The 56,750-nt window shown below is 69.6% G+C and carries 59 protein-coding genes and 2 pseudogenes (2 of these 61 running past the window's edge); 38 read left to right on the top strand and 23 right to left on the bottom strand.

Features of this window, described 5'->3' with window-relative positions; all coding sequences use genetic code 11:
• From mshB to QE397_RS12380, 3 genes are all read left to right on the top strand, one after another.
• Nucleotides 1-43, top strand: the final stretch of a protein-coding gene (mshB, locus tag QE397_RS12390; RefSeq protein ID WP_285188415.1) for an N-acetyl-1-D-myo-inositol-2-amino-2-deoxy-alpha-D-glucopyranoside deacetylase. Its footprint begins 839 nt before the window's first position; only the last 43 of its 882 coding nucleotides appear in the window; the start codon falls outside the window, past its left edge; the stop codon is at nt 41-43.
• 129 nt (nt 44-172) lie between these two features.
• Nucleotides 173-325 carry a glycoside hydrolase family 6 protein gene (locus QE397_RS12385; RefSeq protein WP_162246780.1) on the top strand — a complete coding sequence of 51 codons (153 nt, stop codon included), beginning with the start codon at nt 173-175 and terminating at the stop codon, nt 323-325.
• Between the two features lie 28 nt (nt 326-353).
• Complete coding sequence (locus QE397_RS12380) at nt 354-755, top strand: hypothetical protein (RefSeq protein WP_027503883.1); 402 nt, start codon at nt 354-356, stop codon at nt 753-755.
• Here the strand turns inward: QE397_RS12380 and QE397_RS12375 are convergent.
• From QE397_RS12375 to QE397_RS12365, 3 genes are read right to left on the bottom strand one after another with little or no spacing between them, the layout of a single operon-like run.
• Nucleotides 728-1,486, bottom strand: coding sequence for a uracil-DNA glycosylase (locus QE397_RS12375; protein WP_222646058.1), 759 nt, complete (start codon nt 1,484-1,486; stop codon nt 728-730). The genes QE397_RS12380 and QE397_RS12375 overlap by 28 nt on opposite strands.
• Entirely contained in the window at nt 1,483-2,997 is a 1,515-nt protein-coding gene (locus QE397_RS12370; protein ID WP_307095039.1) for a PH domain-containing protein, read from the bottom strand. Before QE397_RS12370 ends, QE397_RS12375 begins: the two co-directional genes overlap by 4 nt.
• Complete coding sequence (locus tag QE397_RS12365; protein ID WP_307095038.1) at nt 2,994-3,512, bottom strand: PH domain-containing protein; 519 nt, start codon at nt 3,510-3,512, stop codon at nt 2,994-2,996. Before QE397_RS12365 ends, QE397_RS12370 begins: the two co-directional genes overlap by 4 nt.
• A gap of 60 nt (nt 3,513-3,572) precedes the next feature.
• Here QE397_RS12365 and QE397_RS12360 point away from each other — a divergent pair, with 60 nt between their 5' ends.
• From QE397_RS12360 to QE397_RS12320, 9 genes are read left to right on the top strand one after another with little or no spacing between them, the layout of a single operon-like run.
• Nucleotides 3,573-6,140 carry a bifunctional FO biosynthesis protein CofGH gene (locus tag QE397_RS12360; protein WP_222638331.1) on the top strand — a complete coding sequence of 856 codons (2,568 nt, stop codon included), beginning with the start codon at nt 3,573-3,575 and terminating at the stop codon, nt 6,138-6,140.
• On the top strand, nt 6,137-6,964 hold the full coding sequence (locus QE397_RS12355; RefSeq protein ID WP_307095036.1) for a hypothetical protein: 828 nt from the start codon (nt 6,137-6,139) through the stop codon (nt 6,962-6,964). Before QE397_RS12360 ends, QE397_RS12355 begins: the two co-directional genes overlap by 4 nt.
• Before the next feature lie 11 nt (nt 6,965-6,975).
• Nucleotides 6,976-7,299: a ferredoxin gene (gene fdxA / locus QE397_RS12350; protein ID WP_027503879.1), complete on the top strand. Its 324-nt coding sequence runs from the start codon at nt 6,976-6,978 to the stop codon at nt 7,297-7,299.
• A 53-nt stretch (nt 7,300-7,352) separates the two neighbouring features.
• Entirely contained in the window at nt 7,353-8,441 is a 1,089-nt protein-coding gene (dapC, locus tag QE397_RS12345; RefSeq protein WP_307097534.1) for a succinyldiaminopimelate transaminase, read from the top strand.
• 9 nt (nt 8,442-8,450) lie between these two features.
• Nucleotides 8,451-8,990 carry a DUF6584 family protein gene (locus tag QE397_RS12340; protein WP_027503877.1) on the top strand — a complete coding sequence of 180 codons (540 nt, stop codon included), beginning with the start codon at nt 8,451-8,453 and terminating at the stop codon, nt 8,988-8,990.
• A 56-nt stretch (nt 8,991-9,046) separates the two neighbouring features.
• Entirely contained in the window at nt 9,047-9,259 is a 213-nt protein-coding gene (locus QE397_RS12335; RefSeq protein ID WP_307095034.1) for a hypothetical protein, read from the top strand.
• A gap of 13 nt (nt 9,260-9,272) precedes the next feature.
• Entirely contained in the window at nt 9,273-10,670 is a 1,398-nt protein-coding gene (locus QE397_RS12330; RefSeq protein WP_307095032.1) for an acyl-CoA synthetase, read from the top strand.
• 11 nt (nt 10,671-10,681) lie between these two features.
• Entirely contained in the window at nt 10,682-11,698 is a 1,017-nt protein-coding gene (locus QE397_RS12325) for an NADP-dependent oxidoreductase (RefSeq protein ID WP_307095030.1), read from the top strand.
• Between the two features lie 16 nt (nt 11,699-11,714).
• The gene (locus QE397_RS12320; RefSeq protein ID WP_307095029.1) at nt 11,715-12,899 is read left to right on the top strand and encodes an alpha/beta fold hydrolase; all 1,185 of its coding nucleotides are present in this window, start codon (nt 11,715-11,717) and stop codon (nt 12,897-12,899) included.
• A 15-nt stretch (nt 12,900-12,914) separates the two neighbouring features.
• Here the strand turns inward: QE397_RS12320 and QE397_RS12315 are convergent, their stop codons facing one another.
• From QE397_RS12315 to dapD, 7 genes are all read right to left on the bottom strand, one after another.
• The gene (locus tag QE397_RS12315) at nt 12,915-14,726 is read right to left on the bottom strand and encodes an ABC transporter ATP-binding protein (RefSeq protein WP_307095027.1); all 1,812 of its coding nucleotides are present in this window, start codon (nt 14,724-14,726) and stop codon (nt 12,915-12,917) included.
• Nucleotides 14,719-16,524, bottom strand: a complete 1,806-nt coding sequence (locus QE397_RS12310) for an ABC transporter ATP-binding protein (RefSeq protein ID WP_307095025.1) — start codon at nt 16,522-16,524, stop codon at nt 14,719-14,721. The genes QE397_RS12315 and QE397_RS12310 overlap by 8 nt, the downstream gene beginning before the upstream one ends.
• Before the next feature lie 91 nt (nt 16,525-16,615).
• Nucleotides 16,616-17,602 carry a crotonase/enoyl-CoA hydratase family protein gene (locus QE397_RS12305; RefSeq protein WP_307095024.1) on the bottom strand — a complete coding sequence of 329 codons (987 nt, stop codon included), beginning with the start codon at nt 17,600-17,602 and terminating at the stop codon, nt 16,616-16,618.
• A complete protein-coding gene (locus QE397_RS12300) occupies nt 17,599-19,236 on the bottom strand; it encodes an acyl-CoA dehydrogenase family protein (protein ID WP_222650273.1) in 1,638 nt (545 codons plus the stop codon). The genes QE397_RS12305 and QE397_RS12300 overlap by 4 nt, the downstream gene beginning before the upstream one ends.
• Nucleotides 19,233-19,856, bottom strand: coding sequence for a TetR/AcrR family transcriptional regulator (locus tag QE397_RS12295; protein WP_307095020.1), 624 nt, complete (start codon nt 19,854-19,856; stop codon nt 19,233-19,235). Before QE397_RS12295 ends, QE397_RS12300 begins: the two co-directional genes overlap by 4 nt.
• A 73-nt stretch (nt 19,857-19,929) precedes the next feature.
• The gene (locus QE397_RS12290) at nt 19,930-20,487 is read right to left on the bottom strand and encodes a GNAT family N-acetyltransferase (protein ID WP_222627395.1); all 558 of its coding nucleotides are present in this window, start codon (nt 20,485-20,487) and stop codon (nt 19,930-19,932) included.
• A 33-nt stretch (nt 20,488-20,520) separates the two neighbouring features.
• The gene (gene dapD / locus QE397_RS12285) at nt 20,521-21,471 is read right to left on the bottom strand and encodes a 2,3,4,5-tetrahydropyridine-2,6-dicarboxylate N-succinyltransferase (RefSeq protein WP_222638162.1); all 951 of its coding nucleotides are present in this window, start codon (nt 21,469-21,471) and stop codon (nt 20,521-20,523) included.
• A gap of 54 nt (nt 21,472-21,525) precedes the next feature.
• Between dapD and dapE the strand changes: the two genes are divergently transcribed.
• The 10 genes from dapE to QE397_RS12235 all read left to right on the top strand — a co-directional run bounded on the left by dapE (nt 21,526) and on the right by QE397_RS12235 (nt 29,981).
• Nucleotides 21,526-22,638 (top strand): succinyl-diaminopimelate desuccinylase, encoded by a 1,113-nt coding sequence (gene dapE, locus QE397_RS12280; RefSeq protein WP_307095016.1) that lies wholly within the window; start codon nt 21,526-21,528, stop codon nt 22,636-22,638.
• A gap of 10 nt (nt 22,639-22,648) precedes the next feature.
• Nucleotides 22,649-23,446 (top strand): TIGR00730 family Rossman fold protein, encoded by a 798-nt coding sequence (locus QE397_RS12275; protein WP_027503866.1) that lies wholly within the window; start codon nt 22,649-22,651, stop codon nt 23,444-23,446.
• On the top strand, nt 23,443-24,021 hold the full coding sequence (locus tag QE397_RS12270) for a TIGR00730 family Rossman fold protein (RefSeq protein WP_056447448.1): 579 nt from the start codon (nt 23,443-23,445) through the stop codon (nt 24,019-24,021). Before QE397_RS12275 ends, QE397_RS12270 begins: the two co-directional genes overlap by 4 nt.
• A 57-nt stretch (nt 24,022-24,078) precedes the next feature.
• The gene (locus QE397_RS12265; protein WP_027503865.1) at nt 24,079-25,851 is read left to right on the top strand and encodes a long-chain-acyl-CoA synthetase; all 1,773 of its coding nucleotides are present in this window, start codon (nt 24,079-24,081) and stop codon (nt 25,849-25,851) included.
• A 106-nt stretch (nt 25,852-25,957) separates the two neighbouring features.
• Nucleotides 25,958-26,770, top strand: coding sequence for a dihydropteroate synthase (gene folP / locus QE397_RS12260; RefSeq protein WP_081821090.1), 813 nt, complete (start codon nt 25,958-25,960; stop codon nt 26,768-26,770).
• Nucleotides 26,771-26,781: 11 nt separating this feature from the next.
• The gene (locus QE397_RS12255) at nt 26,782-27,729 is read left to right on the top strand and encodes a glucosyl-3-phosphoglycerate synthase (protein ID WP_051613039.1); all 948 of its coding nucleotides are present in this window, start codon (nt 26,782-26,784) and stop codon (nt 27,727-27,729) included.
• Nucleotides 27,730-27,798: 69 nt separating this feature from the next.
• Nucleotides 27,799-28,122 carry a DivIVA domain-containing protein gene (locus QE397_RS12250; protein WP_222638160.1) on the top strand — a complete coding sequence of 108 codons (324 nt, stop codon included), beginning with the start codon at nt 27,799-27,801 and terminating at the stop codon, nt 28,120-28,122.
• A gap of 13 nt (nt 28,123-28,135) precedes the next feature.
• Nucleotides 28,136-28,699, top strand: coding sequence for a DNA-3-methyladenine glycosylase I (locus tag QE397_RS12245; protein ID WP_027503863.1), 564 nt, complete (start codon nt 28,136-28,138; stop codon nt 28,697-28,699).
• 157 nt (nt 28,700-28,856) lie between these two features.
• Complete coding sequence (locus QE397_RS12240) at nt 28,857-29,024, top strand: DUF3117 domain-containing protein (protein ID WP_003406247.1); 168 nt, start codon at nt 28,857-28,859, stop codon at nt 29,022-29,024.
• A 108-nt stretch (nt 29,025-29,132) separates the two neighbouring features.
• Nucleotides 29,133-29,981: a methyltransferase domain-containing protein gene (locus tag QE397_RS12235; RefSeq protein ID WP_027503862.1), complete on the top strand. Its 849-nt coding sequence runs from the start codon at nt 29,133-29,135 to the stop codon at nt 29,979-29,981.
• Here QE397_RS12235 and glgA read toward each other — a convergent pair.
• Nucleotides 29,960-31,126: a glycogen synthase gene (gene glgA, locus QE397_RS12230; RefSeq protein WP_307093496.1), complete on the bottom strand. Its 1,167-nt coding sequence runs from the start codon at nt 31,124-31,126 to the stop codon at nt 29,960-29,962. The genes QE397_RS12235 and glgA overlap by 22 nt on opposite strands.
• Nucleotides 31,127-31,203: 77 nt before the next feature.
• Here glgA and glgC point away from each other — a divergent pair, with 77 nt between their 5' ends.
• Nucleotides 31,204-32,418, top strand: coding sequence for a glucose-1-phosphate adenylyltransferase (gene glgC, locus QE397_RS12225; RefSeq protein WP_027503860.1), 1,215 nt, complete (start codon nt 31,204-31,206; stop codon nt 32,416-32,418).
• A 1-nt stretch (nt 32,419) separates the two neighbouring features.
• On the opposite strand, the gene QE397_RS12220 is transcribed toward glgC, so the two are convergent.
• Nucleotides 32,420-33,037: an O-methyltransferase gene (locus tag QE397_RS12220; RefSeq protein WP_027503859.1), complete on the bottom strand. Its 618-nt coding sequence runs from the start codon at nt 33,035-33,037 to the stop codon at nt 32,420-32,422.
• Between the two features lie 239 nt (nt 33,038-33,276).
• Here QE397_RS12220 and sigE point away from each other — a divergent pair, with 239 nt between their 5' ends.
• The 4 genes from sigE (at nt 33,277) to tatB (ending at nt 36,335) form a co-directional block, all read left to right on the top strand.
• The gene (gene sigE, locus QE397_RS12215) at nt 33,277-33,939 is read left to right on the top strand and encodes an RNA polymerase sigma factor SigE (RefSeq protein WP_204866810.1); all 663 of its coding nucleotides are present in this window, start codon (nt 33,277-33,279) and stop codon (nt 33,937-33,939) included.
• A gap of 116 nt (nt 33,940-34,055) precedes the next feature.
• A complete protein-coding gene (locus tag QE397_RS12210) occupies nt 34,056-34,400 on the top strand; it encodes a hypothetical protein (protein WP_056442598.1) in 345 nt (114 codons plus the stop codon).
• A 9-nt stretch (nt 34,401-34,409) separates the two neighbouring features.
• On the top strand, nt 34,410-35,906 hold the full coding sequence (locus QE397_RS12205; protein ID WP_373425231.1) for a trypsin-like peptidase domain-containing protein: 1,497 nt from the start codon (nt 34,410-34,412) through the stop codon (nt 35,904-35,906).
• Between the two features lie 9 nt (nt 35,907-35,915).
• Nucleotides 35,916-36,335 carry a Sec-independent protein translocase protein TatB gene (gene tatB / locus QE397_RS12200; RefSeq protein ID WP_222627983.1) on the top strand — a complete coding sequence of 140 codons (420 nt, stop codon included), beginning with the start codon at nt 35,916-35,918 and terminating at the stop codon, nt 36,333-36,335.
• A gap of 13 nt (nt 36,336-36,348) precedes the next feature.
• On the opposite strand, the gene QE397_RS12195 is transcribed toward tatB, so the two are convergent.
• From QE397_RS12195 to QE397_RS12175, 5 genes are all read right to left on the bottom strand, one after another.
• A complete protein-coding gene (locus QE397_RS12195; protein WP_027503855.1) occupies nt 36,349-37,485 on the bottom strand; it encodes an Mrp/NBP35 family ATP-binding protein in 1,137 nt (378 codons plus the stop codon).
• Between the two features lie 24 nt (nt 37,486-37,509).
• Entirely contained in the window at nt 37,510-38,358 is an 849-nt protein-coding gene (locus QE397_RS12190; protein ID WP_222650282.1) for a lytic murein transglycosylase, read from the bottom strand.
• A 150-nt stretch (nt 38,359-38,508) separates the two neighbouring features.
• Nucleotides 38,509-39,630 (bottom strand): lytic transglycosylase domain-containing protein, encoded by a 1,122-nt coding sequence (locus QE397_RS12185; RefSeq protein ID WP_307093495.1) that lies wholly within the window; start codon nt 39,628-39,630, stop codon nt 38,509-38,511.
• 65 nt (nt 39,631-39,695) lie between these two features.
• Nucleotides 39,696-40,313, bottom strand: a complete 618-nt coding sequence (locus tag QE397_RS12180) for a DUF1003 domain-containing protein (RefSeq protein ID WP_081821023.1) — start codon at nt 40,311-40,313, stop codon at nt 39,696-39,698.
• The gene (locus tag QE397_RS12175; RefSeq protein ID WP_027503853.1) at nt 40,306-41,583 is read right to left on the bottom strand and encodes a magnesium transporter MgtE N-terminal domain-containing protein; all 1,278 of its coding nucleotides are present in this window, start codon (nt 41,581-41,583) and stop codon (nt 40,306-40,308) included. The genes QE397_RS12180 and QE397_RS12175 overlap by 8 nt, the downstream gene beginning before the upstream one ends.
• 55 nt (nt 41,584-41,638) lie before the next feature.
• On the opposite strand from QE397_RS12175, the gene QE397_RS12170 reads away from it, so the two are divergent.
• The 6 genes from QE397_RS12170 (at nt 41,639) to QE397_RS12145 (ending at nt 47,608) form a co-directional block, all read left to right on the top strand.
• The gene (locus QE397_RS12170) at nt 41,639-42,640 is read left to right on the top strand and encodes a CoA ester lyase (RefSeq protein WP_268788555.1); all 1,002 of its coding nucleotides are present in this window, start codon (nt 41,639-41,641) and stop codon (nt 42,638-42,640) included.
• Nucleotides 42,637-43,128, top strand: a complete 492-nt coding sequence (locus QE397_RS12165; RefSeq protein WP_027503852.1) for a general stress protein — start codon at nt 42,637-42,639, stop codon at nt 43,126-43,128. The genes QE397_RS12170 and QE397_RS12165 overlap by 4 nt, the downstream gene beginning before the upstream one ends.
• A gap of 172 nt (nt 43,129-43,300) precedes the next feature.
• A complete protein-coding gene (locus QE397_RS12160; protein ID WP_231476097.1) occupies nt 43,301-44,674 on the top strand; it encodes an extracellular solute-binding protein in 1,374 nt (457 codons plus the stop codon).
• Nucleotides 44,671-45,609 (top strand): carbohydrate ABC transporter permease, encoded by a 939-nt coding sequence (locus QE397_RS12155; protein WP_027503850.1) that lies wholly within the window; start codon nt 44,671-44,673, stop codon nt 45,607-45,609. The genes QE397_RS12160 and QE397_RS12155 overlap by 4 nt, the downstream gene beginning before the upstream one ends.
• Before the next feature lie 3 nt (nt 45,610-45,612).
• Nucleotides 45,613-46,443, top strand: a complete 831-nt coding sequence (locus QE397_RS12150) for a carbohydrate ABC transporter permease (protein WP_027503849.1) — start codon at nt 45,613-45,615, stop codon at nt 46,441-46,443.
• Nucleotides 46,444-46,447: 4 nt separating this feature from the next.
• On the top strand, nt 46,448-47,608 hold the full coding sequence (locus QE397_RS12145) for an ABC transporter ATP-binding protein (protein ID WP_056442586.1): 1,161 nt from the start codon (nt 46,448-46,450) through the stop codon (nt 47,606-47,608).
• 67 nt (nt 47,609-47,675) lie between these two features.
• Here the strand turns inward: QE397_RS12145 and QE397_RS12140 are convergent, their stop codons facing one another.
• Together QE397_RS12140 and QE397_RS12135 are read right to left on the bottom strand one after the other, a co-directional pair.
• Nucleotides 47,676-48,524, bottom strand: coding sequence for a hypothetical protein (locus QE397_RS12140; RefSeq protein ID WP_027503847.1), 849 nt, complete (start codon nt 48,522-48,524; stop codon nt 47,676-47,678).
• Nucleotides 48,514-49,224, bottom strand: a complete 711-nt coding sequence (locus tag QE397_RS12135) for a metallophosphoesterase (RefSeq protein ID WP_027503846.1) — start codon at nt 49,222-49,224, stop codon at nt 48,514-48,516. Before QE397_RS12135 ends, QE397_RS12140 begins: the two co-directional genes overlap by 11 nt.
• Nucleotides 49,225-49,284: 60 nt before the next feature.
• On the opposite strand from QE397_RS12135, the gene QE397_RS12130 reads away from it, so the two are divergent.
• The 4 genes from QE397_RS12130 (at nt 49,285) to QE397_RS12115 (ending at nt 52,556) form a co-directional block, all read left to right on the top strand.
• Nucleotides 49,285-49,899 (top strand): suppressor of fused domain protein, encoded by a 615-nt coding sequence (locus QE397_RS12130; protein WP_222627377.1) that lies wholly within the window; start codon nt 49,285-49,287, stop codon nt 49,897-49,899.
• A 28-nt stretch (nt 49,900-49,927) separates the two neighbouring features.
• The gene (locus QE397_RS12125; RefSeq protein ID WP_222646045.1) at nt 49,928-50,806 is read left to right on the top strand and encodes a PHP domain-containing protein; all 879 of its coding nucleotides are present in this window, start codon (nt 49,928-49,930) and stop codon (nt 50,804-50,806) included.
• Nucleotides 50,803-51,060 (top strand): hypothetical protein, encoded by a 258-nt coding sequence (locus tag QE397_RS12120; protein WP_027503843.1) that lies wholly within the window; start codon nt 50,803-50,805, stop codon nt 51,058-51,060. Before QE397_RS12125 ends, QE397_RS12120 begins: the two co-directional genes overlap by 4 nt.
• Nucleotides 51,061-51,323: 263 nt before the next feature.
• Complete coding sequence (locus QE397_RS12115) at nt 51,324-52,556, top strand: NADP-dependent malic enzyme (RefSeq protein WP_081821089.1); 1,233 nt, start codon at nt 51,324-51,326, stop codon at nt 52,554-52,556.
• A gap of 6 nt (nt 52,557-52,562) precedes the next feature.
• Here the strand turns inward: QE397_RS12115 and QE397_RS12110 are convergent.
• The 4 genes and pseudogenes from QE397_RS12110 to QE397_RS12095 form a co-directional block, all read right to left on the bottom strand.
• Nucleotides 52,563-53,244, bottom strand: a pseudogene (locus tag QE397_RS12110) (ABC transporter permease).
• Nucleotides 53,241-53,918 (bottom strand): ABC transporter permease, encoded by a 678-nt coding sequence (locus tag QE397_RS12105; RefSeq protein WP_056442575.1) that lies wholly within the window; start codon nt 53,916-53,918, stop codon nt 53,241-53,243. The pseudogene QE397_RS12110 and the gene QE397_RS12105 overlap by 4 nt, the downstream one beginning before the upstream one ends.
• Nucleotides 53,918-55,055: pseudogene (locus QE397_RS12100) on the bottom strand (ABC transporter ATP-binding protein). Before QE397_RS12100 ends, QE397_RS12105 begins: the two are co-directional and overlap by 1 nt.
• Nucleotides 55,052-56,023, bottom strand: coding sequence for an ABC transporter substrate-binding protein (locus tag QE397_RS12095; protein WP_027503838.1), 972 nt, complete (start codon nt 56,021-56,023; stop codon nt 55,052-55,054). The pseudogene QE397_RS12100 and the gene QE397_RS12095 overlap by 4 nt, the downstream one beginning before the upstream one ends.
• 80 nt (nt 56,024-56,103) lie before the next feature.
• On the opposite strand from QE397_RS12095, the gene QE397_RS12090 reads away from it, so the two are divergent.
• Nucleotides 56,104-56,750 carry the 5' portion of a glycine betaine ABC transporter substrate-binding protein gene (locus QE397_RS12090; RefSeq protein WP_056442569.1) on the top strand. Its footprint extends 193 nt past the window's final position, so only the first 647 of its 840 coding nucleotides appear in the window; it begins with the start codon at nt 56,104-56,106; the stop codon falls past the right edge of the window.

Below are 56,750 nucleotides of genomic sequence, written 5' to 3'. Positions count from 1 at the left end.
CTCGTCCGGGCGCGAGACCGACCTGTTCGCGGGGATCGTGTGACGGCCCCCAGTGTCTGCCCGGGGACGGTGTGCGGGTCCGAACCGGGCTCGGTGCCGGGTTATGCTGTGAGCGGCATCACCGGACGGGGTCGGACGTACCCGGTGAGTTCGACTCGAAGGAGCTCTTCCCATGAATTTCGATCTTCAGTACGCCATCGTGGCGTTCGTGGATTCCCTGCGACCCACAGCCGATCTGCAGCGCGAGATCTACCTGAACTCCGTGGGCGGCTTCGCGACGTTCGTGAGCAACTACCTCACGTCGATCGGGTTCCCTCCTCGCTGACGTTCACGGCGCCGACAGGATCGGCGCGATGACGGGCCACGCCGGGGAGGGCGTGGTGTCCGGCATCAAGGCGTCGATCGTCGGCGCACTGGTGCTCGACGGGTTCCTGTGCGCCGTGACCGCAGTGCTGTTCCTCCCGCTGTATCTGGGAAGCACTCCGTTCCCCGTCAGTGGTGTCCTCGCCGGCATCGTCAACGTGATCCTCGTGCGGGTCGCGTTCTCGGTGACGCACAACGTCTCCCGCGCCGCTCTCCCGGTCGCGGGATTCTTCGTGGGTCTCGTGCTGGCCATGCTGGGGGGACCGGGTGGAGACGTGCTCGTCGTGGCCGACTGGCGCACCCTGGTCCTCGTGGCAGGCGGGTTGCTTCCCGCTGTGGTGCAACTGTTCGCGTTGCGCATGGGTCAGTTCGCCGAACTCGGACGCGGCTGACTCCTGTCGATTCCGGCGGCATCGGCCGCCGCGGCGAGCACCTGCTCCACCATGGCCGGCGTGAGCCGTCCGGTGAAGGTGTTCTGCTGGCTGACATGGAAGCACCCGAACAGATGCAGGTCCGACAACTCCTTCTCGGGTGACGTCAGCACGACGTGCGCACCGTGGCCGAACTTCGGGCGCGGTCGGGGGATCGTCCACCCCGCGCCGTCGAGGACCGGAAGCAGTGCCTGCCAGCCGAATCCGCCCAGGACCATCACGGCCCGAACGGTCGGCGCCAGGATGTGCAGTTCCGTCTCCAACCAGTGACGGCACCGGTCGCGCTCCTCCGGTGTCGGCTTGTTGGCCGGGGGAGCGCAGTGCACCGGCGACGTGATGCGCGTGCCGATCAACTCGAGGCCGTCGGCGATGTGGGTCGCCGTGGGCTGCGTGGCGAGGCCGACGGCGTGCATGGCCGCGTAGAGAACGTCGCCGCTGCGGTCGCCCGTGAACATCCGCCCGGTGCGATTCGCGCCGTGCGCCGCCGGCGCCAGGCCGACGATCAGCAGCCGAGCGTCCACGGGGCCGAAACCCGGAACCGGTCGGCCCCAGTAGGTCTCGTCACGGAACGCGGCACGCTTCTCGCGCGCCACCAGCTCACGCCACTCCACCAGGCGCGGACACGCGCGGCACTCCGACACCGCCACATCGAGTTCGGGGATGCTCCGGGGTGTACCGGAGGCGGGTGTCACGGGCGCTCGACCCACACGTCGCCGGCACCGGGCTGAGCGCTCTCGACGATCGACCACGCGTGGTCGGCGGGTACGTCGAGGACCGTGTAGCGGCCCGTGCCGGCCGCGGTGGCGGCGACGATGGTCGCGACACCGGCCCGTCGCTGGAAGAAGGTCTGCCGGACACCCCAGGCGACCACGCCGTCGGTGTCGAGGACGACGCGTCGCCGGTCGAGGCTGCCGTGCTCGGTGATCAGAACTCCAGGGTGGGCACGGTGGCCCAGGGCGGCGTACCGATCGAGCGCCAGGGCGACGGCGGCCACCACGAGGAGCGCGACGCCGATCCACGCGGCGATCGGGACGTCCCGGCCGGTCGACCGGACCACGAGGAGTGCGACAGCGACCAGCAGGACCGGCCCGACGGCGCGGGTGAGCCTGCGCCGCAAAGCCGCCGGTCCGTGCTTCTGCAGTGTCACCGTGGCCGGCGCGCTCTCCGGCAGACCCGCCAGCACGTCGTCCATCGTGTGGCGGGCGGCCGGCAGGGGAGCGGGCGGCAGGAGCAGCGACGACTCCTTCTCCGAAGCGGACACCCCGGTCATGACGGCATCCAGGCGTGCTCCGCGCGCCCACCGCAGGACCAGCGGTCGACGCAGTGTCGCGCCGCGGAGGCGGTCGCGGTCCAGCGTCGTGTGCCGCGTCGACAGCAGTCCGTGGCCGACGCGGAGCCTGGTGCCGTCGTCGGTCACGGAGAGGTTGCCGTAGACGACCAGGTAGCGCACCACGGAGACGATGCTCGACACGACGAGCAGCAGGGCCGCGGCGACGACCACCGCGACCACGATGCCGAGGCGCAGAACGGCCTGATAGGTGTCGTCGAGGGCCGGCGAAGAGGCGATGTCACCGGCGAACCCGGACTGGAACACGAGCCCGAATCCGGCACCGACGACGACGATGCCCGTGGCCGTGAAGGGGGCGAATCGAACCCAGCCGGTGCGAAAGTGGGCGATCTCACGTTCGGGCGTCACGGCGGGTTCGGTCACTGCGACCGGATCCACTCCCACCGTCCGGCCGGTGCCCGCCAGCAACTCCTCACGCAGGGCGGGGACCAGGTTCGAGGCGAGGGCGTTCAGCTCGAACGAGTCGGCCTTGTCCGACTTCTGCTGACCGGTGCCCACGGTGAGGATCGACAGTCCCAGCAGTCGGTGCAGCGGCCCGGCTCGCACGTCCACACTGCGGATTCGACCACGCGGAATGGAGAGCACCTTCTTCTGGAAGAGCCCGCGGCGCAGCTGGACGTCGTCCGAGCCGATGCGGTACCCGGTGGTGAACCAGCGCAGGATCGCCGCGCCCACGAGGAGGACCACGACGATCAGGCCCCAGACGTGCGTGCCGCTCTGCGATCCGAGGACGAGGGACACCAGGAGCACCGGCAGCAGGCGGACCAGCTCGGTGACCGGGTGGATCAGGAGCATGCGCTTGTCGAGTCGCAGCCACGGCAACTCGTCGACGCGCAGGCCGACGTCCTGCGTCACGTGGCGTCGCCTCGTGAGCGTGCGGCCGCCGCGGTGATGGCGGCGACGGTGCGATCGGCGGTCGCGAGGTCGAGCCCCGCGATCTCCAGAGCTCCCGCGGAGGACGCGGTCGTCACCGTCACGGTGGCCAGTCCGAGTGCCCGGTCGAGCGGCCCGCGCGCGGTGTCGACGGTCTGCACTCGGGACAGGGGAGCGATGCGCCGTTCCTGAGTCACCCAGCCGGTGCGCGTGTGGACGGCGGTGTCGCTCAGTTCCCAGCGGTGCACCCGATAGCGCCACTGCGGCGCGATGGTCACGTGCGCTCCCGCGAGGACCACCACGGCGACGGCAGCGGCCACCACGGGCGTCCAGGACGGGCGCTCGACGTTCACCGCGAGCACCACGGCCCACACGATCACGGCGACGACCACCGGGAGCCACAGCAGGGCGGCTGCCACGGCCCACAGAATCTTCGCCCGCGGATCGGGGCGATGCGCGGGATCGGTGAGGACCACACCGGGACTGTTGTCGGACACGTCGCATCACCCCTGCTGTGGCACGCCTCCGGCCGGAGGGCGCATGATCGAACGGTGACGATGTTGCCCGATCCGAGTACTCCCGCGCGCGCCGACACCCGAGTGACGCCTCCCGACAGCCCGGCACCGACCGCATCGGCGCTGCGGCGTGCGCTGCGCCGTGCCCGCGACGGTGTGGTGATCAGTGTCGACGAGGCGACCACGCTGCTGCACGCCCGCGGCGACGACCTGACCGATCTGTGCGCGTCCGCGGCGCGGGTGCGGGACGCGGGACTGCTCGCCGAGAACCGCCCCGGCACGGTGACCTACTCGCGCAAGGTGTTCATTCCCCTCACCCGGCTGTGCCGGGACACGTGCCACTACTGCACGTTCGTGACGGTCCCCGGCAAGCTGCGCGCCGAGGGGCACGGGATGTTCCTCGAGGCCGACGAGGTGCTCGACATCGCGCGGCGCGGTGCCGAACTGGGATGCAAGGAAGCGTTGTTCACGCTCGGCGACCGCCCCGAGGCTCGCTGGCCCGAGGCGCAGGAGTGGTTGGACGCGCGCGGCTACGACTCGACGCTGGACTACCTGCGGGCGATGTCGATCCGCGTGCTCGAGGAGACGGGTCTGCTCCCGCACCTCAATCCCGGAGTGATGAGCTGGGAGGAGATGTCGCGCCTCAAGCCGGTCGCACCGTCGATGGGCATGATGCTCGAGACCACCTCGCGTCGACTGTTCGAGGAGAAGGGGCAGGCCCACTACGGCAGCCCCGACAAGGACCCCGAGGTGCGTCTGCGCGTGCTCACCGACGCCGGTCGTCTCACCGTTCCGTTCACCACCGGCATCCTCGTGGGCATCGGCGAGACGATCCGTGACCGCGCCGAGTCGATCATGGCGATCCGGAAGTCGCACAAGGCATTCGGTCACGTGCAGGAAGTGATCGTGCAGAACTTCCTGGCCAAGGACGACACCGCGATGCGGTCCGCACCCGATGCCGGCCTGGAGGAGTTCCTCGCCACCATCGCCGTGTCCCGCATCCTTCTCGGCCCGGCCATGCGCATCCAGGCGCCGCCGAATCTGGTGTCCGCGCAGGAGTGCGCGGCGTTGCTCGCCGCGGGCGTCGACGACTGGGGCGGTGTCTCGCCGCTCACCCCCGATCACGTCAATCCCGAGCGGCCGTGGCCGAACCTCGACACTCTCGCGCAGCTGTCCGCGGACGCCGGCTTCACGCTGACCGAACGCACGGCGGTGCAGCCGCGGTACGTCCTGGCGGGCTCACCGTGGATCGATCCGCGGATCTCGGCGCACGTGCGTGCGCTCGCCGACGACGCGACCGGGCTGGCGGTGCCCGAGACGATCCCGTCCGGTCTGCCGTGGCAGGAACCCGACGAGGTGTGGGAGTCCACCGGCCGCGTCGACCTCAACACCGGCATCGACACCGAGGGTCGCAACACCGAGACGCGCAGCGACATGGGCAGCGCGTTCGGCGACTGGGAGTCCATCCGCGAGCAGGTGGCGCACCTCGCGACGCTGGACAGCGTCGACCGCGACGTGGTCGCCGCCCTCCGTGCCGCGGAGAAGGATCCCGGCAACTGCACCGACGAGGAGTACCTGGCGCTGGCCACCGCCGAGGGTGCGGCGCTCGACGCGGTGACCGCCTTCGCCGATCAGCTGCGCCGTGACGTCGTCGGTGACGACGTCACGTACGTCGTGAACCGGAACATCAACTTCACCAACATCTGCTACACCGGGTGCCGCTTCTGCGCCTTCGCCCAACGCAAGGGCGATGCCGACGCGTTCTCGCTGTCGACCAGCGAGGTCGCCGACCGGGCCTGGGAGGCGCACGTCCTCGGCGCCACCGAGGTCTGCATGCAGGGCGGCATAGATCCGGAGCTGCCCGTGACCGGATACGCCGACCTGGTGCGCGCGGTGAAGGCGCGGGTGCCGTCGATGCACGTGCACGCCTTCTCGCCCATGGAGATCGTCAACGGGGCCTCGCGCGGTGGCCAGTCGGTGCGCGACTGGCTGACCGAACTGCGGGAGGCCGGGCTGGACACCATCCCCGGTACGGCGGCGGAGATCCTCGACGACGAGGTCCGCTGGGTGCTCACCAAGGGCAAGCTGCCCGCCCAGACGTGGATCGACGTCGTCACCACGGCGCACGAGGTGGGACTGCGGTCGAGTTCGACGATGATGTACGGCCACGTCGACAACCCCTCGCACTGGGTGGGACACCTGAACGTGCTCAAGCGGATCCAGGACCGCACCGGGGGTTTCACCGAGTTCGTGCCGCTGCCGTTCGTGCACCAGAGTTCGCCGCTGTACCTGGCGGGGGCGTCACGACCCGGACCGACGCAGCGCGACAACCGGGCCGTCCACGCACTGGCGCGGATCATGCTGCACGGCCGCATCGACAACATCCAGACGAGCTGGGTGAAACTCGGCGTGACGGGAACTCGGGTGATGCTGAACGGCGGCGCCAACGACCTGGGTGGCACGCTGATGGAGGAGACGATCTCGCGGATGGCGGGATCGCAGCACGGATCGGAGAAGACCGTCGAGGAACTACACGCGATCGCCGAGGGAATCGGACGACGCGCAGTCGAGCGCACCACCGCCTACGCAGATCGGACGGAAGCAGCATGAGCGCTGATCGATTGGGCGACGAGCGCGTCGCCGGAGTTCTCAAGGCCGCCGTGCGCGTGATCGTGCCGGTACTCGAACTGCTCGCGGACCGCGACCCGCTCGGCCTCAAGAAGCGCACGTTCCGCGAGCAGGCGGACGCCAGCGGCACGAAGGTCGACACGGCGCTGAACGCCGTCGCGTCGGTGTTCGACGCCGCCGACACACCGGGAACCAAGGCGTGGGAGTCGATGACCGTCGACCAGCGCGTCTCGTGGTGGGTCGGCCGCGTCGGCGGGATCGGCACCGTGGCGGTGGCGTTCCCCGGCATCTTCGGTGTGCTCGCTCGCCGACTTCCGCTCGGCGACGTCCTCGGGTTCGCGAACCAGGCCATCGTCCTCGTGGCCGTCGCCCGCGAGTACGGCATCACCGAGCAGGACGAGCAGGTCCGCCTGCTGGCATCGGTGCTGTGCAACCGCGAGCTGCCGAAGGGTGCCAGCATCCACGCGCCCGAACCCGACGTCGACGGCGTCACGGACGACAGCCGTGTCACCGAGCCGTCCGGTCGCTTGTCCCGGTCCCCGTTCGCGTTGCTGTCGACCTTGTGGTCGGTCACCAAGATCCTCAAGGCCGTCACCGACGAATTGGACAAGCGGCCCCGCAGCCGTACCGTTTACAGATGGCTCGGTAACCTGCCCGTGGTCGGTGCGGTCGCCGGGTACTTCGGCGAGCGCGGCGCATTGTCCCGAGCTGCGAAGCTGGGGCGCCGGTGGGTCGAGCAGAACAGCACGTCCGCGTCGAACGCGTCCCCGCGGGGCCGCGACACGCTCAGAGTTCGGAAAGGCTAAGGAGAACCTCAGTGCCGTACACGATTGCTGAACCGTGCGTCGATGTCCTCGACAAGGCATGCATCGAGGAATGCCCTGTCGACTGCATCTACGAGGGTGGACGCATGCTCTACATCCAGCCCGACGAGTGCGTGGACTGCGGTGCCTGCGAGCCGGTGTGCCCCGTCGAGGCGATCTTCTACGAGGACGACGTCCCCGAGCAGTGGTCCGCCTACGTCAGCGCCAACGTCGACTTCTTCGACGAACTGGGCTCACCCGGTGGCGCGGCCAAGGTCGGCAAGACCGACTACGACCCGCCGTTCATCAAGGCTCTGCCACCCATGGGTGAGAACTGAGCGTGACGGACGCACCGGTCGTCTCGCGTCGGTCGCCCGCTGTTCGTCGATCCGTGGCGAGCCTGTTGCCCGAGTTCCCGTGGGACACGCTGGCCGACGTCACCGCGCTGGCGCGGTCGCATCCGCACGGCATCGTGAACCTGTCCGTCGGTACGCCGGTGGACCCGGTCGCCGACGTCGTCCGTGACGCTCTCGCGGCGGCCTCCGCACAGCCGGGGTACCCCACGACAGTGGGCACACCCGAGCTGCGGGCGGCCGCCGTCAAGGCGCTCGCACGCCGCTACGGCATCGGTGGGTTGGACGAACGCTCGATCCTGCCGGTGATCGGAACCAAGGAAGTCATCGCCTGGTTGCCGACCCTGCTCGCGCTCGGCCCGGACGATCTCGTCGTCATCCCGGAACTGGCGTACCCCACCTACGAGGTCGGGGCCCTGCTCGCGGGATGCCGCACACTGCGCGCGGACGGGGTGTCGCGTCTCGGTCCCGAACGCGCGTCCCTGATGTTCGTCAACTCGCCGTCCAATCCCAGTGGCCGGGTGCTCGGTGTAGCCCACCTGCGCAAGGTGGTCGAGTGGGCCCGCGAACGCGGCACGATCGTCGTGTCGGACGAGTGCTACCTCGGACTCACCTGGGAGGGACGCGCCGTCTCGATCCTCGACGACGAGGTGTGCAGCGGGGACACCACCGGCCTGCTGGCCGTGCACTCGCTGTCCAAGACGTCGAACCTCGCGAGCTACCGCGCAGGCTTCGTGGCCGGCGATCCCGCCCTGGTCGCGGAACTGCTGGCGGTCCGCAAGCACGCGGGCATGATGGTCCCTCTTCCGGTGCAGGCGGCCATGACCGCGGCGCTGAGCGACGACGACCACGAGAACGTGCAGCGCGAGCGCTACCGGGATCGTCGGACCGCCCTCGCCGCCGCCGTGGTGGCGGCCGGATTCACCATCGATCACTCCGAGGCCGGCCTGTACCTGTGGGCCACGCGCGGTGAACCGTGTCGAGACACCGTGCGCTGGTTCGCCGAACGCGGCATCCTCGTCGCTCCGGGGGAGTTCTACGGTCCCGACGGCGGCACCCACGTCCGCATCGCGCTGACGGCGACCGACGAGCGCATCGCCGCCGCCGTCGCCCGTCTCACGGTCTGAGGCCCCGCCGTGGGAGCGCTCGACCGCGCGCAGGAGGATCTGGCCCGCGGGGAACCGTGGAGTGCGCGCAAGCGCCTGACCGCGCTCCTGGATCAGGACGCCGCCTCGCAACCCGCGCTCGACCTCCTCGGCTACGCGTGCCTGGCGATGGACGACCCGGCCGGTGCCGGTGCGGCCTGGTTCCTCACCGATCGAGACGACGCCGACCCGCTGGTGCGGCACGCGCTCGACTCGTTCGTCGCCGCGTGTCCGACGCCGTTGGTGCTCGCGCGTCGGCTGCCCATCAACGCGCCGTCGCGGGCCTATCCGCCTCGCGTGCGCGAGCGGCTCGCGGTGCTCGAGTCCCGGGTGCGTGCCAGCGGCGAGGAGTGGGAGCCGCCCGGCGAGGTGCACTACTTCGCGCAGGAGGGCGTCGACGTCGAGGCGTTCGACGAGTGGTCGGACGCTCCTGTCTCGTCCCGGTCCGGTGTGAAGATGGTCGCGGCCGTCCTGGTGATCGCCATGATCGGCACCGCGTCCATCGCGACCGTTCTCACCGTCTTCTTCTGACGACGCGCCGCCGCGAGGTCGAGGACGTGTCGGGGGCCGGTGGTACAGATGGAGTCATGAAGGATTCGCTGACGGGATGCGTCGAGTGTCTCGGCGCTCTCGACCACTGTCACGGCACGCTCGTCTTCCACTCGCACGGTGCGGTCGAGTGCACCGACGACGCCTGTGTTCTGCTGCACGCCGTCCGGCACACCCTCGTCGTCGACTGTTCCGCGGTCGCCGGGGGCTGCACGTGCGTCGAGGTCACGGAGCAGCTGCGGGCGTCGTGAGAGACTGCTCGGTGTGCTGCTCCGGTCACTGAACTCGTACGCGATCACCCACGGCGGCGACGTCGACGACGCGGTCACCGTCGGTGACGTCGTCCTCTCTCGAAGCGATCTGCTCGGGGCCGCCACGTCGGTGGCCGAGCGCATCATGGGCGTCGACCGGGTGGCCGTCCTCGCGGAGCCGACCGCCCGCACCGTCGTCGCCGTGGTCGGTGCGCTCATCGCCGGAGTGGCCGTGGTGCCGGTGCCCCCGGACTCGGGGCCCACCGAGATCGAGCACATCCTCGCGGATTCCGGTGCCCGCGGGTGGCTGGGTGTCGCGCCCGAGCACGACGGCGGTCTGCCCGTCGTCCCGGTCCGCATGCACGCACGGTCCTGGCACAGCTACGCGGAGCCGTCCGACGACGCGACCGGACTCGTGCTCTACACCTCGGGAACCACGGGCCCTCCGAAGGGCGTGATCCTCAGCCGCGGTGCACTCGCCGCCGGCATCGACGCGCTCGCCGAGGCGTGGGGGTGGACGGCGAACGACACTCTGGTGCACGGACTCCCGCTCTATCACGTGCACGGGCTCGTGCTGGGTGTCCTGGGTCCGCTCCGACTCGGCAGTCGGGTGATCCACACCGTCAATCCCTCTGCGGAGCGGTACGCCGCGGCGCGGGGAACGATGTACTTCGGGGTCCCCACCGTGTGGTCGCGAGTGGCGGCCGACCCGGAGTCCGCCGCGGCGCTGTCCCACGCTCGGTTGTTGATCTCGGGCAGTGCCCCGCTGCCGGTGCCGGTGTTCGAGAAGATCGCCGCTCTCACGGGTCTCGAGCCGATCGAGCGCTACGGCATGAGCGAGACCCTCATCACGCTGAGTACGCGCGCCGACGGTGAGCGACGACCCGGTTGGGTCGGAGTTCCGCTGCGCGGCATCGAGACTCGGCTGCGCGGTGAGGACGGGTCGGAGGTCCCCCACGACGGGGAGTCCATCGGCTCGCTGGAGGTGCGCGGCCGGTTCTTCGACGGCTACCTGAACAAGTCGGAGGCCACCGCGGCCTGCTGGACGGAGGACGGGTGGTTCCGGACGGGAGACGTCGCGGCGATCGACCCGGCGGGCTTCCATCGGATCGTCGGCCGGGAGTCGACGGACCTGATCAAGACCGGTGGGTACCGCGTGGGCGCGGGCGAGGTGGAGACGGCGATCCTCGGCGTTCCCGGAGTGCGTGAGGTGGCGGTCGTGGGACTGCCCGACGACGACCTCGGCCAGCGCATCGTGGCGTTCGTCGTGGGTGACGAGGTGGAGCCGCGATCCGTCATCGACTCTGTGGCACAACAGCTCTCGGTGCACAAGCGGCCGCGTGAGGTACGCGTGGTGGACTCGTTGCCGCGGAACGGGATGGGCAAGGTCCGCAAGAACCTGTTGGAGTAGCGTCGGGAGGCATGACCTCCTCCACTCGCATCGTCCTGGCCTCTCGTCCCACCGGCGCACCCACTGCCGAGAACTTCCGGACCGAGACGGTCGATCTCCCCGAGGTCGGTGACGGTCAGGTCTCGCTGAAGACCCTGTACCTGTCGCTGGACCCGTACATGCGCGGCCGGATGAGCGACGCCGAGTCGTACGCGGAGCCCGTCGAGGTGGGCGACACGATGGTGGGCGCCACGGTCTCCGAGGTGATCGAGTCCCGCAGTGACGCCGTGTCGGTCGGCGCCGTGGTGCTCGGCTACACGGGGTGGCAGTCGCACGCGGTGGTCGACGCGTCGTCCGTGCGAGTGCTGGATCCGGAGAAGGCGCCGGTGTCCACCGCGCTGGGCGTGCTGGGGATGCCGGGCTTCACCGCGTACTCCGGCATGACGAAGATCGGGCAGCCGAAGGCGGGGGAGACCGTCGTGGTCGCAGCGGCCAGTGGGCCTGTCGGCTCGGCCGTCGGCCAGTTCGCGAAGATCAAGGGTGCGCGTGCCGTCGGCATCGCCGGCGGTCCCGAGAAGTGTGCGTACCTGATCGACGAGCTCGGCTTCGACGCCGCCGTCGATCACCGCGCCCCGGACTTCAAGGATCAGTTGAAGGCCGCGACTCCGGACGGCATCGACGTCTACTTCGAGAACGTGGGCGGCGCCGTCGCGAAGGCGGTGCTCCCGCGGCTCAACCTCTACGCACGCGTGCCGGTGTGCGGTCTCATCGCGCAGTACAACGACACGCAGGCACCGGAGGGTCCGGATCGGCTGCCCGGCTTCTTCACGCGCGTGCTGACGAAGAGCCTGACAATCCGCGGCTTCATCCAGAGCGAATTCGTCCCGGAGCTCTACAAGGACTTCCTGCGCGAGGTCGCCGAGTGGATCGACAACGGGTCGTTCCGCTACCGGGAGGACGTGGTCGAGGGTCTCGAGAACGCTCCCGACGCGTTCTTCGGGCTGCTCGAGGGCAAGAACTTCGGCAAGCTCGTCGTCAAGGTGGCGTGACGGTTAGAGTACACGTGTGCACTCGAATCGCGATCGGAACGAAGTAGCGGGCGCTGCCGACGTCGTGGCCACGGCCATCGACATCCTCAGCCGCCCTGTCCAGGGGACCCACCGCGCGATCAACGATGTGGTGTTCGGGGTGCTGGGCCGTTCCGCGGCACCCGTGCGCATCCTGAACGAGGGCATCGCCGACCTGGTCTACGAGGCTGTGCGCGGGGGCGGTGTGGCGGCCGCCGAGGCCGTCACCGCGGTGTCCCGGCTGTTGCCCGAGGACCGCGTGTCCCACGCGGTCACGTCCACCGCGGCCGGATCGGTCGTGGTCGGCGCCGTCAACGGGCTGCTGGGCGACCGGCTCGCCGCCGAGGGCAACGACCTGACGGTGGAACTCGGGCCGCATCACGAGCGCCGCATCGTCGGGAACGACACCGCGATGCTGACCACCGCGTATCCGAAGGCCACGGGTCACGTCGCCGTGCTCGTGCACGGGCTGGGGGAGACCGAGCAGGCCTGGTACTACCGCCACGACGGGCGGGGTAGTTACGGCGAGGCGCTGGCCGCGCACGGTATCAGCGCGGTCTGTCTGCGGTACAACACGGGCGCCGGGATCGAGGACAACGGGGCGGCACTGGCCGGCCTCCTCGACGAGCTGATCGCGGTCTGGCCCGTCCCTGTCGAGCGGATCGACCTCATCGGGCACTCGATGGGCGGGCTCGTGGTGCGGCGTGCCTGTGCGGTCGAGGCGAGCAGGGCGACCTGGCTGCCGCTGGTGCGCACGGCCTGCTACCTGGGCACCCCGCACGAGGGCGCACCGCTCGCGACGGGCGTGTACCACCTCTCCCGTGCCCTGCGGAAGGTGCGGCAGACGGCGGTGTGGGCGGACCTGCTCGACGTCCGCAGCCGCGGCGTGGACGACCTGAGACTGGCCACGGACGTGGCGCTCGCCCCCGGGATCCGGCACGTCGCGGTCGCCGCCACCCTGGCCGCCGACGACACGGCCTGGTGGGCCGACGCCGTGGGAGACGGACTGGTGACGCTGCGCAGCGCACGGGGGCCGATGACGGAGTTGCACACGCTCGTCGGCACCGGGCACCTCGCGCTGCTGTCGGATCCGCGGGTGCTCGACGTCCTCACCGAACTCATGGCGGACGCGACACCGGCCGAGATCGACGACGTCACCGAGCCGGACGAGACGGTGGCCTGAGACCACCGTCCCGCGTCAGACCAGGCTCTCCTGCCACGCCGTGTTCAGGTGCGCGAACCTGCCGTCGCCGGCGACGAGGGCCTCCGGGGTGCCGTCCTCGACGATCCGTCCGTCGGCCATGACGAGAACGCGGTCCGCGATCGCGACCGTCGACAGGCGGTGCGCGATGATCAGTGCGGTCCGACCGTGCAGGATCGTCTCGAGGGCGCGCTGGACCAGGCGCTCGCCGGGGATGTCGAGGCTGGACGTGGCCTCGTCGAGCACGATCACCGACGGTGCGGCGAGGAACACCCGCGCGAAGGCCACCAGCTGTCGCTGTCCGGAGGACAGACGTCCACCGCGCTTGCGCACGTCGGTGTCGATGCCTCGCGGCAGTGCGGCCAGGAACGGGGTGAGGCCCACGGCGTCGGCGGCCGCCCGCACCTCGTCGTCGGTCGCGGACGGTCGGCCGAGGCGGATGTTGTCCGCGATCGATCCGGAGAACAGGAACGATTCCTGCGTCACCATGACGACGTTGCGACGCAGGTCGTCGTCGGCCAGGTCGCGGAGATCGATGCCGTCGAGACGGATCCGGCCGTCCGTGGGGTCGTAGAACCGCGCGAGGAGCTTGGCCACCGTCGACTTGCCGGCACCGGTGGCGCCGACCATGGCGACCACCTGTCCGGCCGGCACGTGCAGCGAGAAGGGCTGCAGCACCAGCGCGTCCGCGGCGTAGCCGAACGAGACCCGGTCGAACTCCACGTCGCCGGCCGCGATTCCGATCGGCACCGGGGTGGTGGGAGGCGCCACCGTCGGTTCCTCCTCGAGCACGCCCGAGATCTTCTCGAGCGCCGCCGCGGCCGACTGGTACGCGTTGAACACCTGCGCGAGTTCGTCGAGCGGCCCGTAGAAGCGGCGGAGGTACAGCACGTAGGCGGCGAGCACGCCGATGTCGAGGGCACCGCCGATGACCCGCATGCTGCCCACTACCACGATGACGGCGAGGGTGGCGTTGCCGATCCAGCGCACGATGCCGGTGTAGCTCGCCATTCCGCGCAGCGCAGTGGTGGTGGCGTCCCGGTACTCGGTGTCCTCCGCGAGCAGGATCGCGTCGTTGCGGCGCTCGCGGCGGAACACCTGGACGGCGCGGATGCCGACCATCGACTCGACGAAGTGCACCACGACGCGCGCGATGGACACCCGGGTGCGTCGGTAGGCGCGGCGCTGGCGGCGCTGCGACCAGCGTGTGATCAGTAGCAGCGGAACGAATCCCGCGAGCACGACGAGGGCCAGCGGAACGTCGAGCCAGAACAGGATGATCGCGATCGAGACCATCGACAGGATCGCGGTCAACGCATCGTTGAGCGCGCTCTCGAGAAGCGTCTGCAGTGATTCGACGTCGCTGGTCAGCCGCGAGATCACCTTGCCGGACGTGTACTTCTCGTGGAAGGACAGCGACAGTGCCTGCGCGTGGCGGAACACCCGCTCGCGCAGATCGAACAGGATGTCCTGGCTCAGGCGGCCCGAGACCATGAGGAACGCGTACGTGGTGGCGGCGCCGAGGAACCCGACCACGACGTATCCCGCCACGGTCCACACCAGCGGCGCCCATCGTCCGTCGACGGCAGCGGCGACGCCCGTGTCGAGAGCGTGGGCGATGAACAGCGGTCCCGCGACGAACGCCAGGTTGTCCAGGAAGATGATCGCCATCGCGAGGACCGTGCGGCGGCGGTGCGGACGCAGCAGCGAGAAGAGCAGTCGACGTGAGCGACCGGCCAGGACGAGGTTGCCTGCCCGGTCCACGTCGGTGTCCTCACCGCCGACGCCGCGCCAGTCGGTGTCAGCCATGATCTCGCTCCGCTCCCGACATCGAGCCCATCACGTCGCGGTACGCCGCCGAGGTGGCGAGCAGGTGCTCGTGCGTCCCGGTCTCCATCACCGTGCCGTGGCCGAGGTGCACGACGCGGTCCGCGAGCGCGGCGGTCGAGGGGCGGTGTGCCACCAGCACGGTCGTGGAGTGCGCGAGCACGGTGCGCAGCCGGCGCTGAACCGTCGCCTCGGTGTCCACGTCGAGCGCGGAGAGCGGATCGTCCAGCACCAGCACGCGGGGCCGGCCGAGCACCGCCCGCGCCAGCGCCAGACGCTGGCGCTGACCTCCGGACAGGCTCAGTCCCTGCTCGCCGATCCGGGTGTCGAGGCCCCACGGCAGCTTCTCGACGAAATCCGTCGCGTGCGCGATCTCGAGTGCCTCCGCGACGTCCTCGTCCGTCGCGTCGGGACGGCCCAGCGCGACGTTCTCGCGCACACTGGCCGAGAACAGCACCGGCTCCTCGAAGGCGACCGAGACCACCGAGCGCAGATCCGCCAGCCGCATCGATCGGACGTCGACACCGTCGAGAGTGATGGCGCCACCGTCGACGTCGAACAGCCGAGGGATCAGCGTCGTCAGGACAGACTTCCCCGTTCCGGTGTTGCCGACGAGAGCCACCGTCTCGCCCGGACGCACCTCGAACGTGACGTCGTGCAGGAGGTGGTCGGACGCGTCCGGGAATGCGAAGGAGACGTGGTCGACGCGGATGTGCCCCCGCACCGGATCGGGCAGGGGGACGGGCGATGCCGGATCGACGATGGTGTCCGGGGTGTCCATGATCTCCCAGTACCGATCCGCCGCCGTCCGCGCGTTGTTCAACTCGGCGAGCAGGAAACCGAAGGACTCGATGGGCCACAGCAGGAAGGCGACGACGGCCATGGTCGCCACCAGGGTTCCGGCCGTCAGGGTCCCCGTCACGATGGCGTACGTCCCGTAGGCGAGCATGCCGCCGACGGCCACCGGTGGCAGTCCGACGATGACGGTCCACAGGATCGCGAGGTACCGCACCTTGGTCAGCTCGGTCGTGCGGAGCGTCGCGGCCTGCGCGAGGAAGCGGCGGCCCAGGTGCGCGCTGCGGCCGAACGCCCTGAGCACCCGGATGCCGTGGATGGACTCCTCGACGGTGGTGGTGACGTCGCCGGCCTGGTCCTGGGCGTCGCGTGCGACGACGCGATAGAGCTCCTCGAACCGGACACACGCCCACACCAGCGGGATCGCCACGACGAGCATGATGACGCCGAACTGCCATGCGCGGGAGAGCAGGACACCGAGTCCCACGACGAGGGTCACCGCGTTGATGATGATGAACGGTCCGATGAAGGCGACGAAGCGGCGCAGCGCGGACAGGTCGGAGATGGCGCGGGAGAGCAGCTGGCCCGATTCCCAGCTGTCGTGCGCGGCCACCGACACGTGCTGCAGCTTCGCGAACACGTGCGCGCGGGCCGTGATCTCGAACTGACTCGACGGCCCCGACACCAGGTAGCGACGGATCCAGATGCCGGCGGCATCGATCGTTCCCAGCAGCAGCACCAGCGCCGCAGGCCACAACACGCCGGCGACGTCGCCGCGGGTGATCGGGCCGTCGATGATGCTCTGGATGACGAGCGGGATCACCAGGCCGGTGAGCGTGGCGATCAGCGAGACCACGATGGACCCGACGAAGTACCAGCGATACGGCGCCAGGAACGGGGCGAAGCGGCGGAGCGACGAGGTCACCGTCGCGGAGGACGCCTCGACCGCACGTCTCGTTCCGCGATCGAGCACTCCGGTGGACACACACGACTCCTCACGTACCGCTCGACTGTCTCATCGAGCCGTACTCGGAGCCAACCGATTTATCGCGGGGCCTGTTCCCCCCGTTCTCACGTCACCTCCGCTTCGCATCACCGAACGGTTCGTCGCGTTCCTGGACGGCCTGCCGGAATCCGACGGTGGCAGCGCGGTTCTGGAACGCGAAGCCCTCCCGGGTGTGCCGGGCGACGCCGTCGAAGACCGTGCTGATCATCGTGGAGGTGTGCACGCCGGAGCTGATCAACGCGCTGTTGAGCGCCAGCTTGACCATCATCAGCTGGTTGATCGGCATGCGCGCGATCCGTGCGACCAGTTCCTCGGTGCGGGCGTCGAGCTGATCCGCGGGCACCGATTCGACGGCGAGACCCCACTCCGCCGCCTGCGCCCCGGTGAGACAGTCACCGGTCAGCAGCAGTCGTTTGGCGCGCTGGTCGCCGAGGCGGTGTGCCCACATCCCGGCGGCGGGAACGCCCCAGACGCGGGTCGGCGGGTAGCCGATCCGCGTGTCGTCCGCACAGATGATCTGGTCGGCGTACAGCGCGATGTCGGTACCGCCGGCCACGGCGAAACCGTGCAGCTTGGCCACCACCGGCTTGTTCGCGTGCAGCAGGCTGGCGAATCCGCGGTTGAATCGGCTCATCATCGCGTAGTCGATCATCGGGTCCCACTGGCCCGACGGATCGTGGTTGCGGGCCTGGACGACGGGGTCGAGAACCGTCCCCGTCGTGTCCACGGCCCCGCTGTCGCGCCGATCGAGATTCTCGGCGTAGATCGACAGGTCGTAGCCGCCGCAGAACCCCTTGCCGCGACCGGACAGCAGCATGACGTGTACTCGCGGATCGAGATCCGCCCGCTCGACGGCCGCCGCCAGTTCGACGGGGGTGTCCGCGGTGATGGCGTTGCCGTGCTCCGGTCGATCGAAGGTGATCCGGGCGACCCGCCCGTCGACCTCGTAGGTGAGCGTCCGGAACGTCGGGGAGTCCTGCTGTGGAGTCCGGCCGGTGAAGGGGGAGTCGGCTCCCTCGTCCCACCCCTCCCGCCACGGGGCGGGTGCGTCGGTCACGCGGGAACCTTCGGCGTCGATCGCTCGATGATGGCGGCCGTGTCCACCCCGGTCGGCAGGGTGCCGTACACGCTGCCCCAGTCGCCGCCGAGTCGGCTCGTCGTGAACGCGTCGGCGACCGCGGGGTGGCCGTGCCGCACGAGCAGCGAGCCCTGCAATGCCAGTGCCATCTCGCCGACGACGCGGCGTGCCCGCTGTTCGAGGGTGGCGATATCGGTGAAGGAGTCCTTCAGCGACCGCACCGCGGCGTCGAGCGCCGCATCGGCTCCGCGGCAGCCGTCGAGCTCGTCGAAGAACACGGCGAGCGTCTCCGGCTGTCGTGCCACGGCGCGCAGGGTGTCGAGCGCCGCGACGTTGCCCGAACCCTCCCACACCGACAGCAGTGGAGCCTCCCGGTAGAGCCGCGGCATCCTCGACTCCTCCGCATACCCGTTGCCGCCCAGGCATTCGAGGGCCTCCGCCGCATGCGCCGGGCCGCGCTTGCACACCAGGTACTTGCTGACGGAGAGGCTGATGCGCCGCAGTGCGGCGGCACGCTCGTCGCCCGCAGCTGCCTGATCGGTGAGCGCGGCGAGCCACAGGGCGACGGTCGTCGACGCTTCGGACTCGATCGCGAGATCGGCGAGGACGTTGCGCATGAGTGGCTGGTCGACGAGGTTCTTCCCGAACGCCTGCCGGTGCACCGCATGATGCACGGCCTGAGCGGTGCCCGCCCGCATTCCCGTGGCCGACCCCAGGGTGCAGTCGAGCCTCGTCATGTTGACCATCTCGATGATGGTCCGCACGCCGCGACCCTCGTCGCCGACGAGCCAGGCGGTCGCGTCGTCGTACTCCACCTCGCTCGAGGCGTTGGAATGGTTGCCCAGCTTGTCCTTCAGGCGCTGGATCGCCATGGCGTTGCGAGTGCCGTCCGGGAGGACGCGGGGCAGGAAGAAGCACGACAGGCCTCCGGGCGCCTGCGCGAGGACCAGCAGGACGTCCGACATCGGCGCCGACGTGAACCACTTGTGGCCGGTGATCCGGTACGAGCCGTCCGGCTGCGGCACGGCCGTCGTGCGGTTCGCCCGGACGTCGGAACCCCCTTGCTTCTCGGTCATGGACATGCCCGCGATCAGACCCGTCTTGGTCGCGGGAGGACGGTACGAGGGGTCGTACGTCGACGAGGTGAGCAGCGGTTCGTACAGCGCGGACAGTTCCGCGTTCGCTCGGAGTGCGGGAACGACGGCGTACGTCATGGAGATCGGGCACCCGTGCCCCGCGTCCACCGCGCCCCAGACGCTGAACTTCGCGGCACGGATCAGATGTGCGTGCGGTGACGGGTCGCGCCACGGCGCCCCGTGCATGCCGAATTCGACTGCCGTGCGCATCAATTCGTGGTACGCCGGGTCGTAGACCACCTCGTCGATGCGGTTCCCGTAGCGGTCGTGCGTGTGCAGGACGGGCGGATGCTCCTCGGCGAGATCGCCCCAGCGCTGCGCCTGCTCGCTCCCGGCCAGCCGACCGAGCCGGTGCAGCTCGTCGAGCGCGTCGTCGGCGCCCTCGCGGTGCAGGGCCTCCAGGACGACCGGGTGGTCGGCGACGTCGTGGCCGATGAGCGGCGGAACCTGATTGGTGACGGTGTGCGTGGGGGTCATGACGCTCTCCTGTCGGTCGGGGCGCCGAGGGCGCGGAGTGTGAAGGTCTCGAGTGCGGCGAGAACGCGAGCGTCGGCCTCGCCGCGGGCGAGTGGGACGACCAGTGCCTCGCCGATGGCGCCGACGATGCACGCCGCCGTCAGGGGCGCGTCCTGGTCCGGGAGTTCACCGGCCAGGGCGGCGGCACGGATGGCGGCGGCGAACGCGTCCGCGAACGACTGCCGGAAGGCGAGACGCTCGGTGTCGACGAGGGCGTCGATGGGCTCGGCCAGCAGCGCGTACGCGAGAGTCGGTGCGCGACAGGCGCGATCGCAGAAGGTGCGGACCGAGGCGAGCAGGCTGTCGGTGTGGGTGCCGGTCGCGGCGGCGCGCAGACCCGCCGCTGTCGCGGCGGCCACCTCGCGGCTGCAGGCGTCGCGGAAGACCTCGGCGAACAGTTCGCCCTTGCCGGGGAAGTAGCGGTAGACGGTGCCCACACCGATGCCGGCGCGGGCGGCCACGTCGGCCATCGAACATGCGGCGTACCCCCGCTCGGCCACGAGAGACAGTGCAGCGGTGACGATTCGAGATCGGGCGGCATCGAGCCGCTCCTGGACCGCAGCGGTCCGTCGGTACACCATGGCAAGAAGTGAACGCCCGTTCCGCACTGGTGTCAAGGACGGAACGGTGATTCACATGTTCGGGAGGGCAGGACTACCAGCGCGACCCGACGCGATTGTTGACCAGCAGCGTGCCGTCCGGATCGAGACGGGACTCGGGACGGAACACCATGACGGCGTCGTCCTCGTCGGGCGGTGTCGGCTCCTCCGTGTTGCCGATGCCGCCGAGCAGTCCGCGCCACAGCACCCAACCGCGCCGCTCGTAGAACCCGACGGCGTCGGGAAGGGAATTGAGCACGCCGACCACGTCGTCCGACTCGATCTGCTCCTCGATCGCGGCCATGAGCCGCGCACCCAGCCCGGTGCCCCGGAACTCCGGGTCCAGGGCGACGGCCTCGACGAAGCCGCCGTCGAACTCGTCGCCGCCGTGGTGGAGAAGGCGCGGCACCACGGCGGCATGGCCGATGATGCGGTCGCCGTCGCGGAGGATCACGTGGGTACCGCCCAGGGCGTGCTGCCAGTCGTGCGGGGTGAAGCGCTCGCCGAAGGCGCCGCGCACCAGCCCCTCGCACGTGTGGGCGTCCGCGTCACTCAGATCGTCGGTGATCACCGACTCGAGTCGCGGTTCCTGCTGTATCGCTTCCTGGCTCACGGTCCCCCCGGACGCAGCCTGCCGCCGAATCGCTCAGTCGTTGGCGTGCAGGATCGAGTTGAGCTCGACGCCCGTACCCTTCCACGGCACGACCTCGACGGCACCGGAAACGGAGTTACGACGGAAGAGCATGTTCGACTGCCCACTGAGATCGGCCGCCTTGACGACGGTGCCGTCCGGGCCGGTGACCTTGGTGCCCGCGGTGATGTAGAGGCCCGCCTCGACGACGCAGTCGTCGCCGAGGGAGATGCCGAGCCCCGCGTTGGCGCCGAGCAGGCAACGCTGTCCCACCGAGATGACGGCCTTGCCGCCGCCGGACAGAGTGCCCATGATCGAGGCGCCGCCGCCCACATCGGAGCCGTCGTCGACGACGACGCCGGCGGAGATGCGGCCCTCGACCATGGACGAGCCGAGCGTGCCGGCATTGAAGTTCACGAAACCCTCGTGCATGACCGTCGTGCCGGACGCGAGGTGGGCGCCGAGGCGCACGCGACCGGCGTCGCCGATGCGGACACCGGTGGGGAGCACGTAGTCGACGAGTCGCGGGAACTTGTCGACACTGAAGACGGTGACGGCGCCCCGTGCACGGAGACGGGCGCGCGTCGCCTCGAAGCCGTCGACGGCCGCCGGGCCGTGGTTGGTCCACACCACGTTGGACAGCAGGCCGAACTGGCCGTCCAGGTTGAGGCCGTGCGGCCGGACGAGGCGATGCGAGAGCAGGTGCAGGCGCAGGTAGACGTCGTGCGCGTCGACCGGGGCGTCGTCGAGGGAGGAGATGGTGGTGCGCACCGCGACGATGTCGAGGTCGCGGGCGTCGTCGTGTCCGACCAGCGCGGCCAGTTCCGGGGGAACGTCCGCCGCGTCGAGCCGTGCGGTGCCGGTCTCGGCCACCTCGGCGAGCTCGGGAGCGGGGAACCAGGTGTCCAGCACCGTTCCCGACGGGGTGATGTGTGCGATGCCGACTGCCGATGCTCCTGTGGTCACGGGGACCGAGCCTAGAGGACGACCGGACGGCCGGGCGAACGTAAGGTCGGCTGCGTGAGCGCACCGATCTCCCTGGACCTGCACGCCGATCCCGTCGACCTCACGGCGGCGCTGGTGGACGTTCCCAGCGTCTCGCGAGACGAGGCCACGCTGGCCGACGCGGTGGAGCGGGCGCTGCGCGAGCAGACCACGGGATTCGAGATCGTGCGCTCGGGCGACGCCGTGCTGGCCAGGACGAACCGGGGGCTCCCGACGCGGGTGATCCTCGCGGGTCACCTGGACACGGTCCCCATCACCGACAACGTGCCGAGTCGTCGCGAGCGCGGGCACGCCGAGGGCGACGTCCTCCACGGATGCGGAACCGTCGACATGAAGTCGGGGGACGCGGTGTTCCTGCACCTGGCGGCGACGGTCGCGGAGCCCACCGCGGACCTGACGCTGATCTTCTACGACTGCGAGGAGATCGAGGCGTCGGCCAACGGTCTGGGTCGCATCGAGCGGGAGATGCCCGAGTGGCTGCGCGGAGACGTCGCGATTCTCGGTGAGCCGTCGGGTGGCTACATCGAGGCGGGGTGCCAGGGGACGCTCCGCATGCGGTTCACCGCGACGGGGACGCGCGCCCACTCGGCCCGATCATGGCTGGGAGACAACGCGATCCACAAGCTGGGCACGCTGTTCGACCGGCTCGCCGCGTACACGCCGCGCAGCGTGGACATCGACGGCTGCGTGTACCGGGAGGGACTGCAGGCGGTCCGTGTCAGCGGCGGCGTCGCCGGGAACGTGGTCCCCGACGAGGCATTCGTCGACGTCAACTTCCGCTTCGCCCCCGACCGCAGTGTGGAGCAGGCGATCGAGCACGTGCGCGAGGCGACCGACGCGGAGCATCTCGATCTCACCGTCGAGGTGACCGACAGGTCGCCGGGCGCGCTGCCGGGTCTGGCCGCACCCGCGGCAGCGGCGCTGGTCACGGCGGCGGGGGGGAAGTTCCGCGCCAAGTACGGCTGGACCGACGTCTCCCGGTTCTCCGCGCTGGGCATCCCGGCGGTGAACTACGGTCCCGGCGATCCCAACCTCGCGCACAAGCGCGACGAGCGTGTACCGGTGCAGCAGATCACCGATGTCGCCGACGTCCTGCGCCGATATCTGACCGCCACCGACGCCCACTAGCCTCTCCGTCATGGGAGCGCACGAGAGCCGGGAGAACGCCGGCGAGAGGTCCACGAACTACCGCGGGCCCGTCATGGACCGACGGGAGTTCGGTGGGTCCACCACCGATCAGCGGCTCCTCGACTCGCGGGGCTCCGCCGACTGGCTGCACACCGATCCGTGGCGGGTGCTGCGGATCCAGAGCGAGTTCGTCGAGGGCTTCGGCGCACTGGCGGAACTGCCTCGGGCCGTCACGGTGTTCGGGTCGGCACGGACGTCGCGCGAGTCCGCGGAGTACGCGCTCGGCGTCGAGCTGGGCACCGCGTTGGCCGGCGCCGGTTACGCCGTGGTGACGGGCGGGGGACCGGGCGCGATGGAGGCCGCCAACAAGGGGGCCTGCGAATCGGGCGGGTTCTCGGTCGGCCTCGGTATCGAGCTGCCCTTCGAGCAGTCGCTCAACGAGTGGGTGGACCTCGGCGTCAACTTCCGCTACTTCTTCGTCCGCAAGACGATGTTCGTCAAGTACTCGCAGGCCTTCGTCTGCATGCCGGGCGGATTCGGCACGCTCGACGAGTTGTTCGAGGCACTCACGCTGGTGCAGACCCGCAAGGTCACCCGGTTCCCCATCATCCTGTTCGGCACGCAGTTCTGGGGCGGGCTGCTCGACTGGATCCGCACCACGCTGGTGGCCGCCGGCACGGTGTCCGAGGCGGATCTCGAGCTGATCCGCTGCACGGACAGTGTCGCGGAGGTGGTCCGCTGGGTCGACGAGAGCCGGGCGGCCGAGATCGCGGCGACCGAGTCGCGGGCGAGCGAGACCGAGCAGTGACCGGGTCGATCGCGGTGTGCGTCTACTGCGCGTCCGGCCCGGTGGAGCAGCATCACCTCGATCTGGCCGCCGCCGTGGGCACCGAGATCGGACGTCGCGGCGGCACGTTGGTGTCCGGGGGCGGCAACGTCTCCATGATGGGCGCCGTCGCGGCGGCCGCACGCGCCGCGGGGGCATTCACGGTGGGAGTCATCCCGCAGGCCCTGGTGCACCGCGAGGTGGCGGACATCGATGCCGACGAGCTGGTGGTCACCGAGACGATGCGCGAGCGCAAACGCATCATGGACGACCGGGCGGACGCGTTCATCACGCTCCCGGGCGGGATCGGCACGCTCGAGGAACTGTTCGAGACCTGGACCGCCGGATATCTGGGAATGCACGACAAACCGGTCGTAGTCTTGGATCCCGTGAACCACTTCACACCGCTGTTCGACTGGATGCGCTCGCTCGTCGGGACGGGATTCGTCTCCGAGCGCTCGCTCGATCGCCTGGTCGTCACGGCGGACGTGGACACGGCTCTGACGGCGTGTGGGCTCGTGCAGGGCACGCGCACCGTGAACATTACCAATCAGTAAGGTAAGCGTCGTCACAGCCGGAGACGCAGCCGGCTCGCCAGGGGAGGGAACCACAGCATGGGTGCCGAGGCTCGTCACAAGGTCGGATTGCTCGACATCGCCGCCACACTTCCGAAGATGACGGCGGCGCTGCCCAGTGTCCTCCGGGGTGTGCCCGGGTTCCTGCGCAAGCCCGACGACAAGGAGTCGATCGGCCACATCTTCCAGCGCGTCGCGGCGAAGACGCCGGACCACCCGTTCGTACGTTTCGAGGGAGACACCCTCACGTACGGCCAGGCCAACGATCTGGTGAACCGGTACGCGAGCGTGCTCACCGACCGCGGCGTCCGGCGCGGTGACGTCGTCGGTGTGCTGGCCAAGAACTCGATGCGCACGCTGCTGGTGGCCCTGGCCACCGTCAAGCTCGGCGCCACGGCCGGAATGCTGAACTTCAATCAGCGCGGCGACGTGCTCGAGCACAGTCTCGGCATCCTCGACGCGCGCGTCCTCGTCGTGGACGGCGACTGCGTCGAGGCCCTCGAGTCCCTCGACGAGGCGCTCCCGGAGAAGGTCATCCTGCACGCGGACGAGCTGGACGAGAAGGCGGCGTCGGCGAGCGCGGAGAACCCTGCCACCACGGCCGAGGTCCAGGCCAAGGAGAAGGCGTTCTACATCTTCACCTCCGGCACCACGGGCATGCCCAAGGCCAGCCTGATGAGCCACTTCCGCTGGATGAAGTCCATGTCCGGTCTCGGCAGCATGGGCGTGCGTCTGGACAAGAACGACGTCCTCTACTGCTGCCTCCCGCTCTATCACAACAACGCGCTGACGGTGTCCCTGTCGTCCGTGCTGGCGTCCGGCGCCACCATCGCCATCGGCAAGCAGTTCTCGGTGTCCAACTTCTGGAAGGACGTCCGCGAGAACGAGGCCACCGCGTTCACCTACATCGGTGAGCTGTGCCGCTACCTGCTGACGCAGGACGAGACCCCGCAGGACTCCGACAACACGATCAAGCTGATCGTGGGCAACGGGCTGCGCCCGGAGATCTGGGAGGAGTTCACCACCCGCTTCGGCATCGAGCGCGTGGCGGAGTTCTACGGCGCCAGCGAGTGCAACATCGCGTTCATCAACGCCTTCAACATCGACCGCACCGCAGGCTTCTGCCCGTTGCCGTACGCCGTCGTCGAGTACGACGACGAGACGGGCAAGGCCAAGCGGGACGACAACGGTCGGCTGCGCAAGGTGGGGTCCGGCGGCGTGGGCCTGCTGCTGTCGAAGATCACCGACCGCGCGCCGTTCGACGGGTACTCCGACGAGGAGGCCACGAACAAGAAGCTCCTCAAGGACGGGTTCAAGGACGGCGACTGCTGGTTCGACACCGGAGACCTGGTGCGTCAGCAGGGCTTCCGGCACGTGGCGTTCGTCGACCGTCTCGGCGACACATTCCGGTGGAAGGGCGAGAACGTCGCCACCACCCAGGTGGAGGGCGCGCTCAATTCGCACCCCGACGTCGATCAGGCCGTGGTCTTCGGTGTCGACGTTCCCGGTACCGACGGCAAGGCGGGCATGGCGGCGGTGACCCTGCGCCACGACAAGAGCTTCGACGGCGCGAGCTTCGCCGAGCACGCCTACAAGAACCTGCCCGGCTACGCCGTGCCGCTGTTCATCCGCGTCGTGGACTCGCTCGAGGCCACGTCCACGTTCAAGAGCAAGAAGGTCGAGCTCCGCAAGGTGGGCTACGGCGACGGGGACGGCGACCTGTTCGTCCTGAAGGGCAAGTCCGGCGGTTACGTCGAGAGCTACGACGAGTACGTCGACGAGGTCGGTGCCGGCAAGCTGCCCAAGGGCTGAGGTGGCCCCCGGGGACGGGCATCATGGTGGTGTGAGCGCACCCGAGACGTCCGTCCCCGCCGACACCCTGTGCGGTCGACCGGTCGCGACCGACCGTGCGCTGGTCATGGCCATCGTCAACCGCACCCCCGACAGCTTCTACGACCGCGGCGCGACGTTCGAGGACGACGCCGCGATGGACGCGGTCCGCCGTGCGGTGGACGAGGGTGCCGACCTCGTCGACATCGGCGGTGTGAAGGCCGGACCCGGCGCCACCGTCGACGCCGCCGAGGAGACCCGACGGGTCGTGCCGTTCGTCGCCGCCATCCGCGCCGCATACCCGGATCTGGTGATCAGCGTGGACACCTGGCGGGCCGAGGTCGCTCGGCTCGCGTGCGCCGAGGGCGCCGATCTGATCAACGACACATGGGCCGGCGCGGACCCCGAGCTCGTGCACGTCGCCGCCGAGGTCGGTGCCGGCATCGTCTGTTCGCACACCGGCGGAGCCGTTCCCCGGACCCGGCCGCACCGCGTTCGCTACCCCGACGTGGTCGCCGACGTGCTCTCCGAGGTGACTCGATCGGCCGAGAACGCTCTGGCCGCGGGCGTGCGAGCGGACGGGATCATCATCGATCCGACCCACGATTTCGGCAAGAACACCTATCACGGGCTCGAACTGTTGCGCCGGATCGACAGTCTTGTAAACACCGGATGGCCTGTCCTGATGGCACTGAGCAACAAGGATTTCATCGGGGAGACTCTGGGTGTAGGACTTGCCGAACGGTTGGAGGGAACATTGGCCGCGACAGCTTTGACGGCATCACAGGGTGCTCGGATGTTCCGGGTGCACGAGGTGGCAGCGACGAGACGGGTGGTCGACATGGTGGCAGCGATAGCAGGCACCAGGGCTCCCGCCCGGACGGTACGGGGTCTGGCATGACACTCGCAGGCATGCTCACCCCCGCGACCGACTGGGATCGCGAGAACAGCTGGGAATCACCCTCCTGGACCCTCGAGGAGCTCGAGGCGGCGAAGGGTGACCGGACCGTCTCGGTCGTGCTTCCCGCACTGAACGAGGAGGAGACCGTCGCCGGTGTCCTCGATACCATCTCGCCGCTCCTCGGGCGACTGGTCGACGAGTTGGTGGTGCTCGACTCCGGGTCGACCGACCGGACCGCCGTGCGTGCGACGGCCGCCGGTGCCACCGTCGTCTCCCGGGAGGAGGCGGTTCCCGAACTCGCCCCCGCTCCCGGCAAGGGGGAGGTGTTGTGGCGCGCGATCGCGGCCACGACGGGCGACGTCATCGCGTTCGTGGACTCCGACCTGATCGATCCCGACCCGCAGTTCGTGCCCAAGCTCCTCGGGCCGTTGCTCATGGGGGACGGCATCCATCTGGTCAAGGGCTACTACCGCCGGCCGCTGAGCGGGTCGACCGAAGCACACGGTGGTGGGCGCGTGACCGAACTGGTGGCCAGACCGCTGTTGGCCGCGCTGCGTCCCGAGCTCGGAAGGGTCATCCAGCCGCTGGGCGGGGAGTACGCGGGCACCCGCGAACTGCTGTCCTCGGTGCCGTTCGCGCCCGGGTACGGCGTGGAGATCGGTCTGCTGATGGACACGTACGACCGGTTGGGCATGGACGCGATCGGACAGGTGAACCTCGGAGTCCGGCGTCACCGCAACCGGCCGCTCGTGGAGCTGGGGGCCATGAGCCGTCAGATCGTCGGAACCATGCTGGCGCGCGCCGGCATCGCCGACTCGGGAGCCGGTCTCACGCAGTTCGTCCTCGACGGGGAGACCTTCGTGCCCTCGATCACCGACGTCTCGCTGGCCGACCGGCCGCCCATGCGCACGGTGCGGCCGTGGGCGGGCAAGTCGGGAGTCGAGAAGTCGGGGGGCTGAGAAGTCCAGGCCGGCAGAGGCGCACCACCGCCGCGGATCCTGTCGCCTCGTCGTGACAGGATCCGTGTCATGGTGACGATCCTGCTGTACGTCGTCGTGATCGCGGTCGTGGCCGCGGCCCTGTTCCTCCTCGCGTCCGTCGTCTTCGGCCGTGGGGAGGAGATGGAACCGTTGCCGGAGGGGACCACGGCCACCGCGCTGCCCGCTCGTGGCATCTCCGGGCGCGACGTGCGCGCGCTGCGCTTCTCCCTCACGCTGCGCGGGTACGACGCCCGCGAGGTCGACTGGGCCCTCGATCGACTCGCGGTCGAGATCGACAGCTTGCGGCTACGCCTGCGCGAGGCCGAGCCGTCGGAAGCCGTCGTGGAGGACGCGCCCGGTGACGACGTCTGAGTCCGGTCTCCGGATCGGTTCGGACGGACGGGCCCGCTGCCTCTGGGCCGGTGACCCGACGACCGATCCGCTGTACGCCCGGTACCACGACGAGGAATGGGGCGTCATCGTCCACGGCCGCGACGCGCTCTACGAGCGGATCACCCTCGAGGCGTTCCAGTCGGGGCTCTCGTGGATCACGATTCTGCGCAAGCGGGACGCCTTTCGAGCGGCGTTCGCGCACTTCGATCCGACCGTCGTCGCACGGTGGGGAGACGACGACGTCGAACGCCTCATGGGTGACGCGGGAATCGTCCGCAACCGCGCGAAAATCGTTGCAGCGGTGCGCAATGCGCGGGCCATCGTCGATCAGGACCTCGATCTCGACGCGCTCCTGTGGTCGTTCGCACCGCCGCGCCGCGGTCGCCCCACGAGCCTGCAGGACGTTCCCGCGGTGACACCCGAGTCCACCGCTCTCGCGCGCACTCTCAAGAAGTCCGGCTTCGCGTTCGTCGGTCCCACCACGGCGTACGCGCTGATGCAGGCGACCGGAATGGTCGACGATCACCTCGCCGGATGCTGGGTTCCCGCGCGCTAGTACACACCCGTGTCCCGCTCGTTCGAGGGTGTCCGTTGCCCACGGATCCGGAGGATAGGGAACAATAAGTGCACGAGCCCCGTCGGACCCCGGCGAGGCGCGACCGAATTGATGCAGCGCGCGATGCAGGGCAGCGCAGATCTGGAGGGAGCAGAGAATGGCGGCCATGAAGCCCCGGACCGGGGACGGTCCGCTCGAGGCGACCAAAGAGGGACGAGGAATCGTCATGAGGGTTCCACTCGAAGGCGGAGGACGCTTGGTCGTCGAACTGACTCCCGACGAGGCAGCCGCTCTGGGCGACGAGCTCAAGGGCGTCACCAGCTGACACCACACCTGTCATCACCGTGAGAACAGCCCCACCGGCCGACCCTGACCGGTGGGGCTGTTCTCGTCCCGACCGAACGAGCGACCCACCACGACGAGCGGAGGAACCGTGAACGACGATGCGGTGGCCCTGCTCGCGTGCCCACACTGCGGGTCGGACCTCGAGGCCGACGATCCGGACTCGGGATCTGCCGCGCTGCTGTGCGACCGCGGGCACACGTTCGACGTCGCGCGCCAGGGATACGTCAGCCTGCTCTCCGGGTCCGGCGGCAAGATCGTCGGCGACTCCACCGAGATGGTCGCTGCGCGCGCCGAGTTCCTCGACCGCGGGCACTACGACCCGCTGATGGACGCCGTGGCCGACGCCGTGGGGGACCGGCGCCGCGTGCTCGACGTCGGAGTGGGCACCGGGCACTACCTCGCCCGCGTGCTGGACGCGGGCGTCCCCGATGCCGTCGGCGTCGGTCTCGACGTGTCCAAGGCGGCTGCGCGCCGCGCCGCACGATCGCACCCTCGGGCCTCCGCGGTGGTCGCCGACGTCTGGCAGAGCATCCCGGTCCGCTCCGGCGTGATCGACGCGGCCCTGTCGGTGTTCTCGCCGCGCAACGCCGAGGAACTCGCGCGCGTGCTCGCACCCGCCGGGGTGCTGGTGGTGCTCACCCCCACCGAGCGCCATCTCGTCGAGTTGGTCGACGATCTGGGTCTCGTCCGGGTGGACGAGAACAAGACGCAGAGGTTGGGCGACACGCTCGGCAGCCGGTTCGAGCGGGTGCGCCGGGTCCCGATCACCTACTCGACCACGCTCACGCGGGACGAGATCGTCGACGTCGTGAGCATGGGGCCGTCGGCGCGCCACATCCCGGCGGCGGATCTGCGCGCGCGGGTCGACGAGATGCCGCCCGCGCGCGAGGTCACCGTGTCGGTGACCCTCGGTGTCTACGCGCGGGCCGCGGCGTAGACCTCCATCGTCTGCTGCGCGATCGACTCCCAGGAGAACTCGGCGACGGCGCGCTCGCGACCGGCGACACCCTGCCGCGCTGCTCGACTCTCGTCGGCGACGAGGTCGTTGACCGCGGCGGCCAGGTCCGCCTCGAACGTGGCGGTGTCCGCGGCGTCGTAGTGCACGAGAGCCCCGGTACGGCCGTCGGCCACGACCTCGGGGATGCCGCCCACGTCTGACGCGACGACGGCCGTCTCGCAGGCCATCGCCTCCAGGTTGACGATGCCGAGGGGCTCGTACACCGACGGGCACACGAACACGGCGGCCGCCGAGAGGATCTGGCGGATCTGCTCGGTCGGCAGCATCTCGCGGACCCAGAACACGTTGCCGCGGCTCTCGGACAGGGCGGTGACGGCGCGCTCGGTCTCGACCGCGATCTCCGGGGTGTCGGGCGCACCCGCGCACAGCACCAGCTGAATGGACGGATCGAACGAGTGGGCCGCGGCGATGAGGTGCCCCACGCCCTTCTGCCGGGTGATGCGGCCGACGAACGCGACGATGGGGGCGTCGGTGCGCACGCCGATCGCCTCGAGCGCGGACGGCGCGCCGTCCGCGGGGCCGCCGGCGTGCCACACCTCGGTGTCGATGCCGTTGCGCACCACGTGAACTCGGTCCGGATCGATGCGTGGGTAGCAGTCCAGCACGTCGGCCTTCATGCCGTCGCTGACCGCGACGACGGCGTCGGCGTACTCCATGGCGTTGCGCTCGGACCACGACGAGATGCGGTAGCCGCCGCCCAGCTGCTCGGCCTTCCAGGGGCGGCGCGGTTCCAGCGAGTGCGCGGTGAGCACGTGCGGGATCCCGTACAGCTCGGCCGCGAGGTGGCCGGCGAGGCCGGTGTACCAGGTGTGCGAGTGCACCACGTCGGCGCCGCCGGCGGCGTTCGCCATCCGCAGTCCCGTGGAGAGCGTGGTCAAGGCCGGGTTCGCGTCGACCAGGGCCGGGTCCGGCGAGTGCACGACGGCGGTCTCGCGCGGCGCGCCGACGCAGTGCACGTCGACCTCGCACAGTGCGCGGAGACGGTCGACCAGCTGCGTCACGTGAACGCCCGCGCCGCCGTAGATCTCGGGGGGATATTCCTTGGTCATCATCGCCACTCGCATGAGAGGAACGTAACGCGTCGGTGTGCATTCGGCCTATACGTAGCGATTGCTCGTCACAACCGGATAGGTTGGCTGTTGTGAGGACCCAGCCGCATGTACTCGGAATCGTGCTCGCCGGAGGTGAGGGCAAACGCCTGTATCCGATGACAGCCGATCGCGCGAAGCCCGCGGTCCCGTTCGGTGGTGCGTACCGCCTGATCGACTTCGTGCTGAGCAATCTCGTCAACGCCGGCTATCTGCGGTTGTGCGTTCTGACCCAGTACAAGTCGCACTCGCTCGACAGGCACATCTCCCAGACCTGGCGGCTGTCGGGTTTCGCGGGTGAGTACATCACCCCCGTGCCCGCGCAGCAGCGGCTCGGGCCCCGCTGGTACACCGGCAGTGCCGACGCCATCTTCCAGTCCATGAACCTCGTGTACGACGAGGATCCCGAGTACATCGTCGTGTTCGGTGCGGACCACGTGTACCGCATGGACCCCGAGCAGATGGTGCAGCAGCACATCGATTCCGGCGCCGGTGTCACGGTGGCCGGCATCCGCGTACCGCGCGCCGAGGCAACGGCATTCGGCTGCATCGACAGCGACGCCTCGGGCAACATCACCGAGTTCCTCGAGAAGCCGTCGGACCCGCCCGGAACGCCGGACGACCCCACCATGACGTTCGCGTCGATGGGCAACTACGTCTTCACCACCAAGGTGCTCGTCGATGCCATCCGTGCCGACGCCGAGGACTCGGATTCCGATCACGACATGGGCGGCAACATCATTCCCGCGCTCGTCGCGGCCGGGAAGGCATCGGTCTACGACTTCAAGGACAACGTCGTCCCGGGTGCGACCGAGCGGGACAAGGGCTACTGGCGCGACGTCGGCACCCTGGACGCGTTCTACGACGCGCACATGGACCTGGTGTCGGTCCATCCGATCTTCAACCTCTACAACAAGCGGTGGCCGATCCGCGGCGCCGCGGACAACCTGCCGCCCGCCAAGTTCGTGCAGGGCGGTCTGGCTCAGGAGTCGATCGTCGGAGCGGGATCGATCCTGTCCGGCGCGACGGTGCGCAACTCGGTGCTGAGCTCGTCGGTGATCATCGACGCGGGCGCCACCGTGGAGGGCAGCGTCATCATGCCCGGAGTGCGCATCGGTCGTAATGCGGTCGTCCGCAACGCCATCCTGGACAAGAACGTGGTGGTGAACGACGGCGAGATCATCGGCGTCGACCGCGAGCGGGACAGCGAGCGGTTCAACGTGAGCGCCAACGGCGTGGTCGCCGTCGGCAAGGGTGTCTGGATCTAGGTCACTCCGGCACGCGCGAGGCGCACAGCAGGCCGTCGCCGAGGGGAAGGACGACCGCTGTCAGGCTGTCGTTCTCCGCGATGGCGCGGGCGGCCGCGCGGACGGCGACGGTGGCCTCGTCGCGTGACGAGGCGTCCGCGACGCGTCCACCCAGCAACGCGTTGTGCAGGATCAGGGCGCCACCGGGGCGGAGCATCCGCACGCCCTCCGTCACGAATCCGACGTGGTCCCGCGGCGTCGCGTCGACGAACACCAGGTCGTAGGACGCGTCGGCAAGGCGGGGAAGCACGTCGAGGGCGCGGCCGTTGATCAACCGGGTCCGCGATGCCCCGATGCCGCCGGAACGGAACGCCTCCTTGGCGGCGCGCTGATGCTCCGGTTCGGTGTCGATGGTGGTGAGGACCCCGTCGGGCCGCATCCCGTCCAGCAGCCACAGCCCGCTGACACCGGCGCCGGTTCCGACCTCCACCACCGTGCGCGCTCCGGACAACTGCGCGACCATGCTGAGCACGGCACCGACGGACGCCGGTATCGGCGCGGCGCCCAGATCCACGGCGCGCTCGCGCGCGGCCTGCAGGATCTCGTCCTCCACGACGGAGGCTTCGGCGTAGTGCAGCATCTTGGCGGCGTCGGCAGTCACGAAGGGACCCTAACCCGCCCACGAACTCCTCGCGTCCAGACTCTCAGCCCACACTCAGCCTTCTCACACGGGTCGCACACCTGCCCGCGACATAGTTTCCCTACGCGGGTTCGTCGGATCGTCCTCACGCTTCGGTCGCGCCGAACACGGGTAACACCACATCGCACGTCGACACCACGCCGCGATGATCGCCCGAGTAGGAGGATTGAACGATCCACATGATCACCAGCCCGCGCGAACACGCTGCCCTCACGTCCCCGACCTCCCGCCCCGCCGCCGAGTCCGAACAGACCGTCGACGGTCCCGAGGAGCTGTCCGGCACCGCAGTGTTCGACGCGACCGGAGACGCGACGTCGATGCCGTCCTGGGACGAACTCGTCCGCGAGCACGGTGACCGCGTCTACCGCCTCGCCTACCGGCTGTCCGGCAACGCGCAGGATGCCGAGGACCTCACGCAGGACACCTTCATCCGCGTGTTCCGCTCGCTGCAGAACTACCAGCCCGGCACCTTCGAGGGCTGGTTGCACCGCATCACGACGAACCTGTTCCTGGACATGGTGCGTCGCCGCAACCGCATCCGCATGGAGGCGCTGCCGGAGGATTACGACCGGGTGCCGTCCGACACCCCCGATCCCGAGCAGATCTACCACGACGCCCGGCTCGACCCGGATCTGCAGGCGGCGCTCGACTCGCTCGCTCCCGAATTCCGTGCAGCCATCGTGCTGTGCGACATCGAGGGTCTGTCCTACGAGGAGATCGGCGCGACCCTGGGGGTCAAGCTCGGCACCGTCCGTAGCCGTATCCACCGTGGCCGCCAGGCGCTGCGCGACCACCTCGCCGCCAGTCGGCGTACCCGCGAGTCGCTGACCTCGGCCGAGTAGCCGCCGACGCGAGTACCGTTCTGTGGGGAACGGATGCGGGCCGGGAACTTCCGGCCGGTGCCGTGCGTTTCACCCGGGACGATCCGCACATCGGCACGGCATGAAGTGGAGGCAGCATGACTCGGTTTCGTGATCCTCGGCAGTTCAGCCCCACCGACCACCTCGCCAGTGAGGCGGTGGCCGCCTACGTCGACGGCGAACTGCGCATGAACGCCTACCTGCGCGCCGCGCGGCACGTGTCGGAATGCGCTTCCTGTGCCGACGAGGTCCAGGCGCAGCAACAGGCCCGTGTCGCCCTCCAGGGCTCGCCGGAGATGTCCATGCCGTCCTCACTCCTGGGTCTCCTGCACCAGATCCCGCACTGCACGTCTCCCGAGCCCGGCCGATCCGAACCCGGCATCGGCTCCGGCCTGCGTCATGGCCTGGGGTCGGTCGTCGGGTCACGTTTCCGGCGCCGGTAGCGTGCAGAGGTGACTCCAGCCGACGAGTACCGACCGGACCCCACGGCTTCTTCGGCGGACGGGGGAGCACCCGACGACGATGCGCCGCGGCTTCCTCCGCGTCCGCTCTACCGGCCCACCATCGACGCGCACGTGGTGCGGGCGTTCGGTCGCCCCCACGGCATCCGCGATTCCTTCGGTGATGCGCAGACTCGACGACGGGACAGTTCGTCGATCCGCGTCGCGGCGCCCGATCCCGTCCTCACCGAGGCCTTCGGTCGGCCGCCCGGTGTCACCGAATCCCTGGTGCGCGAGCCCGAGGCTCCCGAGGTCGAGCAGGAACCCGAACCTCAGAACCCGTGGCGCGTGCCCTCGTCGGCTGTCACGACGGTCTCGCCCGCGCTCGACGAACCGGAACCCGCACCGCTGACGCCCGGCACGAGACTGGGTGCGCGGGAAGTACTGTTCGGCCGCCGAGTCTCCGCCGGCGCCCTCGCCTCGCTCGCGGGCGTCGCACTGGTCATCGGTCTGCTCGGCGGCGTCGTCGGTAGTGTCGCGGCCGATCTGGGCGGCTCGCTGACCAGCTCGCGCGTGACCCTGGAACAGGGCGGCAGCGAACTCCCGCAGGGCCAGGTGGCCAGGGTCGCCGAGGCCGTCCTGCCGTCCGTGGTGTCGGTCCAGGAGACGTTCGGCGGCAACGCCGGTACCGGCTCGGGAGTCGTCATCGACGGAGCCGGCTACATCGTCACCAACAACCACGTCATCTCGATGGCTGCGACCAACCCGGGCGCGACGCTCAACGTGACGTTCTCCGACGGCACCAAGGTGCCCGCGCAGATCGTCGGCCGTGACACCAAGACGGATCTGGCCGTTCTGAAGACGGACGTCGCGGACCTCAGCGTCGCCCGACTGGGCCGCTCGTCGGACGTGGCGGTCGGCGACGACGTCGTCGCCGTCGGATCTCCACTGGGACTGAGCAAGACGGTCACCCGCGGCATCGTCAGTGCGCTCGATCGTCCCGTGCGACTGTCCGGGGAGGGCACGGACACCGACGCCGTCATCGACGCGGTCCAGACCGACGCGGCGATCAACCCCGGTAACTCCGGGGGTCCCCTGATCGACGCCGAGGGTCGCGTCATCGGTATCAACTCCGCGATCCGCAGTGAGAGCGGGGGATCGGTGGGACTGGGCTTCGCCATCCCCATCGACGACGTCACCGAGGTCGCGCAGTCCCTCATCCGGACCGGCGCGATGAATCACCCCGACATCGGCGTCAACGCGCGGTCCGTCGTCAACGACGCGCTCAGCGGTGCGCAGATCGCCAACGTCACCGCCGGTGGCCCCGCTCAGCAGGCGGGTATCGCGGAGGGCGACGTGATCGTCCGCGTCGGCGACCGCACCGTCTCCGGTGCCGACGAGCTGACGGTCGCCGTCCAGGAACAGGAGATCGGTACGCCGGTGCAGGTGCAACTCGTCCGCTCGGGGCGGACCGTCGACGTGACGGTCACTCCGGTGTCGGATGCGTAAGGTGTAGACGTGTTCTCGAACATCGGCTGGGGCGAGATGATGGTTCTTCTCGTCGCCGCACTCGTCATCCTCGGTCCCGAGCGTCTGCCCGGGGCCATCACGTGGACCACCCGGTCGCTCCGGCAGGTCCGTGACTATGCCAGTGGGGCCAGCCAACAACTCAAGGACGAGCTGGGGACGGACTTCGACGATCTTCGCAAGCCCCTGGCCGACCTGAACCAACTCCGCGGCATGACCCCGCGCGCGGTCATCACCAAGCACCTGCTCGACGGCGACGACTCGATCTTCACCGGGAAGTTCGACGAGAAGCCGCAGTCCGGGACACAGTCGTCGACCCCGCAGTCCGGGACGCCGAACATGACGAAGTCCACCGGGTCGGCACCGTTGCCGACCGGGGACCGTCCCCCGATCGACCCCGACGCGACCTAGGTCCTTCCGGCCGTCAGAGGTGCCGGGTGGTGTCGATACCCAGACTCATGCCCGCGAGGCCGCGACTGCGGACCGACAGCTTCTCGGCCACCTCGATCATGGCCTTGGCCGCGGGCGACTCCGGATCGCTGAGCACGATCGGAACGCCCGAGTCGCCGCCTTCGCGCACCGCGGTGTCGAGGGGAATCTGGCCCAGCAGCGGGACCTTCGCGCCGACCGCGGTGGTGAGTCGCTCCGACACGGCCTGGCCGCCGCCGGAACCGAAGATGTCCATCCGCGATCCGTCGGGCAGCTCGAGCCACGACATGTTCTCCACCACCCCGACGACTCGTTGACGCGTCTGCAGGGCGATGGCGCCGGCACGTTCCGCCACCTCGGCCGCGGCCTGCTGCGGGGTGGTCACGACGAGGATCTCGGCGCCGGGGATCAGCTGGGCCACCGAGATGGCGACGTCGCCGGTGCCCGGCGGTAGGTCCAGCAGAAGAATGTCCAGGTCGCCCCAGAACACGTCGGCGAGGAACTGCTGCAGGGCGCGGTGCAGCATGGGACCGCGCCAGACGACGGGCGTGTTGCCCTGCGTGAACTGCGCGATCGAGATCATCTTCACGTCGTGCGCCACGGGCGGCATGATCATGCGCTCGACCTGTGTGGGGCGAGCGTCGGTACCGAGCATGCGGGGCACCGAGTGGCCGTAGATGTCGGCGTCGAGGACGCCCACCGACAGTCCCTTGGCGGCCATCGCGGCGGCCAGGTTGACGGTGACGGACGACTTGCCGACACCGCCCTTCCCCGACGCCACCGCGTACACGCGGGTGAGGGAGCCGGGCTGAGCGAACGGGATGACCGGCTCGGCGGAATCTCCCCGCAACGACTTGCGCAGTTCGGTGCGCTGCTCGTCGTTCATGACGTCGAGCTCGACGCGGATCTCACCGACACCGGCGACGTCGGCCACGGCCTTGCGTACCCGGTCGGAGATCTCCGTCTTCATCGGGCACCCGGCGGTGGTCAGATAGATGCCGACGTCCACGGATCCGTCGTTACCGAGCGCGACACTCTTGACCATGCCGAGTTCGGTGATGGGCTTGCGAATCTCGGGATCGTTCACGCGCGCGAGGGCGCTGCGAACGTCCGATTCGGTGGCTACGGGCATCTCTCCATGGTATGCGGTACCGCGTCAGTGAATTCGGGGCAGGTCCGCTTCGGAGGGGGCGATGCCGGTGGAGTAGGCGACCGACCACGCGACCACGTTGGCCACGTAGGCCATCGAGTTGTTGTAGCGCAGGATCGCCTGTGTGGCCTGGATCGGATCCGCCATGTTCAGGCCGCCGTCGCACAGGTACTTCCCGGTGGTGGCGGCGCTGTCGAACAGGTTCTGCGGGTCGGCCCTGCCGTCCCCGTTCCCGTCCGTGGCGTAGTGCTTCCACGTCGCCGGCAGGAACTGCATCGGCCCCACGGCGCGGTCGTACGTGGCGTTGCCGTCGAGCTCGCCGCCGTCGGTGTCCATGATCACGTTGTTGCCGGCGAGGCTGCCGTCCAGGACCGGCCCGAGGATCGGCTCGAACAGCGTTCCGTCGGCACCCGCCTTGCCGTCGTTCGCGTGGGTGGACTCGACCCGGCCGATACCGGCGAGGAGGGCCCAGTTCATCGAGCAGCCGGGGGTGGTCTGCGCCAGGAGGGTCTCGGCGCTCCTGTAGGCGGCGACGTTGATGCCCGGGACGCCGAGCGGGCCGGCCGCGAGGGACTCGGGCAGCGCGGGGGCGGGAGCGGGCTCCGGCGCGGGCGGTGCCACGGGCTCGGGCGCGGACTGCGTGGTGGGTGCGGGCGCGACGTCCACTGCCGGGGCCACGTCGGTGGGCTCGAGGGCGGACTCGCTGGCCGTGGTGTGCGTGCGGAGGAACGGGATGTCGGCGCTGGCGCCGTAGCCACTGGCCACGGTGATCGCTCCCGCGGGGATCAGACCGGTCAGCGCGATGACCGTGTTCCGTCGCAGAGTGGAAGACGATCGTTTGCGGTGCCGACCCACGGATACACAACCTCCTCGCCCCCGCGAGACTCGTGATCCGCGACGACTGTTCCCGCCCCGTTCCGGGGCGCTTCCGACCTTTGCTGTCGGAGCGAGGCTACCTGATCCGTTGCCGATCCGTTACCGGCCCGTGATGTGAGCCACGACCAGTCACGGTGTCGTGACGGACGTGTCCTGCTCAGGTGGGGCGGGTGGTGCCACTGGTGCAGGAGGGCACAGGAGACACGGGATCGTGGGGAGCTCGATGACCGGGAGCGGCGGCAGTCCGGGGATGCCGAACGCCGGCGGTGGTGTCACCGGAGTGAGCGAGGTGTCCGGCATCGCGGTGGTCGTGGCGGTGGTCGTCGGGGCCGCGGTCGTGGGATCCGTGACCTCGCCACCGGCGGCGGCCGCCGCGGCGACGGCCAGCGCGTCCGCGGGGGAGGGCGCCGCCTCGCCGATCCGTCCGACGACAGGGGTGCCGCCGCCGGAGTACGCGGCGGACCAGGCCAGCACGTTGGCGGTGTACGCGGCGGAGTTGTTGTATCGCATGACGGCGGTGGTCGCCTGCGCCGGATTCGTCATGTCCAGGCCGCCCGAGCACAGGTACTTGCCCGCGGCGAGAGCCGCGTCGAAGACGTTGTTCGGATCGCTCCGACCGTCGCCGTTGCCGTCCGAGGCGTAGCCGGCCCAGGTGGCGGGGATGAACTGCATCGGCCCGACCGCACGGTCGTGCCCCGCGTCCCCGTCGAGCGCGCCGCCGTCGGTGTCGGTGATGACCGCGTCCGCGGCCGATCGACCGTCGAGCACCGGGCCCAGCACGGACGTGATCGTGGTGCCGGCGGCATCGGTGCGGCCGCCGCCCGCGTGGCCGGACTCGATGCGCCCGATGGCGGCGAGCAGGTGCCACGGCAGGTGACAGCCCGGTGTCGAGGTGGCGAGCCGGGCCTCGGCGGAGCGGTAGGCCTGCAGGACGAGTTCGGGAATGCCGAGTGCGCCGACGAGCACGGCGGACAGCGGCGCCGCAGCAGCGGCCGGGGCGCCCGCGGGCGCGGCGACGGCTGGTTTCGGGGACCGGAACGCGACCGGTTGCCGATCGGCGGGCTCGACCAGGCCGACAGCGCGCTCCCGTGGTGGGAGTGTGGGCGCCGCAACCGATTCGGCGGCCGCCATCGCGACGGAACCGTGCGCGGAACTCGGCGTCACCGAGCCGGCGGCCAGCGTGACCGCGCTGAGAAGAAGAATCGAGGCACTCAGTGCACCTCCGAGTCGAGAGTCTCGACCGACGCGCATACGACAAACCCCCACGAACACTCGGCTGCGCACTCACCGAGACCCGACGCGCAGTGTGACCGAGGTTACCGTCGCGTGTCCTCGCTGTGGTCGAAACGAGTTGTTTCCTCGACGGAAGGGGCGGCGGCGAACGAGGTGGAGTCCTCGTCGACCGACTTCTTGCGAGACTTCTTGCGCGCCTTCTGTTCCTCGGCCGCCGCCTGCGCGGGATCGAGCAGCGCCGCGCGCAGGTCGTCGAGTTCGCGGCGGAGGTAGTCGCGCGTGGCGACCTCGCCGACCGCGATCCGGAGCGCAGCGAGCTCACGAGCGAGGAACTCGGTGTCCGCCTTGGTCTGCGCGGCGCGCGAGCGATCCTCCTCGAGCGACACCCGGTCGCGGTCGTCCTGCCGGTTCTGAGCGAGCAGGATCAGCGGGGCCGCGTAGGCGGCCTGCGTCGAGAACGCCAGATTGAGCAGGATGAAGGGGTAGGGGTCCCACTGCAGGCTCACCGCGAAGACGTTGAGCAGGATCCACACGATGACGATCCCCGTCTGGATCGCCAGGTATCGCCCCGTACCGAGGAATCGCGCGACGTTCTCGCCGGTCCGGCCGACCGAGTCGACGTCGATGTCGAGCTTGAACCGTCGGGATCCGCGTGGAGTGTCGAGGCGCTGTCTGGCGGTCGCCGCCGACTTCTCACTCATGTCCCACGTGCTCCTGTTCGCGCCAGTCGTCGGGAAGAAGGTGGTCCAGGACGTCGTCCACGGTCACGGCGCCGATGAGATGCTCCTCGGCGTCCACGACCGGTCCGCAGACCAGGTTGTACGCCGCGAAGTATCGCGTGACGGCGGCGAGACTGTCGTCCGGGGAGAGCGTCGACAGTGTCGTGTCGATCACGCCGCCGACCAGACTGGCGGGCGGTTCGCGCAGCAACTGCTGGAGATGGACGCAGCCGAGGTAGCGGCCCGTGGGCGTGGCCGTCGGCGGTCGCACGACGAAGACCAGTGACGCGAGGGCGGGCGTGAGGTCGGGGTTGCGCGCACGAGCGAGCGCCTCGGCGACCGTCGCGGACGCGCTCAGCACCACCGGTTCCGGTGTCATCAGACCACCCGCCGTGTCGGGGGAGTGCTCGAGGAGACGTCGCACCGGCTCGGAGTCCTGCGGATCCATCAGGCGCAGCAGCGATTCGGCCTCCGGCTCCGGCAACTCGCCGAGCAGGTCGGCTGCGTCGTCGGGGTCCATGGCCTCGAGCACGTCGGCGGCACGGGCGGGGGCGAGCGCCTGCACCAGGTCGATCTGATCGTCGTCGGGCATCTCCTGGATGACGTCCGCGAGGCGCTGGTCGTCCAGGGCGAAGGCGACCTCGAGTCGCCGCTTCTCCGGGAGGTCGCGGATCGCGTCGGCCACGTCGGCGGGCCGGAGTCCCTCGAACTGGGCGAGAAGCTGTGACACACCCTGACCCGGCAGGGACAGATCGGACCAGGTGAGGCCCTGCACGTTCTGCCAGTCGAGCACGTGGATGCTGCCGCGGCGACCCAGCCGGGTGCGGTGGGGGCGCACGGCGACGCGCGCGATGACCCAGTCCCGCGTGCGGGTCTGCTCGATACCGAGGTCGACGACGACGCAGTCCACGCCGTGCAGGTCCTCGGCGTCCGGATCGTCGGTCCGGACCCGCGAGTCCAGGACCTGGGCCAGGGCCAGCACCTCGCCCGGTCGCTGGACGAAGCGGCGCATACTGACGTTGCCGGTGGTCAGCGTCACCGACGTCGGTTCGACGGCCGTCACGCGCAGCATCGGAACGAAGATCTTGCGCCTCGTGGCCAGATCGACCACGAGGCCGAGGACGCGGGGTTGCTGGCGGCCGACGCGCACGGTCACGACGATGTCGCGGACGCGGCCGATGCTCTCACCGTCGGGTCCGAGCACCACGAGGCCCGCGAGCCTGGCGGCGAACACCTTGTTCACTGCTGCCATGGGCGCAACAGTAGACGGGGGCCTCGCACGCGGTGCGGGCCGATAGTGTGCCGTGGTGACCACCACAGTGCCGCGCGCCCGCCTCCGACGCTCCGTGCTCGCCGTGCCGGGCAGCAGTCCGAAGATGATGCGCAAGGCTCTGAGCCTGCCCGCCGACGCCGTCTTCCTGGATCTCGAGGACGCGGTCGCGCCGGCCGCCAAGGCGCAGGCGCGCATCGACGTCGCCGACGCGCTCGGATGGGACGGGTGGGGCACGCAGCTCCGGCTCGTGCGGGTCAACGACTGGACGACGGAGGCCACGTTCCGCGACGTGCTCGAGGTGGTCGGACGGGCGGGTGCCCACCTCGACGCCCTCGTCCTGCCCAAGGTGCGCTCGGCCGGTGAGGTGCAGGCGCTCGATCTGCTTCTGACACAACTCGAACGCGAGTCGGACCTGCCCGTCGGCCGCATCGGGATCGAGCCGCAGATCGAGGACGCCGTGGGTCTGCTCCACATCGACGCCGTCGCGACGGCCTCGCCGCGGGTGCAGACCCTGGTGTTCGGGCCGGGTGACTTCATGGCCGACGTCGGCATGCGCACCCTCACGGTGGGGGAGCAGCCGCCCGGCTACGAGCGCGGCGACGCCTACCACCACGTGCTGATGACGATCCTGCTGTCGGCGCGGGCCCACGGGCTCCAGGCCATCGACGGACCCTGGGTGCAGGTACGCGACACCGACGGGTTCACCCGCGCCGCCCGGCATTCCGCGGCTCTGGGCTACGACGGCAAGTGGGTGCTGCACCCCTCGCAGATCGACATCGCCAACGAGACGTTCTCGCCGCGCCAGGCCGACGTCGACCGCGCCCACGACATCGTCGAGACCTACCGTCGGTACCTCTCCGTCGACGGGGGAGCGCGCGGGGCCGTCATGGTGGGGGACGAGATGGTCGACGAGGCGGGTCATCGAATGGCTCGGGCCCTCGTCGAGGCCGCCGACGCGGCCGGCATGGTGCGCAGCGGTGCGCGGCCCGCACCGGACCCCACGACCGACCCGCCAGCAGGCACAATGGAGTCATGACGAACCCCATGTCGCAGTCCGGCCGCCCCGGACAGGGCCTCCCCACCCCGCCGTCGGGCTGGCCCATCGGTTCCTATCCCACCTACGCCGAGGCGCAGCGCGCGGTCGACTACCTCTCCGATCAGGAGTTCTCGGTCCAGGACGTCACCATCGTGGGTGTCGACCTCATGCAGGTCGAGCGTGTCATCGGTCGCCTCACCTGGGCCAAAGTGATTGGCGGCGGCATCATCTCGGGCGCCTGGCTCGGTGTCTTCCTCGGACTCGTTCTCGGAATCATCACGAACACCAACTACCTGAGCGCGCTCCTCGTCGGTGTGCTGGGCGGCATCGTCTTCGGACTGATCTCGGCCACCATTCCCTACGCGGCGACCAAGGGGCAGCGCGACTTCGCGTCGACGATGCAGTTGGTCGCGGGGCGGTACGACGTGCTGTGCGAGCCGAAGACGGCCGAGAAGGCGCGCGATCTGCTGGCGCGTCTCGCCATCTGACCTCTCACCACCGACCCGTCGGTACCGAAAGCATCACGGGATTGCAACAAGCCACCGTTTTCCTCTCAGCTTTCGACTAGGTTCCACTTCGCAGGGAATGCGTGTCCAACGAAGCACACGCTGCGGAGTCGGGCCGACTGTGGCGCCTTCTCTTGCGGCAGAGGAGGCGGTCGTGCCGAAGAGGTACAGGGCGAGGAAACTCGCAGCGACAGGGGCCGCCGCGGTGGTGGCCGGAAGTCTGTTGGCGGGGTGTGGATCCTCCGACGACGGAATCGTGTTGAGCTTCTACACCGCCGCCGACGGCGCGGAGCAGTACGCGGCGGCGGCGCAGGCGTGCACCGAGCAGTCGGGCGGCGCGTACCGGGTGGAGCAGCGCACGCTCCCCAAGAGCGCCAACGATCAGCGCCTGCAGCTCGCTCGCCGTCTGGCGGGCAACGACCGCACGCTCGATCTGATGACACTCGACGTGGTCTGGACCGCCGAGTTCGCCGAAGCCGGTTGGGCACTGCCGGTTCCGGACGATCTCGAGGCGAAGCTGCGTGACGGATCGGTGCTCGAGGGCCCGCTCGCCACCGCCGAGTGGCTCGACCCCGAGACAGAGCAGAAGGACAAGCTGTACGCGGTCCCGCTGAACTCCAACACCCAGTTGCTCTGGTACCGCCCGGACATGGTGCCGAACGGCCAGCCCCCGGCGACGTGGGACGACCTCATCGCCACCGCCGGCGAGAACGCCGCCTCCGGCAAGCCCGCGGCCATCGGTGTGCAGGCGAAGCAGTACGAGGGCTTCATGGTCTGGTTCAACACCCTCCTCGAGAGTGCCGGCGGATCCGTCGTCGGCGAGGACGGCACCACCGTGACACTGAACGACACCCCCGAGCACCGCGCGGCCACCGAGAAGGCGCTCTCGATCATCAAGAGCGTCGCGACCGCTCCGGGCGCCGACCCCTCGGTCTCCCAGAGTGACGAGGGCACAGCACGTCTCGGCGTCGAGGCGGGCACCATGTTCGCCGAGGTGAACTACCCGTTCGTGCTCCCCGGACTCAAGGAGAACGCCGCCGCGGGCGGCGTGTCCTTCCTCGACCTGTCCACCGTTCCCGCCGACCAGCAGGACGCGGCGGTGAACGAGGTGTTCCGCAGTGCGCCGTACCCCTCGGTGAACCCCGGTGAGCCCGCCAAGGTCACCATCGGCGGGTTCAACATCGGTGTCGCCAAGACCACCGAGCATCCCGACGAGGCGTGGGCCGCCGTCGCGTGCCTGACCGACGAGCAGAACCAGCGCAACAACGCCGTCGACGGCGGTGTGCCGCCGGTGATCCGCTCGCTCTACGACGATCCCGAGTTCCAGGCCGCCTACCCGGCATGGGAGGGCGTTCTCGGCTCGATCGAGAGTGCCGCGGTCCGACCGGTGTCGCCCGCGTACCAGTCCATCTCGATCCTCCTGACCGACGCGCTCAACCCCCCGCAGGACATCGATCCCGTGGGAGACGTCGACAGGCTCGCCGATCTGGTCCGCCAGGCCGTGAACTCCGAAGGGCTGATCCCATGACCGTCACCGACGAGCCCCGACGCCCGCAGAAGCACGCCAAGGCGGCCGAGGCGGTGTCCGAGGGCAAGAAGGCGGAGCGCCGACTGGGGCTCCTGCTGGTCGCTCCCGCCGCGATCCTGATGATCGCCGTCACCGCGTATCCCATCATCTACGCCTTCTGGCTGAGTCTGCAGAAGTACAACCTGGCATTCCCGGACGACAAGGAATTCGTCGGCCTGTCCAACTACGTCTCCGTCCTCACCGACGGCTACTGGTGGACGGCGTTCGCGGTGACCGTGGGCATCACCGTCATCTCGGTGATCATCGAGTTCGTCCTCGGCCTCGCGGTCGCGCTGGTCATGCACCGCACCATCTTCGGGCGCGGCGTCGTCCGCACCGTCGTGCTGATCCCGTACGGCATCGTCACCGTCGCCGCCGCGTACAGCTGGTACTACGCGTGGACACCGCAGACCGGCTACCTGGCCAACCTGCTTCCCGAGGGCAGTGCGCCTCTGACACAGCAGCTTCCGTCGCTCGCCATCGTCGTGCTCGCCGAGGTGTGGAAGACGACGCCGTTCATGGCACTGCTGCTGCTCGCCGGTCTCGCGCTCGTTCCCGACGATCTGCTCAAGGCGGCCCAGGTGGACGGCGCCGGCGCGTGGACTCGACTGATCCGCATCATCATCCCGTTGATGAAGCCGGCCATCCTCGTGGCGCTGCTGTTCCGCACGCTCGACGCGTTCCGCATCTTCGACAACATCTACGTTCTGACGAAGGGCAGCAACAGCACCGGTTCGGTGTCGATCCTCGGGTACGACAACCTCTTCGGGGCGTTCAACCTCGGTATCGGGTCGGCCATCAGCGTGCTGATCTTCTTCTGCGTGGCCATCATCGCCTTCGTCTTCATCAAACTGTTCGGGGCCTCCGCACCCGGCTCCGACGCGGAAGGACGCTGACCCATGGCAGCCACCACGAAGACGAAGGCCGGCTGGTCGATCGTCAACCTTCTCGTCCTTCTGTACGCGCTGATCCCGCTCGTGTGGATCATCAGCCTGTCGTTCAAGCCGGTGGCGAACATCGCCGACGGCAAGTTCATCCCGACGACGTGGACGTTGGACAACTACAAGGGCATCTTCCAGACGTCCCAGTTCACCAGCGCCCTGATCAACTCCATCGGCATCGGTCTCATCACCACGCTCATCGCGGTGGTCATCGGCACGATGGCGGCCTACGCCGTCGCTCGTCTCGACTTCCCCGGCAAGAAGCTCCTCGTCGGCGCCGCGCTGCTCATCGCGATGTTCCCCCAGATCTCGCTCGTCACACCGCTGTTCGACATCGAGCGTGCGCTGGGTCTGTTCGACACCTGGCCGGGCCTGATCATCCCGTACATCACGTTCGCGCTCCCGCTCGCCATCTACACGCTGTCGGCGTTCTTCCGTGAGATCCCCTGGGAGCTGGAGAAGGCCGCCAAGATGGACGGTGCCACCCCGGGACAGGCGTTCCGCAAGGTCATCGCACCGCTCGCGGCACCGGGCATCGTCACCGCGGCGATCCTCGTCTTCATCTTCGCGTGGAACGACCTGCTGCTAGCCATCTCGTTGACGGCCACCGAGCGTTCGGTCACGGTGCCGGCAGCGATCTCACAGTTCACCGGTAGTTCGCAGTTCGAGGAACCGACGGGCTCGATCGCGGCTGCGGCCGTGGTCATCACCATCCCGATCATCATCTTCGTCCTGTTCTTCCAACGTCGTATCGTGGCGGGCCTGACGTCCGGCGCAGTGAAGGGATAAGTCCATGGCCGAAATCGTTCTCGACAAAGTGACCAAGCTGTACCCGGACGGTGCCGCGGCGGTGAGCGACGTCGACATCACCATCGCCGACGGCGAGTTCATCATCCTGGTCGGACCCTCCGGCTGCGGAAAGTCCACCACGCTCAACATGATCGCCGGCCTCGAGGACATCTCGAGCGGCGAGCTGCGCATCGCCGGTGAGCGCGTGAACGAGCGGGCACCGAAGGATCGCGACATCGCGATGGTGTTCCAGTCGTACGCGCTCTACCCCCACATGACGGTGCGCGACAACATCGCCTTCCCCCTGACACTCGCCAAGATGAGCAAGGAGGACATCGCGAAGAAGGTCGACGACGCCGCCCGCATCCTCGACCTCGGCCAGCACCTCGACCGCAAGCCGTCCAACCTCTCCGGTGGTCAGCGTCAGCGCGTCGCGATGGGACGCGCGATCGTCCGCAGCCCCAAGGCGTTCCTCATGGACGAGCCGCTGTCGAACCTCGACGCCAAGCTGCGCGTGCAGATGCGGACCGAGATCGCCCAGCTGCAGAAGCGTCTCGAGACCACCACGGTGTACGTGACGCACGACCAGACCGAGGCCATGACGCTCGGCGACCGCGTCGTCGTGCTCCGCGGCGGACTGGTGCAGCAGATCGGCTCGCCGCAGGAGCTCTACGATCACCCGCGAAACCTGTTCGTGGCGGGCTTCATCGGGTCGCCGTCCATGAACTTCGTGTCGGGTCGTCTGACGGACGGCGGGGTCACCACCTCGCTCGGCGAGATCCGGTTGAGCGACGAGGCGCGGCAGAAGATCGCCTCGAAGAACGCGAAGGGGGATGTCGTCGTCGGCATCCGCCCCGAGCATCTCGAGGACGCCTCGCTCGTCGAGTCGTACCAGAAGATCAACGGCAGCACGTTCTCGGCGCGAGTCGAGGTGCTGGAGTCGATGGGGTCGGACAAGTACATCTACTTCTCCGCCGAGGGCCCCAAGGTCACCTCGCGCGAACTCGACGAGCTGGCCGCGGACTCCGGCGCGGACGGCGGCCAGTTGGTCGCTCGACTCTCGGCCGAGTCCGCCGCTCGCATGGGTGAGTCCATCGAGCTGTGGTTCGACCAGAAGCGCGTGTCGGTGTTCGACGTCGAGTCGGGTGCCAACCTGACGCTCTGACCGCTCGAACGCGACGACGGCCCCCACCGCACGGTGGGGGCCGTCGCCGTCTCGGTCGGCGCCCGTCTCAGTTCGGCGCGGCCTCCTTGAGCTGCGCGATGATCTCGTCGTTCCAGATGTGGCTGCGCACCAGGCGGTAACGCTCGCGCGCCACCCACATGTAGGCCTCGGCGTCGGTGTGGCGGGTCAACATGCCCCCGACGGACCGCACCATCCGGACGACCGGCAGGAACTCCTCACCGAACCAGCGGCGGGCGACGGTGCGCCGGTCGACGAACTCGCCGAGCTCCTGCATGAGCCGGAAACCCCAGGCCTCCACCGCATCCGAGAGTTCGGCGTACTGCCACGGATCCGTGAACTCGATCGCCTCGCGCGACTTCCCGGTGAGGGGGACACGGCTGAGGAAGATGCGCCGGTGATCCTTCACGAGGAGATCGCCCCTCGTGGAGATGCCGTCGGGGGAGATGCGGGTGATGATCTCGGTGACGTAGGCCTCGATGGTGAGACTGTGCATCGCGCAGGCGATGGACACGCGATGGTGCCCGTCGATGACGAAGTGCATGCCGCCGACGCGATACACCTCGATGGGCGGCATCGGTTCGCCGCGGCGCCAGGCGGTGGCGAGGCGCTGCCAGCGTTCGCGTGTCCGCGTCGACGTCGGGCGGAAGTACCGGTCGAAGTCGCGGGTGCGATCCACGCTGCCCACGATCGAGTCGACCCGGATGACCTCGAGTCCGACGCGGCGCTCCCGCACCTTGCCCAGGGCGGCGACCACCTCGTCGAACGGCAGGATCGTGTTGATGTCGTCCGGTTGACGGCGCAGCCAGCCGACCAGCCGCGCCACGTCCGCGCGCCGGCGCTGGCGGGAGAAGTCGTTCTGCGCGTCGGCAGCGGGGAATCCGGTGTCACGAGCCATGACGTCGCCTCTCGATGATGGGCGCGGTGTCGCCGCCCGGGGTGATGTCGATCAGGGCGTAGCCGACGGTGTTGATCACCGTGGCTCCGTGCAGCTGTCGGTCGGCCGGCCTCGTGCCGTGCGGGTGGATGTGTCCGTGGACGAGGAGCTGAGGCCGCAACCGCTCGGTGAGCGGATCGAGACACCGGAAACCGCGGTGTGGTGCGTCCTCGGCGTCGCCGACACCGAACGGTGGGCTGTGGGTCAGCAGGACGTCGACCCCGTGTGCGTCCGCTCCGCGTCGCAGCAGCGGGTGCCAGGTGTGGGTCCGGATCAGGGAGCCGGAGCGCCGCTTCTGCTGCCGTTCCGTCCACTGGTTGGGTCCGTCGCGGTAGCGGATGGACCCGCCCAGCCCCGCGATCCGCAGACCGGCGGCGCTGACGATCCGTCGATCGGCGTTGACGGCGCCGTCCGGACCGGGCCAGCTCGACGGCAGCCCGGCACGCATCCAGCCGGCTCGACCGGCCGAGTACCCGGTGAGGTCGGCGTCGTGGTTGCCGGGGACGAAGACGCACGGGGCGTCGGCGGCCTCGGCGAGGTGCTCGAGGTACTCGAACGGCAGGTCGCCCGCACCGAGGACCAGGTCGACGTCGAACGGGAGTGTGCGGGCGTTCCACAGGCCTTCGACCACCTCGTCGGACACGGTCAGCACAGTCACCACACGCAGGACCGTACCGGCACGCCGGTCCCGTCGGAGCCGGTACGGACGTCGTGGGGTTGGATGGACGGTGTGAGTGGGAGCGACGTGACAGCGCAGGTGCGAACCCATCTGCAGACGGTGCTCGGTCAGGACGACCCGTCCAGCGCGTCCGTGACCTTCCTGGGCCTCGAGCCGCTGGAGGTGTTGCTGTTCGCTGCCGACGTCGAGGGAGTCGTGCGGTTCACCACTCTCGGGTGCTCGCGGCATCCGATGGCCGACCCGTCCGACATGGTCACCGACTCGCAGCGAGGCCCGCGCGCCGAGCTGATCCTGGCCCTGCGCGGAGTCGACGAGTCCGTCGCCGAGGTCTGGCGCACGCTCGCCGTCTTCGCCGCGTCGCCCGCGGTGGAGGGCATCGTGCTGGTGCCCGACGCCCTGCTGGACGCCGGCGAGCCTCTCTGGCCCGGCGCTCCGTTCACGGCGGTGCTGCTGACGGCCGAGTCCGGGGTGGCCGACCTCGAGCTGCCCGAACCGTACGATCCGGTGCGGTTCCTGCGGGCAGTCCCGATCACCGGCACCGAGGCCGCGTGGGTGCGCCTGCGCGGAGCCGATGCGTTGCGCGACGCGTGGACCGAGGCGGGCATCGACATCGCCGACCCGCGGCGCTCGGCGGCGTCGCTGCGCCCGCCCACCTGAGCGCTCGCGCACCTGACAGACTGGGCGCGTGCTGATCGATCTCCACACCCATTCCACGTCGTCGGACGGAACCGAGACGCCCACCGAGCTGATCGCCACGGCGACCGCCGCGGGCCTCGACGTGATCGCGTTGACCGACCACGACACCACTCACGGCTGGGACGAGGCCGTGGCCGCGGTGACCGCGACGCCCGGTGCGCCCACCCTCGTCCGTGGCATGGAGATGTCGTGCCAGGGCCGCGGAGCCGACGGTGACCCGGTCACGGTGCATCTGCTCGCGTACCTCTTCGACCCCGGGCACGTCGCCTTCGCCGAGGAGCGCAGCCGGTTACGTGGGGAGCGGGAAGTGCGTCTGCGCAGCATGATCGACCGTATGGCGGCCGACGGCTACGACGTCGACGCCGACACCATCCTCGCCGCGGCAGGTCCGTCGGCGGGCCGCCCGCACCTCGCCCGTGCACTCGTCGCCGCCGGAGTCGTCGAGACCGTGAACGACGCGTTCACCGACCTGCTGCGGACCGGTGGGACGTACTACGTCGAGAAGGCGGACACCCCACTCGACCTCGCCGTCGAGTTGATCGCCGACGCCGGGGGAGTGCCCGTCATCGCCCACGCCCGCGCGCGCACGCGAGGTCGACTCCTGCACACCGACCACATTCTGGAGCTCGCCGCCGGTGGGCGACTCGGCGGACTCGAGGTCGATCACCCCGACCACAGCCCCGAGGACGCGGACGTCCTGCGCGACATCGCGCGCGAGCACGATCTCGTCGTGACCGGATCCTCCGATTACCACGGCACCAACAAGACGACGCCGATCGCGGCCCGCACCACCGCCGAGGACCAGTTCGACGCGTTGGTGAGCCGGGCGACGGGCGTGCCGCTCGTCGTACCCGGAGGCCGCCGGTGAAGGCGCTCAGCGGATCGATCACCGCGGGGCTCGTCGTCCTCACGGCGCTCGTCATCGCCGCCGCCGTCGTCGGAGGTGATCGGGGATTCCCCGGCCCCGGCACCGCGTCCATCGCGTGGCACGTCGCCGCCGTCGTCGCGGCGCTCCTGCTCCAGCGGATCGCCGACCATCGCTCGCGTGGGGTGTCGTTCCTCGGCTCACTGGGCGTGCTGGTGGTCGCGGGAGCGCTGCTGTGGACGCAATGGTGGGGCTGACGAGCCAGGGGTGGGGCTGACGAGACAGTGGTGGGGCTGACCGGCACCTGTTTGCTCCCGAGGAACCGGCGGTGGCACACTGGCTCCACTCGCGATCACCGCCACCCCGTGGTGATCGACCACGGTCACCGCTCGTCGGTGGCGCGCGAAGTCGGCTCACCCGCCGCGCACGCATCGAGATGTCGCCTGCCCTCGGTTCTCATCCCCCGGGCGCGCATCTCGACTTCCCCTCACGCCTGTGATCCGCACCCTCCGTGCGGACGATGAAGGAGCGCCCAGTGACCGCCGCAACAGATCCGACCGAACACACGACCGGCCTCCGGCCTGCCCGCGACGACCTCACGACCATCACGGACGACGAGATCTTCCTCAGCCACGTGGGCGGCAAGCTGTCCGTCGAGCTCACCGCGCCGCTCGAGACCAAGCGCGACCTCTCCATCGCGTACACCCCCGGGGTGGCCAAGGTGAGCAGTGCGATCGCCGCCGATCAGGAGCTGGTGAACAAGTACACCTGGACCGAGCGACTCGTGGTGGTGGTCAGCGACGGCTCCGCGGTATTGGGTCTGGGCGACATCGGCCCGCGCGCCTCGCTGCCCGTCATGGAGGGTAAGGCGGCACTGTTCAAGAAGTTCGCCGGCCTCAACTCGATCCCGCTGGTGCTCGACACCAACGACGTCGACGAGATCGTCGAGACGCTGATCCGCCTGCGCCCCAGCTTCGGAGCCGTGAACCTCGAGGACATCTCGGCACCCCGGTGCTTCGAGATCGAGAAGCGCGTCGTCGAGGCACTCGACTGCCCGGTCATGCACGACGACCAGCACGGTACGGCCATCGTCGTCCTGGCTGCGCTGAAAGGCGCTGTGGCAGTGCAGAAGCGCGAGCTCGCGGGTCTGCGTGTCGTCATCTCCGGTGCGGGAGCCGCGGGCGTCGCGTGCGCGAACATCCTGCTCGCCGCGGGCATCTCGGACGTGGTGGTGCTCGACTCGAAGGGCATCGTCGGTGCGGATCGCGCCGACCTCAATCCCGTGAAGGTCGACCTCGCCTCGCGTACCAACCCGCGCGGCCTCTCCGGGACGGCCGCCGACGCCCTGACCGATGCGGACGTGTTCCTCGGGGTCTCCGCGGGGAAGATCGGGCACGAACTCATCGCCTCGATGGCAGACGACAGCATCGTCTTCGCCCTCTCCAACCCGAACCCGGAGATCCATCCGGAGGACGCGAAGAAGTACGCCGGCATCGTCGCCACCGGACGCAGCGACTTCGCCAATCAGATCAACAACGTGCTCGCGTTCCCCGGTGTGTTCCGCGGTGCTCTCGATGCGGGCGCGCGGCGCATCACCGAGAACATGAAGCTCGCCGCCGCGGACGCGATCCTGTCCGTGGTCGGCGACGATCTGAGCGTCGACATGATCGTGCCCAGCCCACTCGACCCGCGGGTCGCTCCAGCCGTCGCGGCGGCAGTGGCCGCGGCTGCGAAGGCGGACGGCGTCGCCTGAGAGGTCTCAGAGACGGGGCGCGCGGCGCAGCCGCCCCGTCCCGGGCGCCGAGACCCACACGGCGAGGGCCAGCAGGCCGTCCGCCACGAGAGCCAGCACGGCCCACCAGGATCGCGCCGACCACCACTCGGTCGTAGCTGTAGAGCGCCAGACCGTCGAAGATGTACCGCCCGAAGCCGCCCAGGTTGACGAAGGCGGCGACGGTGGCGGTGGCGATGACCTGCAGGGTGGCGTTGCGGATGCCCCCGAGCAGCAGCGGCAGCGCGTTGGGAATCTCCACCCGCAGCAGCACCTGGCGTTCGGTCATGCCCATCGCCCGTGCCGCGTCCACGACGGTGGCGTCGACATTGGCCACACCCGCATACGTCCCGGCGAGGATGGGCGGAATACCCAGGAGCACGAGGGCGATCAGTGGTGGCACCAGGCCCAGCCCGAGCAGCAGGACGAGGAACGTCAGCACGCCGAGCGTCGGCAGCGAGCGCAGACTGTTCACCAGGCCGACCAGGGCCACCTCGCCGCGGCGCAGGTGCCCGATCAGCAGTCCCAGCGGAACCGCCACGACGACGGAGAACAGCACGGCGAGGAAGCTATACCAGACGTGCTCGGTGAGACGCGTCGCGATGCCGGTGCCGCCGGACCAGTTGGCGCCGTCGAGGATGTAGCCGATCGCGTCGGAGAAGATGCTCATGCGCGGGCCTCCGTCACTCGTCGCCGGCGCGTCGAGGGCGCACCGGCGCGGGTCCACGGCGTCAACGCACGCCCGAGCAGGAACAGCAGCGCGTCGAAGACCAGGGCCAACACGACGATCGCGATGATGCCCGCCAGGATCTGGTCGGGGTAGTCGCGCTGGTAGCCCTGGGTGAAGAGCTGCCCCAGACCACCGATGCCGATGACCGACCCGACCGACACCATCGAGATGTTGGTGACCGCGACGACGCGGACGTTCGCGACGAGCACGGGAAGTGCCAGCGGCAGTTCGACGGTCGCGGCGCGGCGGAACCGTCCGAAGCCGACCGCGGTGGCGGCGTCGACGACGGCGGGGGACACCGAGTCGAGTGCCTCGGGCACTGCGCGGACGAGCAGCGCCGTGGAGTACACCGTGAGCGCGATGACCACGTTCAACGGATCGAGGACACGCAGTCCCGCGATGAGCGGGATGGTGACGAACAGTGCGAGCGAGGGGATCGTGAACGCGACGCTCGCCACCACCAGGGTCAGACGCCGCAGCCAGCCCACCGTGCGCACGGCCGCGCCCACGGGCACCGCGACGACCAGTCCGACGAGCAGCGGCACCAGCGACAGGTACAGGTGGGTCCGCGTCAGCTCGAGGACGATGTCGATGTTGTCGATCAGCCAGCGCATCAGGGCTTCTCGAAGTACTGGCGGCCGCGCTCGCGGTCCTCGGCTCGACGCTGGTCCGCCAGCAACGCCACCACCTCGGTGGCGTCGATACCGCCCAGGACGGCGCCGTTCGCGTCGACCGCAACGCCGACGCCGGACGGCGACGAGATGGCCGCGTCCAGCGCCTGTCGCAGATCGCCCGACGGCGGGTACAGCGAACCGCCCGCGGAGGTGCTGTCCGCGATGCTGGCGCCGGACTTGAGCGCCTCGAGGCCGGTGACGTCCATCCAGCCTCGCGGACGGCCCTCGGCGGAGACGACGAGAAGCCACTGGCCCTGGTCGAGACGGATCGACGCCGCGTCCTGTTCCGACGCCGTCGTGATGGGATGCAGGGACACCCCGTCACCGTGGCGGAACGACAATCCACGGTAGCCGCGGTCCCGACCGACGAAGGACGCGACGAAGTCGGTCGCGGGAGCCGACAGCACCACGTCCGGGGTGTCGTACTGCTGCAACGTTCCGCCGGTGCCGAACACGGCGATGCGATCGCCGAGTTTGATGGCCTCGTCGATGTCGTGCGTGACGAAGACGATGGTCTTCTTCAGATCGGCCTGCAGCCTGAGCATCTCGGTCTGCAGGTCTTCGCGCACCACCGGATCGACGGCGCTGAACGGCTCGTCCATCAGCAGGATCGGAGGATCTGCCGCCAGGGCACGCGCGACCCCGACGCGCTGCTGCTGGCCGCCCGACAGCTGAGCGGGGGTACCGGGTGGCCAGCGACAGATCGAGGCCGACGCGCTCGAGGACCTCCATCGCGTCGCGACGGGCCTCCTTGCGTGAACGACCCGTCAGCACCGGAACGGTGGCGACGTTGTCGACGACGGTGCGGTGAGGCAGCAGGCCGGCGCTCTGGATGACGTAACCGATGCCCAGCCGAAGCTTGACGGCGTCGACGGTCGAGATGTCTCGACCATCGACGCTGATCGTGCCCGACGTGGGCTCGATCATCCGGTTGATCATCCGCATCGAGGTCGTCTTGCCGCAGCCCGACGGGCCGACGAAGACGGTGAACGACCGGTCCTCGATCCGGAGATCGAGAGAGTCGACCGCGAGCGTTCCGTCCGGGTACTGCTTGGTGACTCCCTCGAACGAGATCACGAGACCGGCTTGTCCAGACCCTGCTCGACGACCCAGGCGTTCGCGGCGGCGGCGGGCTCGGTCTTCGCGTCGCCCGACACCTCCTGGTTCAGCGCCAGCAACTCGACCGTCGTGAGCTTGGCCGACACGGCGTCGAGGACGGCGGTGAGCTTGTCCGACTTCTTCGACGAGTTGTAGACCGGGACCACGTTCTGCGCCGGGAAGTTGTTGTCCGGGTCGCCCAGTGCCACGAAGTCGTTCTCGACGATCGCGGGCGTGGTGGTGAACAGGTTCGCCGCGGTGATGTCCCCCGCAGCGAGGGCGGCCACGGTGGCCGGGCCGCCGCCGTCGGAGATCGGGACGAAGTTGGCGGCCGGGATGTCGACGCCGTACTTGTCGCGCAGGCCGGGCAGGCCGACGGGACGCTCGGCGAACTCGGGCGGCCCACCGAACTTGACCTCACCCGCGTACGGCGCGAGATCGGCGATGTTGGTCAGGTTCCAGCGCGTCGCGGTGTCCCGCGTGACGACGACGGCGTCCTTGTCCTCGCCGGGGGCCGGCGTGGATGCCAGGAGATCGTCGCTCAGTGCCGCCGTGAGGGCGGTGTTCACCTCGTCGGGCGCCGTGGCCGTGGCCTCGGGGTCCAAGTACAGCAACAGGTTTCCGGTGTAGTCCGGGATGAGGTCGATGGAGCCGTCGCGCACGGCCGGGATGTAGGCCTCACGGCTGCCGATGGACAGGCGTGTGCTGGCGTCGAAGCCGTTGGCCTTCAACGCGTCGGCGTAGATGTTGGCGATGATCTCGGACTCGGTGAAGTTCGCGGAACCGACGACGATGGTGTTCGGATCGCCTCCGCTACCACCCTCACCGCCGCTGCTCAGTGGATCGGAGTCGCCGCCGCAGGCGGACAGGGTGAGTGCTGCAGCGGCCACCAGAGCGGTGGCGGCGACGCGCACGGAACGTGAGGTGGTGCGACGTGTCGTGTTCACTGTTCGAGTGTAACGATAGGCCCCGACACCGGCCCGCTTTCGGCGCCGGAACGCCGGTACCGGGTTCGAGAGGATGGTCGATGCAGGTCTGCAGGTCGGCCGTCGCGGCGCTGCTCGCGGCCTCGGTGGTGGCCGGGTGTTCGAGTACCGGCGGCCCCGAGGGGACGACGCGCTCGCAGCCGCTGGTGGTCGCCGACACCGGAACTCCGGTGCAGACGGTGCTGGCGCACCTGTACGCCGACGCGCTGTCACGCGGGGGAGCGGCCGCTCGGGTGGACACGGTCGACGGTCTCCCCGGCGCGCTCGCCGGCCTCGACGACGCCTCGGTCGCGCTCGTCCCCGGCTTCACCGGATCGTTTCTGGCGCAACTGGATCCGTCGTCCGCCGCGCGGGCGCCGGAGGACGTCTACGCCGATCTGGCGCGTGCACTGCCGGAGTGGCTGGCGGTCACCGACCAGGGTCTCGCCGAGAACGGGCCGACGGTGTCCGTCACCGCGGCCGCGGGATCGGCTCTCCCCGAAGCCACTCTGTCGGCTCTGTCTCCGCAGTGTTCCCGCCTGTCCGCCGCCGTCGACCCGGCCGTCGATGCGTCCGCGGTGACACGGGCCCTCGCCGAGAGTTACGACTGTGCGTTCGCTCCTGCCGGCCCCACCGAGGTGACGATCGTCCGGGCCACGGACCGGGTCGCCGTGGTCGATGCGACCGACGTGGTGCTCGCCGACGATCG

Source organism: Rhodococcus sp. SORGH_AS_0301 (assembly GCF_030818285.1).
In the GTDB taxonomy this organism is placed as follows: Bacteria; Actinomycetota; Actinomycetes; order Mycobacteriales; family Mycobacteriaceae; genus Rhodococcoides.
Note: the sequence above shows the minus strand (reverse complement) of the source record. Positions and strands in the feature narration are given on the sequence as shown.

Excerpts from the sequence above, each read along its gene's own strand:
- QE397_RS12210 (WP_056442598.1), top strand. The coding sequence starts at position 34,056 with ATGACTCGGTTTCGTGATCCTCGGCAGTTCAGCCCCACCGACCACCTC.
- QE397_RS12220 (WP_027503859.1), bottom strand. The coding sequence starts at position 33,037 with ATGCTGCACTACGCCGAAGCCTCCGTCGTGGAGGACGAGATCCTGCAG.
- QE397_RS12380 (WP_027503883.1), top strand. The coding sequence starts at position 354 with ATGACGGGCCACGCCGGGGAGGGCGTGGTGTCCGGCATCAAGGCGTCG.
- QE397_RS12255 (WP_051613039.1), top strand. The coding sequence starts at position 26,782 with ATGCTCACCCCCGCGACCGACTGGGATCGCGAGAACAGCTGGGAATCA.
- QE397_RS12155 (WP_027503850.1), top strand. The coding sequence starts at position 44,671 with ATGACCGTCACCGACGAGCCCCGACGCCCGCAGAAGCACGCCAAGGCG.
- QE397_RS12175 (WP_027503853.1), bottom strand. The coding sequence starts at position 41,583 with ATGGCAGCAGTGAACAAGGTGTTCGCCGCCAGGCTCGCGGGCCTCGTG.
- QE397_RS12105 (WP_056442575.1), bottom strand. The coding sequence starts at position 53,918 with ATGCGCTGGCTGATCGACAACATCGACATCGTCCTCGAGCTGACGCGG.
- QE397_RS12300 (WP_222650273.1), bottom strand. The coding sequence starts at position 19,236 with ATGACCCCCACGCACACCGTCACCAATCAGGTTCCGCCGCTCATCGGC.
- sigE (WP_204866810.1), top strand. The coding sequence starts at position 33,277 with ATGATCACCAGCCCGCGCGAACACGCTGCCCTCACGTCCCCGACCTCC.
- QE397_RS12140 (WP_027503847.1), bottom strand. The coding sequence starts at position 48,524 with ATGGCTCGTGACACCGGATTCCCCGCTGCCGACGCGCAGAACGACTTC.
- folP (WP_081821090.1), top strand. The coding sequence starts at position 25,958 with ATGGCCATCGTCAACCGCACCCCCGACAGCTTCTACGACCGCGGCGCG.
- QE397_RS12130 (WP_222627377.1), top strand. The coding sequence starts at position 49,285 with ATGGACGGTGTGAGTGGGAGCGACGTGACAGCGCAGGTGCGAACCCAT.
- QE397_RS12360 (WP_222638331.1), top strand. The coding sequence starts at position 3,573 with ATGTTGCCCGATCCGAGTACTCCCGCGCGCGCCGACACCCGAGTGACG.
- QE397_RS12250 (WP_222638160.1), top strand. The coding sequence starts at position 27,799 with ATGGTGACGATCCTGCTGTACGTCGTCGTGATCGCGGTCGTGGCCGCG.
- QE397_RS12325 (WP_307095030.1), top strand. The coding sequence starts at position 10,682 with ATGACCTCCTCCACTCGCATCGTCCTGGCCTCTCGTCCCACCGGCGCA.
- glgA (WP_307093496.1), bottom strand. The coding sequence starts at position 31,126 with ATGCGAGTGGCGATGATGACCAAGGAATATCCCCCCGAGATCTACGGC.
- QE397_RS12355 (WP_307095036.1), top strand. The coding sequence starts at position 6,137 with ATGAGCGCTGATCGATTGGGCGACGAGCGCGTCGCCGGAGTTCTCAAG.
- QE397_RS12385 (WP_162246780.1), top strand. The coding sequence starts at position 173 with ATGAATTTCGATCTTCAGTACGCCATCGTGGCGTTCGTGGATTCCCTG.
- QE397_RS12145 (WP_056442586.1), top strand. The coding sequence starts at position 46,448 with ATGGCCGAAATCGTTCTCGACAAAGTGACCAAGCTGTACCCGGACGGT.
- QE397_RS12335 (WP_307095034.1), top strand. The coding sequence starts at position 9,047 with ATGAAGGATTCGCTGACGGGATGCGTCGAGTGTCTCGGCGCTCTCGAC.
- QE397_RS12195 (WP_027503855.1), bottom strand. The coding sequence starts at position 37,485 with ATGCCCGTAGCCACCGAATCGGACGTTCGCAGCGCCCTCGCGCGCGTG.
- QE397_RS12265 (WP_027503865.1), top strand. The coding sequence starts at position 24,079 with ATGGGTGCCGAGGCTCGTCACAAGGTCGGATTGCTCGACATCGCCGCC.
- QE397_RS12180 (WP_081821023.1), bottom strand. The coding sequence starts at position 40,313 with ATGAGTGAGAAGTCGGCGGCGACCGCCAGACAGCGCCTCGACACTCCA.
- QE397_RS12165 (WP_027503852.1), top strand. The coding sequence starts at position 42,637 with ATGACGAACCCCATGTCGCAGTCCGGCCGCCCCGGACAGGGCCTCCCC.
- QE397_RS12315 (WP_307095027.1), bottom strand. The coding sequence starts at position 14,726 with ATGGCTGACACCGACTGGCGCGGCGTCGGCGGTGAGGACACCGACGTG.
- QE397_RS12295 (WP_307095020.1), bottom strand. The coding sequence starts at position 19,856 with ATGGTGTACCGACGGACCGCTGCGGTCCAGGAGCGGCTCGATGCCGCC.
- QE397_RS12115 (WP_081821089.1), top strand. The coding sequence starts at position 51,324 with ATGAAGGAGCGCCCAGTGACCGCCGCAACAGATCCGACCGAACACACG.
- QE397_RS12185 (WP_307093495.1), bottom strand. The coding sequence starts at position 39,630 with ATGCGCGTCGGTCGAGACTCTCGACTCGGAGGTGCACTGAGTGCCTCG.
- QE397_RS12240 (WP_003406247.1), top strand. The coding sequence starts at position 28,857 with ATGGCGGCCATGAAGCCCCGGACCGGGGACGGTCCGCTCGAGGCGACC.
- QE397_RS12150 (WP_027503849.1), top strand. The coding sequence starts at position 45,613 with ATGGCAGCCACCACGAAGACGAAGGCCGGCTGGTCGATCGTCAACCTT.
- QE397_RS12275 (WP_027503866.1), top strand. The coding sequence starts at position 22,649 with ATGGGAGCGCACGAGAGCCGGGAGAACGCCGGCGAGAGGTCCACGAAC.